The sequence below is a fragment of the Micromonospora sp. H61 genome (assembly GCF_018070325.1).
GTDB lineage: Bacteria > Actinomycetota > Actinomycetes > Mycobacteriales > Micromonosporaceae > Micromonospora > Micromonospora salmantinae.
In genome coordinates, this window is the sequence record NZ_JAGPXY010000027.1 from 1 (window position 1) to 55,594 (window position 55,594).

Annotated in this window: 51 protein-coding genes and 2 pseudogenes (1 of these 53 cut by a window edge); 25 read left to right on the forward strand and 28 right to left on the reverse strand. The window is 69.2% G+C overall.

Annotated features, from left to right (window positions below; translation table 11 throughout):
• Positions 1-506 (reverse strand): arginase family protein (locus KBX08_RS15880; RefSeq protein WP_247669485.1); only part of this gene is annotated, 506 nt, incomplete at its 3' end.
• A 201-nt stretch (positions 507-707) separates the two neighbouring features.
• Here KBX08_RS15880 and KBX08_RS15885 point away from each other — a divergent pair.
• The 4 genes from KBX08_RS15885 (at position 708) to KBX08_RS15900 (ending at position 5,822) form a co-directional block, all read left to right on the forward strand.
• Positions 708-857 carry a hypothetical protein gene (locus KBX08_RS15885; RefSeq protein ID WP_165947858.1) on the forward strand — a complete coding sequence of 50 codons (150 nt, stop codon included), beginning with the start codon at positions 708-710 and terminating at the stop codon, positions 855-857.
• A 17-nt stretch (positions 858-874) separates the two neighbouring features.
• On the forward strand, positions 875-2,305 hold the full coding sequence (locus tag KBX08_RS15890; protein ID WP_210784223.1) for a bifunctional 2-polyprenyl-6-hydroxyphenol methylase/3-demethylubiquinol 3-O-methyltransferase UbiG: 1,431 nt from the start codon (positions 875-877) through the stop codon (positions 2,303-2,305).
• A 55-nt stretch (positions 2,306-2,360) separates the two neighbouring features.
• Positions 2,361-4,352, forward strand: a complete 1,992-nt coding sequence (locus tag KBX08_RS15895; RefSeq protein ID WP_247669486.1) for a sulfatase-like hydrolase/transferase — start codon at positions 2,361-2,363, stop codon at positions 4,350-4,352.
• Positions 4,353-4,538: 186 nt separating this feature from the next.
• Positions 4,539-5,822, forward strand: a complete 1,284-nt coding sequence (locus KBX08_RS15900) for a citrate synthase (RefSeq protein WP_124854565.1) — start codon at positions 4,539-4,541, stop codon at positions 5,820-5,822.
• Positions 5,823-5,937: 115 nt separating this feature from the next.
• On the opposite strand, the gene KBX08_RS15905 is transcribed toward KBX08_RS15900, so the two are convergent.
• Complete coding sequence (locus KBX08_RS15905; RefSeq protein WP_210784227.1) at positions 5,938-6,582, reverse strand: maleylpyruvate isomerase N-terminal domain-containing protein; 645 nt, start codon at positions 6,580-6,582, stop codon at positions 5,938-5,940.
• 135 nt (positions 6,583-6,717) lie between these two features.
• Entirely contained in the window at positions 6,718-7,989 is a 1,272-nt protein-coding gene (locus KBX08_RS15910; protein ID WP_238689730.1) for a glycosyltransferase family 4 protein, read from the reverse strand.
• A gap of 480 nt (positions 7,990-8,469) precedes the next feature.
• Here KBX08_RS15910 and glgX point away from each other — a divergent pair, with 480 nt between their 5' ends.
• The 4 genes from glgX (at position 8,470) to KBX08_RS15930 (ending at position 15,985) form a co-directional block, all read left to right on the forward strand.
• Positions 8,470-10,587: a glycogen debranching protein GlgX gene (gene glgX, locus KBX08_RS15915; RefSeq protein ID WP_210784231.1), complete on the forward strand. Its 2,118-nt coding sequence runs from the start codon at positions 8,470-8,472 to the stop codon at positions 10,585-10,587.
• Position 10,588: 1 nt separating this feature from the next.
• Positions 10,589-12,895 (forward strand): malto-oligosyltrehalose synthase, encoded by a 2,307-nt coding sequence (gene treY, locus KBX08_RS15920; RefSeq protein WP_210784233.1) that lies wholly within the window; start codon positions 10,589-10,591, stop codon positions 12,893-12,895.
• Complete coding sequence (gene treZ, locus KBX08_RS15925) at positions 12,892-14,616, forward strand: malto-oligosyltrehalose trehalohydrolase (protein ID WP_210784235.1); 1,725 nt, start codon at positions 12,892-12,894, stop codon at positions 14,614-14,616. The genes treY and treZ overlap by 4 nt, the downstream gene beginning before the upstream one ends.
• A gap of 199 nt (positions 14,617-14,815) precedes the next feature.
• Complete coding sequence (locus KBX08_RS15930; protein ID WP_210784236.1) at positions 14,816-15,985, forward strand: SAVED domain-containing protein; 1,170 nt, start codon at positions 14,816-14,818, stop codon at positions 15,983-15,985.
• Here KBX08_RS15930 and KBX08_RS33840 read toward each other — a convergent pair.
• A complete protein-coding gene (locus KBX08_RS33840; protein ID WP_247669487.1) occupies positions 15,978-16,883 on the reverse strand; it encodes a ThiF family adenylyltransferase in 906 nt (301 codons plus the stop codon). The two genes, KBX08_RS15930 and KBX08_RS33840, sit on opposite strands and share 8 nt — an antisense overlap.
• Before the next feature lie 201 nt (positions 16,884-17,084).
• On the opposite strand from KBX08_RS33840, the gene KBX08_RS33845 reads away from it, so the two are divergent.
• A complete protein-coding gene (locus tag KBX08_RS33845) occupies positions 17,085-17,387 on the forward strand; it encodes a hypothetical protein (protein ID WP_247669496.1) in 303 nt (100 codons plus the stop codon).
• A 21-nt stretch (positions 17,388-17,408) separates the two neighbouring features.
• Here KBX08_RS33845 and KBX08_RS33850 read toward each other — a convergent pair.
• From KBX08_RS33850 to KBX08_RS15945, 3 genes and pseudogenes are all read right to left on the reverse strand, one after another.
• A pseudogene (locus KBX08_RS33850) lies at positions 17,409-17,687 on the reverse strand (ThiF family adenylyltransferase); the annotation flags it as partial.
• Between the two features lie 119 nt (positions 17,688-17,806).
• Positions 17,807-18,817, reverse strand: a complete 1,011-nt coding sequence (locus tag KBX08_RS15940; RefSeq protein WP_210784239.1) for a cyclic GMP-AMP synthase DncV-like nucleotidyltransferase — start codon at positions 18,815-18,817, stop codon at positions 17,807-17,809.
• Between the two features lie 43 nt (positions 18,818-18,860).
• A complete protein-coding gene (locus KBX08_RS15945) occupies positions 18,861-19,880 on the reverse strand; it encodes a CBASS cGAMP-activated phospholipase (RefSeq protein ID WP_210784240.1) in 1,020 nt (339 codons plus the stop codon).
• 622 nt (positions 19,881-20,502) lie between these two features.
• Between KBX08_RS15945 and KBX08_RS15950 the strand changes: the two genes are divergently transcribed.
• The 4 genes from KBX08_RS15950 to KBX08_RS15965 all read left to right on the forward strand — a co-directional run bounded on the left by KBX08_RS15950 (position 20,503) and on the right by KBX08_RS15965 (position 24,952).
• Positions 20,503-21,687, forward strand: coding sequence for a helix-turn-helix domain-containing protein (locus KBX08_RS15950; protein WP_210784344.1), 1,185 nt, complete (start codon positions 20,503-20,505; stop codon positions 21,685-21,687).
• A 558-nt stretch (positions 21,688-22,245) separates the two neighbouring features.
• Positions 22,246-23,430, forward strand: a complete 1,185-nt coding sequence (locus KBX08_RS15955; RefSeq protein ID WP_210784345.1) for a helix-turn-helix domain-containing protein — start codon at positions 22,246-22,248, stop codon at positions 23,428-23,430.
• A gap of 126 nt (positions 23,431-23,556) precedes the next feature.
• Positions 23,557-23,718 carry a hypothetical protein gene (locus KBX08_RS15960; RefSeq protein ID WP_210784242.1) on the forward strand — a complete coding sequence of 54 codons (162 nt, stop codon included), beginning with the start codon at positions 23,557-23,559 and terminating at the stop codon, positions 23,716-23,718.
• A complete protein-coding gene (locus KBX08_RS15965) occupies positions 23,705-24,952 on the forward strand; it encodes a helix-turn-helix domain-containing protein (RefSeq protein WP_210784244.1) in 1,248 nt (415 codons plus the stop codon). The genes KBX08_RS15960 and KBX08_RS15965 overlap by 14 nt, the downstream gene beginning before the upstream one ends.
• Positions 24,953-25,254: 302 nt before the next feature.
• Here the strand turns inward: KBX08_RS15965 and KBX08_RS15970 are convergent, their stop codons facing one another.
• Both KBX08_RS15970 and KBX08_RS15975 read right to left on the reverse strand, forming a co-directional pair.
• A complete protein-coding gene (locus KBX08_RS15970; RefSeq protein ID WP_210784246.1) occupies positions 25,255-26,046 on the reverse strand; it encodes an SDR family NAD(P)-dependent oxidoreductase in 792 nt (263 codons plus the stop codon).
• Between the two features lie 498 nt (positions 26,047-26,544).
• A complete protein-coding gene (locus KBX08_RS15975; RefSeq protein ID WP_210784248.1) occupies positions 26,545-27,174 on the reverse strand; it encodes a VOC family protein in 630 nt (209 codons plus the stop codon).
• 124 nt (positions 27,175-27,298) lie between these two features.
• Here KBX08_RS15975 and KBX08_RS15980 point away from each other — a divergent pair, with 124 nt between their 5' ends.
• A complete protein-coding gene (locus tag KBX08_RS15980; protein ID WP_210784250.1) occupies positions 27,299-27,640 on the forward strand; it encodes a GlsB/YeaQ/YmgE family stress response membrane protein in 342 nt (113 codons plus the stop codon).
• A gap of 239 nt (positions 27,641-27,879) precedes the next feature.
• Here the strand turns inward: KBX08_RS15980 and KBX08_RS15985 are convergent, their stop codons facing one another.
• The 3 genes from KBX08_RS15985 to KBX08_RS15995 are packed head-to-tail and all read right to left on the reverse strand — an operon-like array spanning position 27,880 to position 28,948.
• Positions 27,880-28,302: a hypothetical protein gene (locus KBX08_RS15985; RefSeq protein WP_210784252.1), complete on the reverse strand. Its 423-nt coding sequence runs from the start codon at positions 28,300-28,302 to the stop codon at positions 27,880-27,882.
• 11 nt (positions 28,303-28,313) lie between these two features.
• Positions 28,314-28,571: a hypothetical protein gene (locus KBX08_RS15990; RefSeq protein ID WP_210784253.1), complete on the reverse strand. Its 258-nt coding sequence runs from the start codon at positions 28,569-28,571 to the stop codon at positions 28,314-28,316.
• Positions 28,571-28,948, reverse strand: coding sequence for a DUF2089 domain-containing protein (locus tag KBX08_RS15995; RefSeq protein ID WP_210784255.1), 378 nt, complete (start codon positions 28,946-28,948; stop codon positions 28,571-28,573). The genes KBX08_RS15990 and KBX08_RS15995 overlap by 1 nt, the downstream gene beginning before the upstream one ends.
• A gap of 155 nt (positions 28,949-29,103) precedes the next feature.
• Here KBX08_RS15995 and KBX08_RS16000 point away from each other — a divergent pair, with 155 nt between their 5' ends.
• Positions 29,104-29,436, forward strand: coding sequence for a hypothetical protein (locus KBX08_RS16000; RefSeq protein ID WP_210784257.1), 333 nt, complete (start codon positions 29,104-29,106; stop codon positions 29,434-29,436).
• Between the two features lie 102 nt (positions 29,437-29,538).
• Here KBX08_RS16000 and KBX08_RS16005 read toward each other — a convergent pair whose 3' ends face one another.
• Positions 29,539-30,558 (reverse strand): glycoside hydrolase family 43 protein, encoded by a 1,020-nt coding sequence (locus KBX08_RS16005; protein WP_307850563.1) that lies wholly within the window; start codon positions 30,556-30,558, stop codon positions 29,539-29,541.
• Positions 30,559-30,789: 231 nt separating this feature from the next.
• On the opposite strand from KBX08_RS16005, the gene KBX08_RS16010 reads away from it, so the two are divergent.
• Positions 30,790-31,794 carry a hypothetical protein gene (locus KBX08_RS16010; protein ID WP_210784261.1) on the forward strand — a complete coding sequence of 335 codons (1,005 nt, stop codon included), beginning with the start codon at positions 30,790-30,792 and terminating at the stop codon, positions 31,792-31,794.
• Between the two features lie 138 nt (positions 31,795-31,932).
• Here the strand turns inward: KBX08_RS16010 and KBX08_RS16015 are convergent, their stop codons facing one another.
• Entirely contained in the window at positions 31,933-32,598 is a 666-nt protein-coding gene (locus KBX08_RS16015; protein ID WP_210784263.1) for a TetR/AcrR family transcriptional regulator, read from the reverse strand.
• 100 nt (positions 32,599-32,698) lie between these two features.
• Between KBX08_RS16015 and KBX08_RS16020 the strand changes: the two genes are divergently transcribed.
• Positions 32,699-33,613 carry an SDR family NAD(P)-dependent oxidoreductase gene (locus tag KBX08_RS16020; RefSeq protein ID WP_210784265.1) on the forward strand — a complete coding sequence of 305 codons (915 nt, stop codon included), beginning with the start codon at positions 32,699-32,701 and terminating at the stop codon, positions 33,611-33,613.
• Positions 33,614-33,718: 105 nt separating this feature from the next.
• On the opposite strand, the gene KBX08_RS16025 is transcribed toward KBX08_RS16020, so the two are convergent.
• Complete coding sequence (locus KBX08_RS16025) at positions 33,719-34,393, reverse strand: helix-turn-helix domain-containing protein (protein WP_210784267.1); 675 nt, start codon at positions 34,391-34,393, stop codon at positions 33,719-33,721.
• 141 nt (positions 34,394-34,534) lie between these two features.
• Here KBX08_RS16025 and KBX08_RS16030 point away from each other — a divergent pair, with 141 nt between their 5' ends.
• Positions 34,535-35,101 carry a dihydrofolate reductase family protein gene (locus KBX08_RS16030; RefSeq protein ID WP_210784269.1) on the forward strand — a complete coding sequence of 189 codons (567 nt, stop codon included), beginning with the start codon at positions 34,535-34,537 and terminating at the stop codon, positions 35,099-35,101.
• Between the two features lie 4 nt (positions 35,102-35,105).
• On the opposite strand, the pseudogene KBX08_RS16035 reads toward KBX08_RS16030, so the two are convergent.
• The 3 genes and pseudogenes from KBX08_RS16035 to KBX08_RS16045 all read right to left on the reverse strand — a co-directional run.
• Positions 35,106-35,324 (reverse strand): annotated as a pseudogene (locus tag KBX08_RS16035) (serine hydrolase); the annotation flags it as partial.
• Between the two features lie 52 nt (positions 35,325-35,376).
• A complete protein-coding gene (rph, locus tag KBX08_RS16040; RefSeq protein ID WP_210784271.1) occupies positions 35,377-37,992 on the reverse strand; it encodes a rifamycin-inactivating phosphotransferase in 2,616 nt (871 codons plus the stop codon).
• A 171-nt stretch (positions 37,993-38,163) separates the two neighbouring features.
• Positions 38,164-38,865 carry a DUF4396 domain-containing protein gene (locus tag KBX08_RS16045; protein WP_210784272.1) on the reverse strand — a complete coding sequence of 234 codons (702 nt, stop codon included), beginning with the start codon at positions 38,863-38,865 and terminating at the stop codon, positions 38,164-38,166.
• A 156-nt stretch (positions 38,866-39,021) separates the two neighbouring features.
• Here KBX08_RS16045 and KBX08_RS16050 point away from each other — a divergent pair, with 156 nt between their 5' ends.
• The 3 genes from KBX08_RS16050 (at position 39,022) to KBX08_RS16060 (ending at position 40,747) form a co-directional block, all read left to right on the forward strand.
• Positions 39,022-39,492, forward strand: coding sequence for a hypothetical protein (locus KBX08_RS16050; RefSeq protein ID WP_210784274.1), 471 nt, complete (start codon positions 39,022-39,024; stop codon positions 39,490-39,492).
• 194 nt (positions 39,493-39,686) lie between these two features.
• Positions 39,687-40,289, forward strand: coding sequence for a TMEM175 family protein (locus KBX08_RS16055; protein WP_238689692.1), 603 nt, complete (start codon positions 39,687-39,689; stop codon positions 40,287-40,289).
• Positions 40,290-40,303: 14 nt separating this feature from the next.
• On the forward strand, positions 40,304-40,747 hold the full coding sequence (locus tag KBX08_RS16060; RefSeq protein WP_210784277.1) for a DUF5990 family protein: 444 nt from the start codon (positions 40,304-40,306) through the stop codon (positions 40,745-40,747).
• A 13-nt stretch (positions 40,748-40,760) separates the two neighbouring features.
• Here KBX08_RS16060 and KBX08_RS16065 read toward each other — a convergent pair whose 3' ends face one another.
• Both KBX08_RS16065 and KBX08_RS16070 read right to left on the reverse strand, forming a co-directional pair.
• On the reverse strand, positions 40,761-41,852 hold the full coding sequence (locus tag KBX08_RS16065; RefSeq protein ID WP_210784279.1) for a winged helix DNA-binding domain-containing protein: 1,092 nt from the start codon (positions 41,850-41,852) through the stop codon (positions 40,761-40,763).
• A gap of 9 nt (positions 41,853-41,861) precedes the next feature.
• On the reverse strand, positions 41,862-43,040 hold the full coding sequence (locus KBX08_RS16070; protein ID WP_210784283.1) for a DUF418 domain-containing protein: 1,179 nt from the start codon (positions 43,038-43,040) through the stop codon (positions 41,862-41,864).
• A 403-nt stretch (positions 43,041-43,443) separates the two neighbouring features.
• On the opposite strand from KBX08_RS16070, the gene KBX08_RS16075 reads away from it, so the two are divergent.
• Positions 43,444-43,923: a hypothetical protein gene (locus tag KBX08_RS16075; RefSeq protein WP_238689695.1), complete on the forward strand. Its 480-nt coding sequence runs from the start codon at positions 43,444-43,446 to the stop codon at positions 43,921-43,923.
• 77 nt (positions 43,924-44,000) lie between these two features.
• Here the strand turns inward: KBX08_RS16075 and KBX08_RS16080 are convergent, their stop codons facing one another.
• Both KBX08_RS16080 and KBX08_RS16085 read right to left on the reverse strand, forming a co-directional pair.
• Positions 44,001-45,497 carry a DUF1996 domain-containing protein gene (locus KBX08_RS16080; RefSeq protein ID WP_210784287.1) on the reverse strand — a complete coding sequence of 499 codons (1,497 nt, stop codon included), beginning with the start codon at positions 45,495-45,497 and terminating at the stop codon, positions 44,001-44,003.
• Positions 45,498-45,745: 248 nt separating this feature from the next.
• Positions 45,746-46,756: a saccharopine dehydrogenase NADP-binding domain-containing protein gene (locus KBX08_RS16085; RefSeq protein WP_210784291.1), complete on the reverse strand. Its 1,011-nt coding sequence runs from the start codon at positions 46,754-46,756 to the stop codon at positions 45,746-45,748.
• Between the two features lie 93 nt (positions 46,757-46,849).
• Between KBX08_RS16085 and KBX08_RS16090 the strand changes: the two genes are divergently transcribed.
• Positions 46,850-47,788 carry a helix-turn-helix domain-containing protein gene (locus KBX08_RS16090; RefSeq protein WP_210784293.1) on the forward strand — a complete coding sequence of 313 codons (939 nt, stop codon included), beginning with the start codon at positions 46,850-46,852 and terminating at the stop codon, positions 47,786-47,788.
• A gap of 76 nt (positions 47,789-47,864) precedes the next feature.
• On the opposite strand, the gene KBX08_RS16095 is transcribed toward KBX08_RS16090, so the two are convergent.
• The 3 genes from KBX08_RS16095 to KBX08_RS16105 form a co-directional block, all read right to left on the reverse strand.
• Positions 47,865-48,611 (reverse strand): SDR family NAD(P)-dependent oxidoreductase, encoded by a 747-nt coding sequence (locus tag KBX08_RS16095; protein WP_210784295.1) that lies wholly within the window; start codon positions 48,609-48,611, stop codon positions 47,865-47,867.
• Positions 48,612-48,691: 80 nt separating this feature from the next.
• Positions 48,692-49,630: an alpha/beta hydrolase gene (locus KBX08_RS16100; RefSeq protein WP_210784297.1), complete on the reverse strand. Its 939-nt coding sequence runs from the start codon at positions 49,628-49,630 to the stop codon at positions 48,692-48,694.
• 150 nt (positions 49,631-49,780) lie between these two features.
• The gene (locus tag KBX08_RS16105) at positions 49,781-50,671 is read right to left on the reverse strand and encodes a maleylpyruvate isomerase family mycothiol-dependent enzyme (protein WP_307850564.1); all 891 of its coding nucleotides are present in this window, start codon (positions 50,669-50,671) and stop codon (positions 49,781-49,783) included.
• On the opposite strand from KBX08_RS16105, the gene KBX08_RS16110 reads away from it, so the two are divergent.
• The gene (locus KBX08_RS16110; protein ID WP_210784301.1) at positions 50,553-51,212 is read left to right on the forward strand and encodes a TetR/AcrR family transcriptional regulator; all 660 of its coding nucleotides are present in this window, start codon (positions 50,553-50,555) and stop codon (positions 51,210-51,212) included. The two genes, KBX08_RS16105 and KBX08_RS16110, sit on opposite strands and share 119 nt — an antisense overlap.
• On the opposite strand, the gene KBX08_RS16115 is transcribed toward KBX08_RS16110, so the two are convergent.
• The 3 genes from KBX08_RS16115 to KBX08_RS16125 all read right to left on the reverse strand — a co-directional run bounded on the left by KBX08_RS16115 (position 51,209) and on the right by KBX08_RS16125 (position 54,739).
• On the reverse strand, positions 51,209-53,260 hold the full coding sequence (locus KBX08_RS16115; RefSeq protein WP_247669482.1) for a glycogen debranching N-terminal domain-containing protein: 2,052 nt from the start codon (positions 53,258-53,260) through the stop codon (positions 51,209-51,211). The genes KBX08_RS16110 and KBX08_RS16115 overlap by 4 nt on opposite strands.
• A 3-nt stretch (positions 53,261-53,263) precedes the next feature.
• A complete protein-coding gene (locus KBX08_RS16120; protein WP_210784303.1) occupies positions 53,264-53,626 on the reverse strand; it encodes an SCP2 sterol-binding domain-containing protein in 363 nt (120 codons plus the stop codon).
• Between the two features lie 81 nt (positions 53,627-53,707).
• Positions 53,708-54,739, reverse strand: a complete 1,032-nt coding sequence (locus KBX08_RS16125) for a carboxypeptidase-like regulatory domain-containing protein (protein ID WP_210784305.1) — start codon at positions 54,737-54,739, stop codon at positions 53,708-53,710.
• A gap of 243 nt (positions 54,740-54,982) precedes the next feature.
• Between KBX08_RS16125 and KBX08_RS16130 the strand changes: the two genes are divergently transcribed.
• Positions 54,983-55,594, forward strand: partial view of an SRPBCC family protein gene (locus KBX08_RS16130; RefSeq protein ID WP_210784308.1) — the 5' portion only. Its footprint extends 339 nt past the window's final position; 612 of the gene's 951 nt are visible here — the first part of the coding sequence; its start codon is at positions 54,983-54,985; its stop codon lies off the right edge, out of view.

Below are 55,594 nucleotides of genomic sequence, written 5' to 3' on the forward strand. Positions count from 1 at the left end.
CGGCTGCTCTCGTCGGTGGCCGGGCGGTGCCCGAGCAGGTGGACGCGGCCGGGCTCGATCAGCGTGCCGCCGGGACCGACGGCGGCGGCGGGGCCGCACCCGGTGACAACCGAGAGGTCCATGTCGGCGGCCTCACCCGTCGGTGAGGTCGTGCCGTCGAGGAAGTCCGGGTGGGCGTCGACGAACCACAGGTCGGTCGCCGGGGGTAGGGCCCGGCAGACGCCGGGCAGGATGGCGCAGTCGCCGCCGAGCACCAGTGGTCGGTGGCCGTCCGCGATCAGTGCGCCGATGCGCGCGGCGATGGCGCCGCCGGCCCGGACCAGGCCCGCCGCGCCGATCACCCCGCTGGCCGGGTCGCGGTTCGGGTCGCGCAACCGCGCCTCGTCGATCCGCCCGTCGTCGTCGGCGGCCAGGGCCTCGCGCAGGCCGGCGCGGCGCAGCGCGGCCGGGGCCCGCTCCTCGCCGCGCCCGGCTCCGGAGGAGTCCAGCGGCGCGTCCACGATCATCCAGCGCACGTCCGCAGCGTACCGGCGCGGCCGGCCGTCCCGGCCGCATTCTGTGGTGTGGCTGGGAGTACGCCGATGTGCCCGCGACGGCGACGACGACCGGCGTACGGTGAGGGACAAGTCCGGCTTTATGGGTCAAAAGCCTCATCGGTGTACGCCCTGGGACGCCGGTATCGAGGCGGCGAGGGCAAGGAGCGATCGGTGGAACATCTGGCCTACCTGGACGCGGGGTCCGGCAGCCTGATCGTGCAGGCTGTCGTCGGTGGGGTGGCTGGCGCCGCGGTCGCCGCGAAACTCTACTGGCGACGGCTGGTCGACCGGTTCCGCCGGCAACCCACCGACCAGCGCTGAGCGGGCCAGCCCCGACGATGGCGATCTCACCCACCGAGGTACGGCCCGAGCCGGCCTCCTTCCGCGACCCCGCCAACCGGGTCTTCCACGTCGGCGACGAGGTGCTGCGCGGGCTGGACCCCCAGGCTGCCGCGCACTGGCGGGCGCTGACCGGCAGCACGTTCTTCCCGGCGCTGGTCGCCGCGCGCAAGGTCTGCGCCACCGAGGACGCTCCGCCCACCCTGGTGCCGGCCGCGACCGGGACACCGTGGGCGGCCGTGCTGCGCCACGAGCGCATCCCGTTCGTCTCCCACCCGTACGAGTGGTCGTTCAGCATGCTGCGCGACGCCGCCCTGCTGCACCTGGAGATCCTGACCGCCGCGCTCGGCGAGGGTTTCACCACGAAGGACGGCTCGGCGTACAACCTCCAGTGGCGCGGCGCCCAACCGGTCTTCATCGACATCGGCTCCTTCGAGCCGATGCGTGACGGCGAACCGTGGGCAGGCTACCGGCAGTTCTGCCAGACCGTGCTCTACCCGCTGATGCTCACCGCCCACCTGGGCGTCGACTTCCAACCGTGGCTGCGTGCCCGGGTCGACGGCATCGAGGCCGACGAGCTACGGCCACTGTTCAACGGGGCCCGCCGGCTGCGCCCCGGCGTGCTGACCCACCTGCACCTGCACGGGGCCATGCAGCACCGCAACGCCGCCGCCAGCACCACTGAGGTACGCGACCAACTGCGGGCCGCCGGCTTCTCCCGGGAGCTGCTGCTCGCCACGGTACGCGGCATCGAGAAGCTGGTCGGCAAGCTGGACCGCCGCCCGCCCGAGAGCCACTGGTCGGACTACCAACGCACCTGCGGCTACTCGGCCCGCGACCGGGTGGCGAAGGAGCAGTTCGTGGCCGTCGCTGTCGCCGCCGGCACCCGCCCCCGCCTGGTGCTCGACCTCGGCGCCAACGACGGCCGGTACTCCCGGCTGGCGGCCGGGCACGCCGACTACGTGGTCGCCGTCGAGCAGGACCCCACGGTCGTCGACGAGCTGTACCGGCAGCTGCGCTCCGAGGGGCAGCGCCGCATCCTGCCGCTGGTGCTGGACCTGGCCGACCCCTCACCGGGTGGCGGCTGGCGGGGCGTCGAGCGGGCCGGCTTCGCCGAGCGGGCGTCCGCCGACGTGGTGCTCGCCCTGGCCGTGGTGCACCACCTGGCGATCGGGCGCAACGTGCCGCTGCCGGAGGTCATCGACTGGCTGGCCGGGCTGACCGCGCCGGGCGGCGCGGTGGTGGTGGAGTTCGTGCACCCGGAGGACCCGATGGCGACCCGGCTGCTGGCCAACAAGCCCGCCGGTCTCTTCCCGGACTACCGACGCGACGCCTTCGAGACGTTGCTCGCCGCCCGCGGACGGATCACCGATCGGCTGGAACTGCCCTCGGGAACCCGCACGCTGTACCGGACGGTGATGGGTGGCTGAACCGGCTTCCGTCGACCCGCCGGCCGCGGACCACCGGCCGCCGCCGGCCCCCGCACTGTGGGACCGGGGCTGGCGAGGTGAGCTGGGCCGGCTGCTGGAGATCGTCGCGCTGGTCGGTCTGGTGGTCACCCAGCCACTGCTGGACGTGCTCGGCCGCAGCCCCGACTTCTTCCTCTTCCACCGCACCGACCCGGCCCAGATCCTGCTGCTGCTCGCCCTGGTGACGGTGCTCCCCACGGCTGCGGTGGCGGTGCTCGGCGCGCTCAGCCGAGTGGCCGGCCGGACCGCCCGCGCCCTCGCCCACACCGGGCTGGTCGGGCTGCTGGTCGCCGCCCTCGCCGTGCAGGTGGGCCGACACGTCGCGCCACTTCGGGGCGTACCGCTGCTGTTGGTGGCCGTGCTGGTCGGAGCCGCCGGCGCGGCCGCGCACCGGCGGTGGCGGGCGCCGGGCCGGGTGCTGCGAGTGGCCGCCGCCGGCCCGGTGGCCTTCGTGGCGCTCTTCCTGCTCGCCTCGCCCACCTCGGCGGTGGTCCTGCCGCGCGGCGACGGCGGCGCGGCCGGCACCGCGCAGGGCTCGGCCGTGCACCCGCCGGTGGTCATGCTGATCCTCGACGAGCTGCCACTGGTCAGCCTGCTCGGCGCGGACGGGAAGATCGACGCCGGGCGGTACCCGCACTTCGCCGAGCTGGCCGGCGCCTCCACCTGGTACCGCAACTCCACCGGGGTCAGCGGATGGACGCCCAACGCGCTGCCGGCGATGCTCACCGGCCGCTACCCGGCCAAGCCGGTCGCCCCGCACTACTCGCAGTACCCGGACAACATCTTCACCGCCTTCGGCGGCCTGTACGACATCCGCGCCGAGGAGAGCATCACCCGGCTCTGCCCGCCCAGTCGCTGCGAGCAGCCGGTCACCCCCGAGCAAGGGCTCGGCGTGCTGGTCCGGGAGACCGGCAAGCTGCTCGGCCGGGTCGCCGGGCCCACGGAGAGCGCTGTCGACCCGGAGGACTCCTACCGCGAGCAGACTCGCGCCGAAGCCGGCCTGGACGCCGCCGAACCGGTGCCGGCCGACCCGAAGTTCCGCTGGGACAGCCTGGACGACAACCAACCGGCCCGGTTCACCAGCTTCCTCGCTGGGCTGAAGCCGACGACCCGGCCCACCCTGCACTTCCTGCACCTGCTGATGCCGCACTCACCGTGGGCGTACCTGCCGTCCGGGGCGCGCTACGACGCCCCCGAGGACCTGCCCAACGACGGTGCCGGGTGGGTCGACCTGGCCCGGCAGCGGCACCTCGCCCAGCTCGGCTACACCGACCGGCTCATCGGCGAGACGCTGCGGACGCTGCGCGCCAGCGGCCTCTACGACCAGGCCCTCGTCGTGGTGACCGCCGACCACGGGGTCAGCTTCCGCCCCGGCGCGCAGGGCCGGGGCATGGACGCCATCAAGGCCGCCGCCGGCGAGGTCGCCTGGGTGCCGACGTTTGTCAAGGAACCCCGGCAGCAGGCCGGCCGGGTGGACGACCGCAACTGGGAACACGTCGACCTGCTTCCGACAGTGGCCGACGAGGCCGGCGTCCGGCTGCCCTGGCGGGTCGACGGGCGCTCCGCCCGCCAGGCCCCCCGCACCGACGGCACGAAACACTTCTACGACCGCCCCGGCGAACCGGTCACCTTCGCCGGTGGCGTGCCCGCCCCGCCACCCCTGCCGACACCCCACCCCCTGGTCGGCACCGAGGTCCGCGCCGGCCCCGCCGCCGGCAGCGCCCGGGTCGCCGACCTGGCCGCGTTCACCGCCACGGACCCGGACACCGGCACCCTCCCGGCACTGGTCTGGGGCGACGTCCCGGACCGGATCCCGGACGGCACACTCCTCGCCGTCGCCGTCAACGGCCGCATCGGGGCCGTCGTCCCGGTGGTGCCGGCCGACCTCGGCGGACGCCGGTTCGCCGCGCTGCTCGCCGACGACAAGCTGTTCCACGCCGGCACCAACCAGCTCGACGTCTTCCAGGTCGCGACGGACGGTACGCTGCGACGCCTCAACCTGTCGTGACCTGGCTTGCGGGTTCGGTCCGGTCCGGTCCCGTCTGGCGGGATGCCGGGTTTCCCGGCCGCCCGGTCGGGAATCGGGTGACGCATACCTCACCGCCGAACCACGGCGGACGTTGTCCCCCGAGCCGCAATTACGGTAGAAGCGAAGGCAATTCAACGTAGATCTGCCGGCGAAGCGAGGAACCACATGACGGAAGTCAAGCTCGATCACCCCGGTGGGCAGCTGTCGATGCCGGTGCATCCTGCGGTCGAGGGCCCCGCCGGTGTCGGGGTGAGCAAGCTGCTGAAGGAAACCGGGATGACCACGTACGACCCCGGTTTCGTCAACACCGCCGCTGCCTCATCCGCGATCACCTACATCGACGGCGACGCGGGCATCCTGCGTTACCGGGGGTACCCGATCGAGCAGCTGGCCGAGAAGTCCTCCTTCCTGGAGGTCTCCTACCTGCTCATCTACGGTGAGCTGCCGACCGAGCAGCAGCTGACCGAGTTCACCGAGTGGATTCGGCGGCACTCGCTGCTGCACGAGGAGATGCGCCGCTTCTTCGACGGCTTCCCCCGGGACGCCCACCCGATGGCGGTGCTCTCGTCCGCGGTGAGCGCCCTGTCCACCTTCTACCAGGACAGCCTGGACCCGTTCGACTCCGAGCACGTGGAGATCTCCACGGTCCGGCTGATGGCGAAGGTCCCCACCATCGCCTCGTACGCGTACAAGAAGTCCATCGGTCAGCCGCTGCTGTACCCGGACAACTCGCTGGGGTACGTGGACAACCTGCTGCGGATGACGTTCGGCGTGCCGGCTGAGCCGTACGAGGTCGACCCGGTGATGTCGAAGGTGCTGGACATGCTCTTCGTCCTGCACGCCGACCACGAGCAGAACTGCTCCACGTCGACCGTCCGCCTGGTCGGCTCCAGCAACGCCAACCTGTTCGCCTCGGTCTCGGCCGGCGTGAACGCGCTGTTCGGCCCGCTGCACGGTGGCGCCAACCAGGCGGTGCTGGAGATGCTGCAGCAGATCCACGCCGGCGACGGCGACGTGCGGTCCTTCGTCCGCAAGGTCAAGGACAAGCAGGACGGCGTCAAGCTGATGGGCTTCGGCCACCGGGTCTACAAGAACTACGACCCGCGGGCGGCGATCGTCAAGAAGGCCGCGCAGGACGTGCTGGGCCGGATGGCCAAGCCCGACCCGCTGCTGGACATCGCCATGGAGCTGGAGGAGATCGCCCTCGCCGACGACTTCTTCGTCTCCCGTCGGCTCTACCCGAACGTGGACTTCTACACCGGCCTGATCTACAAGGCCATGGGTTTCCCGACCAAGATGTTCACGGTGCTCTTCGCGCTCGGCCGGCTTCCCGGCTGGATCGCCCAGTGGCGCGAGATGATCAACGACCCGGAGACCAAGATCGGCCGTCCGCGGCAGGTCTACGTCGGCTCCGCCGAGCGGGACTACGTCCCCTTCGGCGAGCGCTGACCCGCTCCTCGCTAAACGAGCAGGCCGTCGACCCCTCCGGGTCGACGGCCTGCCGCGTTTCCGCGCCCCGAGCTGTCCCCGGCATGAGTCGATCACGAACGGGTGACGCCGGGGCTCAGAAGGCGGAGATGTCCTGGGCCCGCTCGCTGCGACTCAGCGCGCTGATCAGCGCGGACTGGCCACGGCGGCGCACGGCCAGCCGGACCAGCAGGTCGCGTACGGGGTCGAAGACGTCCGCCGGGAACTCCGGCGTGGGCAGGCCGACGCTCACCGCGAGGTCGTCGGAATGGACCACGATCTCCAACTGGCGGGTGAGCAGGAACTCTCCGCGCGGAAGGGCCCAGCCCTGCCACGGGATCGGCACGACGTCACGAGCGGCACCCCGCGAGAGCAGGTCGCCGACCTCCGTCAGCGCCTGGGCGGAACGGGCGTGCAGATCGGCCGGCCCGCGTACGGCGTCGGCCTCGTCGGGGCCGGACGCGACTGTGTTCTTGTCCGGGGACCCCTCGGAGACCCAGGCGGCCCGCTCGTAGTGGTTGTCGGCCGACTCCAGGACCGGCAGGTCCGTCGGCATTGGCAGTAGCTCCGCCGCACGGACCGCCTGACGTCCCAGGTGGCACGCCAGCCCACCCACGGACAGGTGTGGCAGGGCGCTCGGGCTCGACCACCGCTCGGTCACCTCGGGGCGTCGAATCAGGTCCAACGCGATCGAGGCGGCGACCGGAAAGCTGGCATCCAGGGCGTCGACAGGACGAGACATCCGCACATTCTGGCAGCCCCGACCGACAGCCGCCGGGCAGCGCGGAGCGCTCGCCACAACAGGATCGACCCCGCCCGAGCCCGAGCCAGGCCCGAGTCCCGGCTGAACCGGAATCGGGCCTGGCTCGGGGAGGGGTCAGCGCAGGCCGGCGGCGGCGAGCAGGTTGCCCTCGGGGAGCGCCGGGAGGGCGCTACCCTGCGACATCCGCTGCTCGGCGCGCTCGGCGGTGAACGCGGCGTCGTGGTGGATGGCTGCGGCGTAGCTGGCGGCGGTGCGCTGGGCGATCGCGGCCCAGCCGTACTGGTCGTGGACCATCCGGCGGGCGCGGCGGGCCATGACGCGGGAACGGTCGGCGTCCGACAGCAGCGCGTCCACGGCGTCGGTGAGGCTGCCCGGGTCGTGCGGACGGAAGGTCATCCCGGTGACGCCCGGCTCGACGATCTCGCCGAGGCCACCGGTGGCGGCGACGGCCAGGGGAGCGCCGGCCGCGGCGCCCTCCAGTGCCACCATGCCGAACGGCTCGTAGATGCTCGGCACGGCGAAGCAGTCGGACGCGGCCATCAGCGCCGGCAGGTCGGTGCCGCCGAGGAAGCCCGGCATGGTGACCATGCCGCCGAGGCCGCGGCGGTGCACCTCGGCCTCCAACTCGGCGCGGTACGGGCCGTCACCGGCGATCACGGCACGCAGGCCGGGGTGCCGCTCGCGCAGCCGGGGGAGCGCGGCGATCAGGTGCTGGACGCCCTTCTCGTACACCAGGCGGCCGGCGAAGGTGACCAGCGGGCCGTTGCCGGCGAAGCGGGCGCGGGCGGCGGCCACGGCACGCGCGGGCACCCGCCAGCGGTGCGGCTCCACGCCGTTGGCGACCACGTCGACCCGTCCGGCCGGTACGCCGAACAGCGCGTTCACCTCGTCGCGCATGTACCCGGAGCAGACGATCACCCGGTTGGACTCGCTGCTGAGCCACTGCTCGACACCGTGGATGGTGCGGTTCATCTCCTCCGGCAGCCAGCCCTGGTGCCGGCCGGCCTCGGTGGCGTGGATCGTGCTGACCAGCGGGATGTCCAGGTGGTCGCGCAACGTCATCGCGGTGTGCGCGACGAGCCAGTCGTGGGCGTGGATGACGTCGTAGGAGCCGGCCTGGGCGGCGCGCAGGGCGGTGCGGGTGAGGGTGTGGTTGAAGGCCATGGTCCAGGCCAGCAGGGAGCCGGTGGCGAGGGGGAAGGTGACCGGGTCCTCGGGGGCGCGCAGGATGCGCACGCCGTCGGCGTACTCCTCCAGGGGTGCGCCGTCGGAGTGGCGGGTGACGACGGTGACCTCGTGGCCGGCGGCGGCGAGGGCGACCGAGAGGGCGTGCACGTGTCGACCGAGACCGCCGACGAGCACCGGCGGGTACTCCCAGGACAGCATGAGGATGCGGCGGGTCTGCGGGGGCACCCCGGGGCCGGACTGCGCCGGCACGGGCGTGCCGGGCTGCGCGGTCGGACCGGGCTGCGCGGGGGGCCGGGAGGTCAGGGTGGGCCGGTGGGCCCGGTCCTTGGTGGCAGCGAGCTGCTCGTCGACCCGCACTGTCACATCAGTCTCCGTCCATGCATGGTGAGGCGCGCCGACGTCAGTGGCGGCGGAGCGAGAGGTGTAAGGGGTGGCGGATGGCCAGGCGGGCACGCGCGAACGCTTGTCCCCGGTCAAGGAAAGTGCATAGGACCCGAGAACGCACCTCGAAAAGGGCCATCGTGACGGAGGACACCCGATCGGTGTAGCGCGCATCAGACGGGCGGTTTTCGCCCGTCGCCTGAAAGGATGGATTGGCGCGCCCGGGCCGGGGGCACTACCTGCGTGCGCGCGGGCGATCTCGGCCGGTGCGCACATAACCATGGTCTAAGGAGCGACATGCAGGTCTGGCCGGGCGAGCGGTACCCCCTGGGCGCCACCTACGACGGAATGGGCACCAACTTCGCCATCTTCTCCGAGGTGGCCGAGCGGATCGAGCTGTGCCTCTTCGACGAGTGGGACACCGGTGCGGAGCGCCGCGTCGAGCTGCGCGAGGTGGACGCCTACGTGTGGCACGCGTACCTGCCGGGCATCGAGCCGGGCCAGCGCTACGGCTACCGGGTGCACGGCCCGTACGACCAGGCGAACGGGTTGCGCTGCAACCCGCACAAGCTGCTGATCGACCCGTACGCCAAGGCCATCGACGGTGACGTGGACTGGGACCCGGCGGTCTACGACTACGACCTCAACGAGCCGGAGCGCATGTCGGAGACCGACTCGGCGCCGTTCATGCCGAAGTCGGTGGTGGTCAACCCGTACTTCGACTGGGGCAACGACAGGCCGCCGCGCACCCCTTACCACCACTCGGTGATCTACGAGGCGCACGTGCGCGGGCTGACCATGCGCCACCCGGACATCCCGGAGGAGCTGCGCGGCACGTACGCGGGCATCGCCTCCCCGCCGATGATCGACTATCTGACCCGGCTCGGGGTGACGGCGATCGAGCTGATGCCGGTGCACCAGTTCATCCACGACAACCGCCTCTCCGACCTGGGGCTGCGCAACTACTGGGGTTACAACACCATCGGCTTCTTCGCCCCGCACCACGGCTACTCCGCGCTGGGCCGGACCGGCCAGCAGGTGCAGGAGTTCCGGGGCATGGTCAAGGCGCTGCACGCGGCCGGCATCGAGGTCATCCTCGACGTGGTCTACAACCACACCGCCGAGGGCAACCACCTCGGGCCGACGCTGAGCTTCAAGGGCGTGGACGCCCCGAGCTACTACCGGCTCAGCGAGGAGGACCCCCGCTACTTCGTCGACTACACCGGCACCGGCAACAGCCTCAACGTGCGCAGCCCGCACTCGCTGCAACTGATCATGGATTCGCTGCGGTACTGGGTGACCGAGATGCACGTCGACGGCTTCCGGTTCGACCTGGCGGCCACCCTGGCCCGCGAGTTCTACGAGGTGGACCGGCTCTCCACCTTCTTCGAGGTGGTGCAGCAGGACCCGGTGGTCAGCCAGGTCAAGCTGATCGCCGAACCGTGGGACGTCGGCCCCGGCGGCTACCAGGTCGGCAACTTCCCGCCGCTGTGGACGGAGTGGAACGGCAAGTACCGCGACACCGTGCGGGACTTCTGGCGCGGCGAGCCGGCCACCCTCGCCGAGTTCGCGTCAAGGATCTCCGGCTCCGCCGACCTCTACCAGGACGACGGCCGCCGACCGTTCCACAGCATCAACTTCGTCACCGTGCACGACGGCTTCACCCTCACCGACCTGGTGTCCTACAACGACAAACACAACGAGGCCAACGGCGAGGAAAATCGCGACGGCGAGAGCCACAACCGGTCCTGGAACTGCGGGGTCGAGGGCGACACCGACGACGAGGCGGTCCTCGCCCTGCGGGCCAAGCAGCGGCGCAACTTCCTGGCCACCCTGATGCTGTCGCAGGGCGTGCCGATGATCGGCCACGGTGACGAGTTGGGCCGCACCCAGCACGGCAACAACAACGTCTACTGCCAGGACAGCGAGCTGGCCTGGGTCGACTGGGACAACGCCGACGAGCACCTGCTGGACTTCGTCCGCACGCTCACCGCGTTCCGCAAACGACACCAGGTGTTCCGCCGTCGCCGGTTCTTCACCGGGCTGCCGGTGAACGGACGCGGCATCGACGAGCCGCTGCCCGACCTGGCCTGGTACACCCCCGACGGGCGGGAGATGACCGGCGAGGACTGGGGCAACGACTTCGGCCGCTCGGTGGCGCTCTTCGTCAACGGCGAGGGCATCCGCGAACGCGGCCAGTACGGCCAGAAGCACCACGACGCGTCGTTCCTGCTCTGCTTCAACGCCCACGACGCGCCGCTGGACTTCACCATGCCCGGCAGCGACTACGGCCAGAAGTGGGAACGGGTGATCAGCACCGCCGAACCCGAGCCCGGCGACGCCACGGTGATCAGCGCGGGCGGCACCATCCGGGTGCCGGACCGCTCCCTCGTCGTGCTGGAGAGGACGAACTGACATGCCGGCCACCCCTCCCACTGCCACCTACCGCGTCCAGGTCCGCCCCGGCTTCGACCTGGACGCCACCGCCGCGATCGTCGACTATCTGGACGACCTCGGCGTCAGCCACCTCTACAGCGCCCCGCTGCTGACCGCCACCCCCGGCTCCCAGCACGGCTACGACGTTGTCGACCACCGGGCCGTCAACCCGGAGCTGGGCGGGGAGGCCGCCCGCCAGCGGCTGCTGACCGCCCTGCGCGACAAGCACCTCGGCCTGGTCGTCGACATCGTGCCCAACCACGCCGGGGTGGCCGTCCCGGCCGCCAACCCCGCCTGGTGGGACGTGCTGCGCCGGGGGCGCGACTCGGCGTACGCCGACTGGTTCGACATCGACTGGGACCGGGGCCGCCTGATGCTGCCGGTGCTGGGCGACGATGAGGCCGCCCTCGACGACCTCAAGGTGGTCGGCGGGGAGCTGCGCTACCACGAGCACCGCTTTCCGATCGCCGACGGCACCGGCGACGGCAGCGCCCGCGAGGTGCACGACCGGCAGCACTACGAGCTGGTCTCCTGGCGGCGCGGCGACGCCGAGCTGACGTACCGCCGGTTCTTCGCCATCGCGGGCCTGGCGGGTCTGCGGGTGGAGGACCCGGCCGTCTTCGCCGCCACCCACGAGCTGATCCTGCGCTGGGCCGCCGCCGGGGAGGTCGACGGCATCCGCGTCGACCACCCGGACGGCCTGCGCGACCCGGCCGGCTACCTGGCCCGGTTGCGGGCCGCCGCGCCCGACGCCTGGCTCGTGGTGGAGAAGATCCTGGAGTACGGCGAGGAGCTGCCGGACTGGCCGGTGGACGGCACCACCGGCTACGACGCCCTGGCCGCTGTCGGTGGGCTCTTCGTCGACACCGACGCCGAGGGTGACTTCACCGCGCTGGACAACCGCCTCACCGGGCAGCACACGTCCTGGGAGGACCTGACCCACACCACCAAACTGGCCGCCGCCACCCAACTGCTCGCCGCCGAGCTGACCCGGCTGGCCGCCCTCGCCCCCGAGGTGCCCACCGAGCAGGCCCGCGCAGCGCTCGCCGAGATGGCCGCAGCGTTCGCCGTCTACCGGGGCTACCCGCCGCACGGCGCCCGGCACCTCGCCGCCGCCCGCTCCGAGGCCGGCCGCCGCCGCCCCGACCTGGCGGGGGCCCTGGACGCGATCACCCGCCGACTGCGCAACCCCGACGACGAGCTGGCCCAACGGTTTCCGCAGCTCACCGGCGCGGTGATGGCCAAGGGCGTGGAGGACACCGCGTTCTACCGCTGGACCCGGGTCGTGGCGCTCAACGAGGTCGGCGACAACCCCGCCCACTTCGGGGTGCCGCCGGCGGAGTTCCACCGCTTCGCCGCCGCCCAACAGGTCCGTTGGCCGGCCAGCATGACCACCCTCTCCACCCACGACACCAAACGCGGCGAGGACGTCCGCGCCCGCCTCGCCGTGCTCAGCGAACTGCCGGGCCGCTGGGCCGAGCAGGTCAAGACCTGGATGGAGTACGCGCCGCTGCCCGACCCGGCCTTCGCCCACCTGCTCTGGCAGACCGCCGTCGGCGCGTGGCCGATCGAGCGGGAACGGCTGCACGCGTACGTCGAGAAGGCCGCCCGGGAGGCCGGGGCCTCGACCAGTTGGGCGGACCCCGACCCGGCCTTCGAGCAGGCAGTGCACGCGGTGGTCGACCAGATGTACGACGACCCGAGCCTGCACGACGAGCTGACCGAACTCGCCGCCGCCATCGCCCCGGCCGGCTGGTGCAACTCGCTCGGGCAGAAGCTGATCCAACTCACCATGCCCGGGGTGCCGGACACCTACCAGGGCACCGAGCTGTGGGACAACTCCCTCGTCGACCCGGACAACCGCCGCCCGGTCGACTTCGACGTACGCCGAGAGCTGCTGGCACGCATCGACGGCGGCTGGCGTCCCCCGATCGACACCGACGGAGCGGCGAAGCTGCTCGTCGTCTCGCGGACCCTGCGGCTGCGGCGGGCGCACCCGGAGCTGTTCACCACCTACCGACCGGTGCCCGCGCACGGGCGGGTGGGCCGGCACGTGGTGGCCTTCGACAGGGGCGGCGCGATCGCCGTGGCGACCCGGCTGCCGCTGGGCCTGGCGCGCGCCGGCGGCTGGTGTGACACAGCACTGTCACTTCCCGTTCACGAGATGAAGGACCTGTTCACCGGCCGGGTCTACAGTGGCGGGGAGACCCCTCTGGACGGCCTTCTGGCCGACTATCCCGTGGCTCTGCTGGCTCCTCTCACCGCTGCCGAGGAGGCCGTTTCATGACCGAATTCTCCGTCTGGGCACCGGACGCCACGCGGGTGCGGCTGCGCCTGGCCGACGACACCGACCACGAGATGCGCGCCTCCACCGACGGCTGGTGGCGGGTCGAGGTGCCCGACGCCGGCCTCGACTACTCCTTTCTGCTGAACGACGACGAAACCCCACTGCCCGACCCCCGGTCACCGTGGCAGCCTGCGGGAGTGCACGGGCCGAGCCGCCGCTACGACCACGCCGACTTCGCGTGGTCCGACAGCGCGTGGACCGGCCGGCAACTGCCCGGCAGCATCCTCTACGAGCTGCACATCGGCACCTTCACCCCGGAAGGCACCTTCGACGCGGCCATCGACCGCCTCGACCACCTGGTGTCCCTGGGCGTCGACCTGATCGAGCTGCTCCCGGTCAACGCCTTCAACGGCGAACACAACTGGGGGTACGACGGCGTCTGCTGGTACGCCCCACACGAGCCCTACGGCGGCCCCGACGGCCTGAAACGGTTCGTCGACGCCGCCCACGCTCGCGGTCTGGGGGTGATCCTCGACGTTGTCTACAACCATTTCGGGCCCTCCGGGGCCTACGCGCCGCGGTTCGGGCCCTACCTCGCCGAGCAGAGCAACAGTTGGGGTCGCTCGATCAACCTGGACGGCCCGCAGTCCGACGAGGTACGCCGCTACATCATCGACAGCGTGCTCATGTGGCTGCGCGACTACCACGTCGACGGGCTGCGCCTGGACGCCGTGCACGCGCTGCACGACTCGCGGGCCGTTCCCATCCTGGAAGAGCTGGCGGTTTCCGTCGAGTCGTTGTCGACGCACCTGGGGCGGCCGTTGTCGCTGATCGCCGAATCCGACCTCAACGATCCGCGGGTCATCACCCCGCGCGAGGCGGGTGGGTTCGGGCTGCACGCCCAGTGGAACGACGACGCCCACCACGCGCTGCACACGCTGCTGACGGGGGAGCGGCAGGGGTACTACGGGGACTTCGGCTCTCTGGAGACGCTGTCTGATGTGCTGACCGGAGGGTTCTTCCACGCCGGGACCTGGTCCAGCTTCCGGAACCGGCACCACGGGCGGCCGGTTGATCCTCGGGTGCCGGGGCACCGGTTCGTGGCGTACCTGCAGAACCACGACCAGATCGGGAACCGGGCTACCGGGGATCGGATCTCGGCTTCGCTGTCGCCTTCGCTGCTTCGGGTTGGGGCCACGTTGCTGTTGACGGCGCCGTTCACTCCCATGCTGTTCATGGGGGAGGAGTGGGCTGCCTCTACGCCGTGGCAGTTCTTCACCTCGCATCCGGAGCCGGAGTTGGCCTCTGCGGTGCGGACCGGACGGCGGCGGGAGTTCGCTGCGCACGGATGGCCGGAGGGGGACGTGCCCGATCCGCAGGACCCGGAGACGTTCGTGCGGTCCCGGTTGGACTGGGCGGAGCTGGACAAGCCCGAGCATGCTTCGATGCTGGCGTTTTACCAGCGGTTGATCGGGCTGCGTCGGTCGCTTCCGGATCTCTCGGATCCTCGGTTGAACGCTGTCTCTGTGCAGCATGGGGACCAGTTCCTGGTGATGCGGCGGGGGGACACGCTTGTGGTGGCGAACCTGGCTGGGCGGGGACAGGGAGTGTCGCTGCCTGGGGTGGCTCGGCGGGTGTTGCTGGCCACGGGGGAGGGGGTTACGGTGATGCGGGACCGGATCCAGCTTCCGGCAGAGACTGCCGCGATCGTGGCGCTCTGAGGGATGCACGGATTGGTCACGCTCGCCTAGGCCTTGAGTACGTCCGACTGCCCCCGTCCGAGACACGCTGCAAAGGCCGGTGCCAATCTCGTAGGGTGTTGATCAGGTCAGCTTCATTGTCTGCGGGTGTGGCCTTAACCTCGCCGGCGTTGGCGTAGGTCAACGGCTAAACCACCAAATTCACGACGGCAAGGTTTAAATGACTACCACCGACCACCGCGACACAACCGTCAAGCGTGGTGCCATAAAGGACTCTGTCCGCAACGCCCTGTGGGCACGGGCCGCAGGTCGGTGCACGGTTTGCAACCGCCGCCTTCTCGGTGACTCCAGAACATATTTTCATTCTGTCCTTCTGGCTGAAATCGCACACAACATCGGTGCCACCGAGGGGCCAGATTCGCCTCGCCGCAAGGACAATGACGGAGTGCTCGATACCGAGGCCGAGGAGAATTTACTCCTCCTGTGCCATGATTGCCATAAGATCATTGATCATCCCGATCACATCGACTTCTTCCCACCCGAGAAGCTTCGCGAGGTCAAGGAGGCGTTCGAGCGGCGTATCGAGATGGTCACCGATAACGGCGGGTTGACTCGGACAGCGGCACTGCGTGTCGGTAGCCAAATCCGCGGCTCGCTCGCGCTCGCGTCTCAGCGCGAAGTCGCGGAGACTCTCCTAGCCGTAAACTACCTCGGGCTCGTCGAAACCCAACGCAGCGGTGACTTCACCTGCCGCATCCACGGCGCTGCGGGAGGTAAGGGATTCTGGGATGCTGCCCAGCAGTCCATCGACGACACGCTGGCTCTCGTGCGCCAAGCAATCGACAGTGGCGATGTGGAGCACATTTCTGTATTCGCCATTGCGCCGATTCCGCTGCTTGTTTACTTGGGTTGGCAATTAGATGACAAAATGCCGACTCGCATCTTCCAGAAGCATCGTGACCAATTTGTCGGTTGGTCCTGGGCGGATCAAAGTGACCCTATTGACTTCGAGGTGTTAGCCGCTGATGCGCCTGACAGCGCCGAAGATGTTGTGCTCATGTGCGCGATAAGCAGTGAGGTGAATAGCGCTTTCCTGCCCGAGGAGATCGGGGCGATGCCACGCGTTGAAATCCGGCCACTCGACGTCGCTCCAATCCCAACCCTGATGGTGCACGAGAAATCGCTTTCGAACTTCGCTGCACAGTGGCGAGAAGCGCTCGTCACCGCTGAGGCTCGCCATCCGAACGCACGGCGGTGGCATTTGATCGCGTCGGCACCGATAACGGTCGCCATTGAGGCAGGTCGTGCGTTTATGCGTGATACTCACCCGCCCGTGTCGATTTATCAGCGGGGTGCTGATTCCTATGAAGCGGTGCTGGTGCTCAAGTGACCAGTGAGCTTTCGTGCTGGCTCGGAAACTCGTTAACCGGTGTACTCCTGGACGCCGAGGCCTGGGCGGGTACGAACGCCCTCAGAGGTCCAGCTTCGCCGTGTGGAAGCGAGATTAAATGCGTTCCAGACACGGCGGTCCTTGCTGCCAGGTGAGCACCAAGAATGCTTGTCAAACTTCCGGCAACTCCGGCCAGATCGGCCGCCGAACCATGGAATGTTGGAGTCGAGCATCCCCGTGTAGGGATAATTTCGTCACCGGACGTTACGGGATCCCACAAGCAATGAAACGCCTCGTTTGTCCCGTCCTCGATAATCTGTTTGCCGGCTTCTCTATCAATAGACAAGGGGCCGAGCCGTACTGGCGGCATTGAGACAGTCATATGACCCAATGTTCCAGTTCGTGGGTCGGTAGCGACCTGGGCCAACACCGGCCGCTGCTCCAAGGCGGCAGCGAGGTCGTCGAGAACCCGGCTGATCGCTACGCTGACGGTGGCGTCGATGATGAGATCGACGTTCGAGAGATCTTCTTCACCCGGAAACATCGCAACGTTCGGGACCACTTGGACGGCATCATTGATAGCACGTAGACGATCGGCAAGCGCCGCGACCTTCTTGTTGCCGATGTCCGCCTCCACAAAGTTCTGTCGGACGAGGAGGCCCCCTGAGATGGTGGCCGGGTCGCAAAGGACGACCCTCTTCGCTCCTGCTCGGACAATATATTCAGCGATCCATGAGCCCAGACCGCCGCAGCCCCAGACATGGACCGTCTTGCCCGCGTATGCGGCGACCGGCCGCTCGGAGTCGCGGCGAGTAGTGACCTCATCGCGCTCGTCGGAAATCGGCCACCACTCCAACACGGTGTTCTGATTGATCTTCGCCGGTTCGATAGTGATCATGGCACTCTCCTTCCTGCTCGACCTAACGAGCGCCCGGATTTGGTCGGCACCGGCGGCCGGGATGCTAGCAACTAGTAGGTGGGGAGGGCCGCCGACTGGGTGTGGAACGGCGATGATAAGCCGTTGTGGCGTGCCATCGACCTTTCGGATTGCACTGGCCCCGAGCGCCGTTAACACCACGGCCGAAAGTGCGGCTCTTGCATGCCCAAGGGGGTTCGTCCCGGTGGGGGCAGGGTGGCCGTGGTACGGATCGTCAACCGTCCGGAGAAGCATCCCGAGGTTGGTCCCTGCGCCGAAAGGAAGATCGGCGTCGAGCATCACGACCGGGATGTGTTCGCGCTGCTCCGACTCAGAGGGACGCTTGAGGGTCAGGTCAAACCGATGAGGCGTCCGGGCGACGAGCCATCCATGGTGGGCGCGCTTGCCAGCCTGAACCGCGTCTCGCACGACGACTGTAGGAGCACCATCGGCGGCGTGAAGCACGCCGCCGACGGCATGGTATAGAGCGGTTCGGGCATCGAAACCCCCACGAGCAGCCTCGCCTAGCCAGTCGAAGAGCCGATCGACGAAACAGCCGAACCCGCCCATTGGATCCCACTCCCTCGATGGGTCGAGGTAGAGACACAGGCGGAATCCTTGGAGGACGTGCGGCTGATGAAGGAATCGGAGGTGATCGACCTCGACGCGCGGCGGCACCAATTCGGACTGAGCGACCGTAACGATAAAGTCCTCGTGCTCGCCAAGCGGAATCCCGTCAGGTAAGCAATGGATGTGGGCGGTTCGAAGGCGCAAACGGAGTTGCATCGATCTGGATTGATCGAATCGATGGTGCCCCACTAGTTCGACGTCTCCCGGAAATGCATCACTGATGGCGCCCAGGTCGGACAGGACCTGGCGCTGCCAATCACTGAGGCGCCGACGACTCACCCCGCTCGCCCAGACAGGTTGACGGTTGCGGCGCCGGCCGCGCCGGCACCTGTCCCTACGGTGCTGTACTTACCGCTCGACTTCGAAGATTCCGGGGCCTTGAAATCCTCACCAAACAGTTCCTGCCATTTCTTCACGCTTTTGTCGAAGTCGGTCTCGTTGTAGGCGGCCTTCATCTCGGCGGCGTGGGCGTTGATCCGGTCGCGGAAGTATGCGTAGGTCTCCTGCGTCCACCGGTGGTCGAAGGAGGTGCCCGACCCGGATGGGTCCATAATCACCGGTTTAGTAGGGTTGGCCTGGAGCCACTTATCGAGGTCGGAGACAATGTGTACGAGCGCGGTCGGGAGGTCCGCGTAGTATCCAGCATCCAGGATCTTGCGCCAGCCCTCGACCTGCTCGCCCAGCAGGGTCGTGAGCAGGATGGACTTCGTTCCTGTGAACGAATTTTTGTGGTCGCGCAAGAATTTCATGATGCGGATTACCTCACGGAGGTGCGAACCGGCGATCTTGTCCTTCGTCTTCATCCAGTCGGTGAAGCCGTCGGTATTGGTGCGCTCCCACGTGTTGTCGTCGCGATTAATGATCCATTGAAATCCATCGGCGCGGATGACGAACGGAACGATGTCAACATGCATCGCGTTGTTCGCATAGTTGACGTAGACGCACCGGCACTTTCGGCCATGTGGCATGTCTTTGTAGGGTGACTTCTTATGGAGCACATTGTAGACGGCGTCGCCGTATTTCTTCAGGTCGAGCGCCCAGTCAACCTGCTCCGCCATCTGCAACATAAAGTCACCGTCAAAAGCCTTGCCGTTCTGTGGACTGATGATTGTCTTCTGGGGCCACGAGCCTTGCGGAATCTTTTTCTTGATCAGTGGGCCGAGGTGCTCGTCCTCCTTTAATAGGCCGTAAATCGTGTCGACGCGCTGACTCAGGAGGTCTAGCCTAAATTTTGACAGGTTGACGGTGTTTTCGAGAAAGTTTTTGAAGTAGTCCACGTGCTTCACGTTTCGCCTCCGGTGAGGTAGGTGTGGCGGCCCAGTGGTTGGGCTAGGGATTAGGTGTGTAAGGGCTTGCTAGATGCTCGGCGAACTTTTCGGTGTAGACAGGCCTCAGAGCGCGGATATGACTCTCGATGAGCCGGTCTAAAGAGGCCGAGCTGCTTAGGTCCATGGCAAGCTCAGGCAGGCGGGCGTCGAAGCGGGTAAAATTCTCATTGCCCACGAGGTGGATAGCCGTTCCCTGTGCGCCTCGGCTCGAAGCGGTGATCATCAGCGTTTCCGCAGATTCTGAGCGGCTACCCGATCTACCCCTGGTAAGGCTTTCGAAATGGTTCGTTCTCTGATCGACGGTGCCAAGGCTCAAGACATGGATGGCCTCCAAGGGAACTCCAAGCATGCTGACGGCCTCGCCGATCGCAACCACTGACGGATTGTTCGCCCAAACTCCGCCGTCGATTAGCTGCAGCTCGTTTGCTGTAGCCGCTGCTAAAAATCTCGGTGCGGAAGTTGTGGCCATGGCGACATCGACCATCGAAATCTCGCCGTCGCGGCGAAGCCGCATGTGATGCGGCGTCTTGAAGATATGCACCTCGCCTCGCCGGGCATCCCAGGATGGAATGATCAGTCGCTTTGTGCTCTCACCAAATCGACGAGGTCCGAATAGCCTGATAAGTGCCCCGCGCGATCCGTCGTCGAAGCGCGCCGAGTCCCAAATGCGCGGTAAGAGGTGCCACCTCGCTCGGCGGAAGCGCGGGAATGTGCCTTTGGCCAAGTCGACGCAGTGCTCGACGAGTTGAGCCGGCCGCATCCCTGCGCCTAGTCCGAGAGCAATAATGCCGCCTGCGGAAGTCCCGGCAATCAGGTCGAATGAATCGACAACTTTTAGGTCTAGGTCGGCTTCTAGCCGGGCAAGGACATGGGCCGTGAACAGAGCCCGCCCGCCGCCGCCATCTAGAGCGAGCACCTGAAAACGTTCGTGAGCTGGCAGGCGGGCGGCTGAACCCTTGTCTATATGGCCGGAGTCGCCGGTGATGTTGTCCTCCGAGTCGTAGTAGGAGATTTCCCGCACGAGCGTCACGCTGTCACGCGTTTGTTGCCAAGCGGCCTCATGGAGCAACGTTGCCCGGCGCGTGACTGCCGTCTCTCCTCGCTTGCGGGGACCAGGTGCATCGCTCGGTCCCTTCCTTGGCAACTCATCCGGTTTCGACTCCCAGGTGGTCCGCAGTCGGGGGCAGAACTGGATACACGGCAAGGCGACTGCAAACGGGCAATGGCTAATCTACGGCGAGGAGGTAGGCCGCCACCACAGTCAATCCAACTCTTGGCGAATTTATCCGGGCGGGCGACATGCGGGCAATCGCCTTCGCCCGCGTAGCTATCTGAGACGGCCCACTGGTCTCGGTGAGTCGGCTTGACGAGTAGTAGTTTGCGGGCCGAGTAGGCGACCTCGTGGGACGAGGGATCCGGGTTTGCTTGCCTAGGAGTGTGGCGGCGGCCGTCGGACGTCAACTTCGCGAGGAGGGCCCAGGTCAGGTGTATCGGCGCGTGCCGTCGGTAGCGTCGGACACGCTCCGCGGGCAAATCAGTGTCCCGGCCAAAATGTTCTGGAGGTGTACCGTCCATCCAGGCGCGGGTAGTGGTCGCTGGGCCGCAATCCAGTCCTCCTACTTGGGAGTGGGCAAGGCATGGCGATGAAGGCTGACACCATCGGTGCCAGGATCCGGTACTGGCGGATGCGGCGTGGCGGCATGACGCAGGCCGTTCTCGCCGGGCTGGCTGGCGTCACGCAGTCCTACGTCTCGCAGGTCGAGTCGGGTCGGAAGACCATCGACCGTCGTTCCACTCTGGTTGCTCTCGCTGCCGCGCTCCAGGTCACGGTGGCCGACCTGCTCGGCCAGGGCACCGAGTCCGGCGATCCGGCCCGCGAGAGCGCCGCCGAGTGTGTCCCGGCGATCTGGTCGGCCCTGATCGAGATCGAGGACGGCGAGCGCCGCGCGTCGACCTACACAACGGAACGCCTGACGGCCGAGATCGCCCGCGCCGAGCAGCTTCGCACCTCCTGCAACTACCCGGCGATGGCTCGTATGCTGCCCAGCCTCCTGCTCGAAGCCGCCGCCGTGGGCGGCAGCGTGCTCGTCCAGGTCGCCTACCAAGCCGCCACCTGCCTGCGGAACCTCGGCTACCGCCACTTGGCCCTCAACGCCGCCCGGTTCGCCGGGTCGGTCGCCGAAGACGCCGAAGACCCAGCATGGATCGCGGCCTCCCGCTTCGCCTATGCGCAAAGCCTGCCGATCGAATCCGCACCGGTCGCGGCCCGTGCCGCCGACCGGTCACTGACCGAGCTGCAAGCTGACGCCGCCGACGAACGGGTGCGACAGATGCTCGGACAGCTCCACCTCTCGGCCGCACTGACATCGACGGTCAGCGGACGATTGGATGTGGCTCGCGATCACCTTGCCGAGGCAGCGCGCGAGGCGGCAACACTCGGGGATCCCGTCGACGGGGCCGGCTTCAACGGCTGTGGGTTCGGCCCAACCAACGTCGGGCTTTGGGAGATGTCCATTGCGGCCGAGCAGGGCGATTCCGGTCGGGTCATTGAGCTGTCCCGGACGGTCCGACCGCAGGTGCTTGCAGCGTCGATCCGCCAGCAGTCCTACTGGCTCGACCTAGGTCGAGCCCTTGCGGACGGCGGTCGCCGAGACGTTGAGGCGCTGGCCGCATTCGTCCGAGCCGAACGGGCCGCGCCGGTACCGTTCGCGATCAATCCTCTCGCCCGCGATGCCGTGGTGACCCTGGCCCAGCGCGCCCAGCGCCGAGCCATCCCCGACGAGCTGCGTCTGCTCGCCGGCCGCATCGGCATCAACCTGGCCGCATGACTGGAAGTTGTCGAGCCTTCGAGCGGTTCTGCCCTGGCATTCGGCTTCGGAGCTGAATGTCCCGTCCGGACGGACGTGGTCGCCGTCATGCTTAATTGCACCAGCGAGGCGCATGTCCAGATTGACTTGGCATCTACGCCGGGCCGTGCTTGTGCTCATGACCTCGCGGCTTCCGCACGCTGTCCACCCCCGGGGCACTCCTCAGGCGGGGCGTAGGCACGAATGGTGCCGTTGTGCCGCGCAACTCTTCCGTCAGCGGTGAGGGCTACGGTGCGTTTACAGACGGGGCACCGGCCCCGCAGGTGCTGCGAGCGCTGAGTCACCTTGCCTCCCCAGGTGGGTCGTTGCGCGTCTTCACTTTCATCCGCCCGGCGATGCCGCCCATCATTGCCGATCGAGGCTCGGAAGCGCGCTGACCACGGAAGGTGCCAGACCGGCCCGGACGACGTCGAGCTTCACTGATGTGGCGCTCTGCGGGGTGTAGCGTCCAACCATGCGGGCGCAGCACTCCGACGCCGCAATCCAGTCCTCTACCTGAGGGTGGGCGTAGGCATGGTGATGAAGCCGGACACCATTGGTGCCAGGATTCGGTACTGGCGGATGCGCCGGGGCGGGATGACGCAGGCCGTTCTCGCTGGCCTCGCGGGCGTCACCCAGTCGTACGTGTCGCAAGTCGAATCGGGTCGTAAGACAGTCGACCGCCGCTCCACACTGGTCGCTCTTGCTGCCGCGCTCCAGGTCACGGTGGCCGACCTGCTCGGCCAGGGCACCGAGTCCGGCGATCCGGCCCGCGAGAGCGCCGCCGAGTGTGTCCCGGCGATCTGGTCGGCCCTGATCGAGATCGAGGACGGCGAGCGCCGTGCGTCGACCTACACAACGGAACGCCTGGCCGCCGAGATCTCCCGCGCTGATCAGCTCCGCAATGCGTGCAACTACCCGGCGATGGCTCGCATGCTCCCGAGCCTGCTTCTCGAAGCCGCTGCCGTGGGCGGGGCCGCGCTCGCTCAGGTTGCTTACCTAGCCTCCACCTGTCTTCGGCACCTCGGCTATCGCCACCTGGCCCTCAACGCCTCCCGGATATCCGTATCGGCTGCTGAGGACGTCGAAGATCGAGCGTGGATCGGCGCATCCCGGTTCATCTACGCGCAGAGCCTGCCGATCGAGTCCGCGCGCTTGGCAGCCAGAGTCAGTGACCGCTCGCTGGTGGAGCTTCAGGGAGACGCCGCCGATGTTCGGGTGCGGCAGATGCTTGGTCAGCTCCACCTCATGGCAGCGCTCGCCTCGACCGTGGACGCTCGCCCGGACATTTCCCGCGACCACCTCGCCGAGGCGGCACGGGAGGCTGCGAGTCTGGGAGATCCGGCGGACGGTGGGGGCTTCAACGGCTGCTGCTTCGGGCCAACCAATGTGGGTCTCTGGAAGATGTCCATCGCGGCTGAGCAGGGCGAGTACGGCAAGATAATCGAGCTGTCCCAGACGATCCGCCCGCAGGTGCTCAAGGCGTCGAATCGCCAACTGTCGTACTGGCTCGACATCGGGCGAGCGCTGGCGGACGGCGGTCGTCGGGACTCCGAGGCCCTCGCCGCATTCATCCGTGCCGAGCGGGCCGCGCCGATCCCGTTTGCCATCAACCCGCTGGCCCGCGATGCCGTGGTGACCCTGGCGCAGCGCGCCCAGCGCCGAGCTATCCCCGACGACCTGCGCCTGCTCGCCAGCCGTATCGGTATCACCCTGGCCGCATAACTGCCAGTAATCGCCCCGTCACCAATCTGCCCTAGTGTCTGGTTTTGGGGCGTGAGCACGTCCTGATGGCCTGGGACGGTAGCGGTTGATAGTGAGCCTCCCGGGCCTCGACCGGAGGAGGCGGGGATGAGCGGTCAGGACGACAACGCTCCGGAGAACACGGGTGAGGCGGCCGAGCGGGAGGCCGCCAAACAGCGCCTCCTGGTCCAGGCCGAGGCGGAGCGCGTACCCGTGGAGGACACGACCCGCGCGGTCCCGGACCGGCGGTGGCGGCGTGACCAACGATGACGTCCCGATCGGCCGCCGGGTGGCCCGCTGGCGGGTGCGGCGGTCGATGACGCAGCAGATGCTTGCGGACCGGCTGCGCAGGTCGAAGAGTTGGGTGGACAAGGTGGAGCGGGGCGTGCGCGCCCTGGACCGGTACTCGGTGATCCAGGAGTTGGCCCACGTCCTGCGCGTCGACCCGGAGGTGCTGCTCGGCCAGCAGCCCAGCACCCGGGCGGGCACCCCGGACGGGGTGGACGACATCCGAGCCGCGCTCGCCCGCTACGACACCCCGCAGGCCCAAGAGCAGACGAAAGCAGAAGTAAGGAGGCAGGTCGGCTACGCCTGGTTGAGCTACCAGCACGCGCACTACGGGCAGTTGGTGCGAATCTTGCCGGGCCTACTGGACGCCGTCCAGGGTGTGCAGACACCAGAGCTGCTGATGCAGGCGTACTGGATCACTTCGTCGCTGCTGGTGAAGCTCGGCGAGGCCGACCTCGGCTGGCTGGCCGCCGACCGGGCGATGTCCGCCGCCGGCGACGACCCGATCCTGGCGGCAACGGCGGCCATCTCGGTAGGCCAAGCGCTCCGCGCACAGAACCGCAACCACCTGGCCCTGGCCGCGCTGCTCCCCGCCGCGAACCGCATTCTCCCGGCCCCTTCCCACCTGGCTGATCATGGGTTTGGCGGGGTTCGGGGAGATCAAAGCGCCCGTCAACCTCATGATCAACGAAGCGAGGGTGAGCCGGCCCGGCAGCGGTCGGCGGGGGAGTGGGCCGTGGGTGGGGCGCTGCTGCTCCAGGCTGCCCTCGCCGCCGCCGGCTGCGGCGACACCCGCCGCGCCGACGAGCTGATCGATCGGGCCGCGGGGGTCGCCGCCGGGCTGAGGGGGTACGACGATGTGCACCGGACCAGCTTCGGGCTAATCGCCGTCGAGTTGGCGCGGGTGCTGGTGGCGGCGCAACGGGCTCAAGCCGTCGAGGCACTCCAAAGGCATTCGACAGTGGTGCGGCGGGAGGCGTGGCGGCGGTTGTCGGCCGAGTGTCGGGGCGCGTACCTGGTGGACGTCGCTCGGGCGTACCTGCAGGTGGGTGACCTGCGCGGGGCCGCGCGGGCCCTGGTGGACGCGGACAGTGTCGCGCCGGCCGAGGTCCGGTGTCGGCCTCTGGCGCGTACCGTGATCGCCGATGTTGCCCGCGCGCAGCCGGCGCCGGCCGGCGTGGTGCGACTGGCGACGTTGGTCGGCCTCACCCGCTGACTGGACGGCTGCGCGACCGCACTCTCACAGGCCGTGCTTGTGATTATCCCGCCAACGGGCACCGAGGCCATCACCATGCTTGATGCGCATCCTCTTACCGCAAGGCGGATCCTGATGATGCGCTGATGCGCGGTCCTGACCCCGATGCCCGACATCGCGGTCAGGACCACAGCCCGGGTCCTGCTTGACCGGCGATGGAAGCAGCTTCGCCGCCCCGGCCACCTCGCCTACTGCGGGCCCGCCCCGGTGATCCCACGACCTGCCACCGGTACAGGCCTCGGCGGGTCAATCCCGCCGCGGACTCACAGAATCGTTGTCAGCACACCCCCATCGACGCGTACCGCCGATCCGTTGATTGCGGACGCGGCGGGACTGGCGAGGAAGGTCACGGTGTTTGCGATCTCACTCGGTTCGATGAAGCGCCCCAGCAGGGAGGTCTGGTTGGCGCCGATGATCGCCACTTTCAGGTCGTCCTCCAGCAGGGATTGGGCATCGGCCAGCGACTTGACCGTTTCGGCGACGCCGGCGGAATATGTGGGGCCGCCCAGCACCGAGTTAACGGTCACCGCAGTGCCCTTCGTAAGCTTCGCCAGGCCGTTACCCACTGCGAGCATCGCCGTCTTGGACGTGCCGTAGTGGAGCATATCGGCGGGGATGTTGACGCCCGACTCGCTGCTCACGAACACGATCCGGCCCCACCCCCGATCGAGCATTGCCGGCATGAGGTGCCGCGCAAGCCGGACCCCGCTGAGCACGTTCACCTCGAAGTAGAGCCGCCATTCCTCGTCGGAAATGAGTTCGAAAGGTTTGAGCTCAAAGAGCCCGACGTTGTTGATGAGAATGTCAACGCTGGGCAGTTCGTCGCACAGCCTGTCGACGTCATCGTCAATCGAGAAGTCGGCTTGGATACCAGTGACGGATACGCGGGGCGCCTCCTGGCGCAACACTTCGACTGCCTCGGCCAGCTTTGCCGGGTCGCGGCCGTTGAGGACCACGTCGACGCCCTCGCCGGCCAGGGCCTTCGCGGTTGCGTAACCGATGCCTTGACTGGATCCGCTGATGAATGCGGTCTTGCCGCTGAGCTGCAGGTCCACGTGCTGTTCTCCTAGTGAGTGGTCGCCGACCGGTGCACCTGCCGCAAGTCGGCAGGCGCTCCTCTCGACCTTGCCGCAGACCGATGAGCATCTGATCAGCACCGCATGAGTGGCTGACGCTGGTGTGGTCGGACCGTTGGTACCCGCGGCCACGGCCAATTGATCCACCTGCGAGGAACGTCCCGCCTCGGGGTTCCTGGGTCTTTCGTACCGGTCCGCGGTGATGACCCACCCACAACCGGGCGCTCCGCATGGCGGCCACGGATACCGCCTCCGCACTCCACATTGTGGGTCGGAGCCGTTGTGAACGACGCTGGTTTGGCCGGATCGATCATCCGCTCCTCCGCCATCGCCCAGGATCACCTCGTCGCTGCTGGTGAAGCTCGGCGAGGCCGACCTAGCCTGGCTGGCCGCCGACCGGGCGATGGCCGCCGCCGGCCGGCGTGGCGCGACTCGCCACGCTGGTCGGGCTCACGAGCTGAAAGGTCGCCGTCCCTGCTATGCGCGGCCGACCCAGGTGGCGACGCACGCCTCGTTGCCCTCGGCGTCGGCCAGGACCCACCACATGGGTGCGTGCGCGTCGGAGACCAGGTGGCCGCCGGCGGCCAGGGCGGCGGCGATGCGGGCCTCTGCCTGATCGTGCGGAACAGCTATGTCGAGGTGCATGCGGTTGCGCTGTGGGCGCGCCTCGTCCGACGGTTGCAAACCGAAGCCCGGGCCGCGGCGCGACGGGTCGAACAGGTAGTCGTCGCCGATCTGCCGATAGCCGAGCAGCGCCTGCCAGAACGGCAGCACGTCCGCGCCGGCGAGTGCGTCAAGGGTGACGTTGATGAGTTGTACGGCGGTCGGGTCGGCGGAGAGGCCCAGCTCCTTGGCGGCGGCCGAGATGCGCCGGGCCAACGCGATGTCGCGCCGAGTCAGGCTCACCGTGACGCCGGTGCCGCGCAAGTCGACGATGAGGTGTTGCTGCTGGGCCTCGTCGGCGAGCCGGCCAACCTCATCGACGAGCGCGACGGCCGTGGACAGCGAGTCGGTCGGGAAGTAGGCCGAGACCAGATGGTAGAGGCAGCGCCAGTCCTCGACACCGTCGGCCGCGTGGAACTGCGCGGCCGTGATCTGCCCAGTCATGCCAGCGAACCTAACATCGGCGGCGCGACGGCCTCCTACTCGGCGGTTACCAGCTGAGTATCGGGTTTCCGGGAACGTGAGAATCGGGCATGTACCTGGGCACTGCTGGAGGGGAGACTCGGCAATGCTGGTAACTGGTTATCTCGGCGCGGTGCTCATCGGTGCCCTCGTCGGCCTGCTCGGCCGACTCATCCTGCCGGGGAGGCAGCGGATCGGCTTCTTCGCCACTTTCGTCATCGGCGTCGGCTCGGCGGTGCTGGGCACAGTGGTTGCTCGGGCGCTTGATATCGACGACGGAGCCGGCGTGAAGGTGTGGGTGCTGCGCTGGGACTGGGTGGTGCTCTCGATTCAGGTCGGCGTCGCGATCATCGCCGTGGCGCTGGCGAACATGCTCACCTTCACCCGGCTTGCCGGCGGCGACGCCAAGCCCCGTCGGCGAGTCCGCCGCAGCCAGGCCAAGGGCTGAACGAGCGGGAGCGGGCGAGCCACCCAGGTGGGCGCAACACGCGCTGCCCTGTCGTCGGCTGTCCCAGCTGACCTGTGCCGCGCCAGCGGAGGGACCACCCGTCCGAGTGGTCCCTCCGCTGGTTCGCTGGTGAGTAGCTAAACTTCAGGCTGGCAGTTCACCTGTGCTCTGCTGCGGCGGGCGCAGCCTCGGGAGGGTGTTCCAGCACCCTCTCGAGGAGCCGTCCCATCGGACGGCGCCTACTCGCAGAAGACCCGCACTGTGGCATCGGGGGAGTCCACCTCCACTGTCACCTCGTCGAGGTGCTCCACGAGCGCCTCCAACTGCTCGGGCTTGAGCTGCGTCAGGTCGATCGGCACACCCGACTCGCTGAGTGAGGCGTTGGCCTTGACCAGGGCCTGCGGCGGGATCAGCGCCGCCAGCCGTACACCAGCGCGCAGCAGTTGCAGTGGCACCCGCACGTTGACCCGCGACGGCTCGCCGTTGTCGGTGGCGTCCACCACCACCCGCAGGTACTTCACCTTGCCCTTCGGTCGGGCGTCGTGACTCACCGTCGCCGGTGCCTGGTCCCGTTCGAGTGCGGCGATGAGCTGCTCCGCCTCCTCGGCGGTGATCTTGCCGGCGGCCAGCATGTCGAGGATGTCCTTGCGTTGTTCGGTCATTCGAACCTCTCCTATCGGATAGCCACGAACACGGCCGTGCGGCCCTGCTCGATGTCGAAGCGGGCGCCGGGCAGCGCCGAGATGACACGCCAAGCGGCGCCGAGTGCCCGCACCACACCGATGCGGAACACGACGCAGGCCACGATCGCCGCCAACACGACCAGGACCACGACCGGGAAGAGCACGAGCGCCACGGGGAGCACCGGAACCCAGACGCGGACGGGCCGGCGGTCCGGGCGGTTTACCTTGACGGTCACCAACTGCGGCATCACGTCCGGCCCTCCAGCTCGGCCAGCGCCTCCTGCGCGGTGATCTCACCGCGGCGCAACCGGTCGATGATGTCGGCTCGCGAGGGCGCAGGGTCGGTCTCGACGAAGTCGAGCATCTGGGTGATCCGGTTGAGTCGTGACTTGATCGTCGGGTAGCTCACCCCGAAGATGCGTTCCATCTCCTTGATCGAACCGTGGCAGCGCACGAACGCCGTGACGAAGACCTGATCATCGACGTTGAGCTGAGCCAGTTGCGGCGGCTCGAACTCGCCCTCGATCGCCACGCCGTTGCTCGCCAGGCGCACCCGCTCGACGACGAACGGCTGCCCCCGCGTCAGGCTGGTCAGGTCCTGCCAGTCCATCGCCTGTTCTGTCATACCTAAAGTTGTACCTTAAGAATCCTCAAGTTCCAAGAAGTTGATCTTAACTTTCTTAAGGTCGCGCTGCGGTCGAAGGGTGCTGCTCGCCGGGCGCCCAGCGGGATCGTGATCGTGACCCGGCTGCCTGCGCGGGCCGCCACTAAGATGCCGGGATGGGTAGGTTTTTGGCGCTCTTCAACGGCGCGGCTGACGAGGCCGACAAGGCCGACCTCACCGAGCAGCAGCAGACCGAGTTCATGAACGCGTGGGCGTCATGGGCGCAGGCCAACGCGAACGCCATCGTCGACCCCGGCGCTCCCTTGCACGCCAAGAAGCGGGTCACGGCGCGAGGTGTCGAGGACTTCACCGACGCCCTGATCGCCTACGCCGTCGTGGAAGCGGGCTCGCACGACGAGGCGGTCCAGATCTTCTCCGGGCACCCGCACCTGGGGCTGTTCGCGGGGAACTCGATCGCCGTCCTGGAGTGTCCGCCGCCGCCCAGCTGACACGCGCGCCGCCCACGATCCACTCGCCTTTACGGACGTCGCGGTGTCCCTGCTTTTGGACAGGCCGACGTCACTGACGTAGGGACAGGATGCACGTCCGGATCACTCGAAGAACTTGATGCTGAACCCGGTGTCGGCCGTCGGGCCGGGCACGTTGGCGCGGCGGTAGGTGGTGTTGCCCCACCAGCAGAAGGTGCCGGTGTACCAGTAGCGGTTCGCCCAGGAGTACGCGGTGCCCTTGGGCACCCCGTGGTACATCAGTGGGAACCTCGGCCCGGCGGGTGGGCTGGTGGCGATGTCGCCGTTGAGCAGCACGAAGCTGTGGTGGCCGGGCCCGTTCACGTGCAGGGTCGGATCCCAGCCGGCCATCATGGTGGCCCGGTTCGAGCCGAACAGGCAGCCGTTCGACTTGTACCAGTCCCACACGTACGTCGGGTCGCCGCCGGCGCGCAGCCGCAGGTCGGCGAGGCAGTACTGGTCGCTCCAGCTGCCGTTGGCGGAGTAGACGATGTGGAGCTGCCCGTTGGGGTCCCTGATCGCCTCGGGGGACTCGTTGATGAACGGGTTGCCGACCACGCGCTCCCAGCTCTCGCGGGGCTGGGAGATGACGTGCCGGCCACCGGTCGGGGTGAGCGGGTCGCTCATCCGGCTGAGGTAGATGTTCTGTTCGACGTTGGTGTCCCCGGCCCAACCCGACCAGACGAACCACCGCTGCCCGTTGAAGGTGAACAGGCTGCCGTCGATGGCCCACCTGCCGTCGGGCAGCGCGAGCTGCCGCTCGGCCGTGTAGCCGCTGGCCGGTGACGCCGAGTGGATCGCGTACATGCGGTGGGCGGTGCCGCGCCCGGCCGAGAAGTAGATGTAGTAGCGGCCGCCATCGGTGACGATCTCCGGGGCCCAGACCTCACCGAGGTTGCGGCTGTCCGTCCAGACCTGCCGCGCGGGTGCGGCGGCCAGCGCGTCGGGAGAGGCCGCCTGCCGAACGGCGATCCCGCCGTTGACCGACTGGACGGAGATGTAGGTGCCGCCGACGCGGATCACGCTGGGATCGGCGGCTCGCAGGCCGGTCTGCCCGGCCGCCGCCGGCCCGGCCCCGAGCGGGGACAGGCCGGTGGCGAGCACGACGGCCAGCAGGACGGAGAGGAGTCGCGGAAGGGTTCGGCTATCCCGGATCTTCGGCCGCCAACAGCCCCGTCCACGCCTGCTGGGCGTGATGCATGCCTGTGGCGAGCGGTGAAACCGCGATCCGACGGAAGTCCGACGTTGGGTGTCCGTCCGCTCACGCAGGGTCCAATCTGGAAGCCGGTTCGCCATGAGGGCGACCGGTACACAGAGGACAATGGAGGGGCGCGGATGCTGGTCATCGCCGAGGAGAAGGACGCCTACCCACCGAACGGTCAGATCCCCAACCTGGAAACCGACGAGAAGGCGTGCGGCGACATCCTGACCAGGATCGAACCCCTCCTGCCCACCGACCGTCGGGGAGAGGTGGTCGGTGCCCTGGTGAACTGGTCGGAGAGCGCGCTCAAGCCAGGCCAGAGCTTCGGTACGTGGGCCGAAGCCATCACCGCCGCGACCAGTTACGCGCAGCGCGAGGCCGCGCTCACCACCGACAACAGTCAGCGGCGTCGTGACCAGGCCGTCGACGACGACGAGTTGGTCAAGCTCAAGGCGGCGGTGGGGAGTACGGGCAAGACCGGCGACCCGCAGATCGCGTTGCGCGACGAGAGCCGCAGGTGGGCGAACTGCGGGATGGCGGCGTTCCAGATTCGCGAGAAGTTGCACGCCGCGGGCGGAAAGCTGGCCCGCGTGTCGAGCGAGACCTACGGGACTGGCGGCGGCGACGCGCTCAAGAAGGCGCTGTTCGTCAAGCCGGTCAGCACCGCTACCGTCCTGCTGCTCGACTGCCAGTTCCCGCAGGTGCACAACTTCATCATCGAGGTGCACCACGACGGGTCGCGCTACCTTGCCCAGGGCTACCAGGGCACGTACTTCGCCCACTGGTGGCTCGGAATCAACGACAGCTACTCCTCCAAGAAGCCCACGCCCCAGATTCTCGCTCTGCGTGAACGGTACGGGTTGGGTCGGGCGATCAGCCCGCAGGATTACGCGACCCTGCTGGACGGCCTGGTCGCGGCCGTCTCGTCCGACTGGCAGGTGACCGCCAACCAGTGGCCGACGTTGCCGTTCAACCCTGACCGGCAGGAGGTCGACGGGATCCGCCGCCGGTCCGGATCGCCGACGCTCCTCGTCGAGGTGTTCGAGCTGGGCAAGCCCGCAGCGGCTCGGGCGGCGCTCGGTGACAACGGCGTCGCGTCGCTCAGCGAGCTGGCCACCCGAGGAATGACAACGGCCTGACACGGTGTCGCCGTTCGGCACGCAGCCGCGTCCGGAATCGAGGCCGGGCAGGGCGTGACGGTCATGCTCGATGTGCACCACCCGAGCTGTCGGTGTGGCCGCATCCCGGCAGCCGCTGCGCCTGCCTGGCTCGAAAGGCTAGGAGCGCGGCAGGATGCCCACGAGCGATGTGACGATGGCGAGCCGCAGGGCTGTCCGTAGGTCGACGTGGTGGACCGCGAGCGCCGGCTCGGATTCGTAGACGGCGAGCAGGCTCGGCGGCGGCGAGGTGTAGGCGGACAGTGCGCCACCCATGATCAAGGTGTTCAGGCAGAACAGTTCGGCGTTGTCGCCGACCTCGGGCAGGTGCCGCCGGACGAGGTCGGCCATCACCGCGAGCTTGCCCAGTGCGGCCCGCTTGTGCCGGCGGGCCACCTCGACCGAGACGTTGTGCTCGAGCACGCCGCCCTGCGCGCCGAAGAGATCACAGAGCACCGTCTGGGCGGCGAGCGACCGGCTGAGCACGTCCGCCACCTGCTCCGCCCGTTCCATCGCCGGCCCGCTCAGGTCGACACCGTGGGCCAGCTCCTGTTCCAGCTCGGCCAGCCAGGTCGTCGTCCGGTCGTCCAGCAGGTCGAGCAGGATCGCCTCGCGGGACTCGAAATAGCGCAGCACCGCCGTCTTTGCCAGGCCGACCCGCCGGCTCAGCTCGTTCAGGGTCACCTCGGCCACCGGCATCTCGTCGAGCATCGCCGAGGTCGTCTCCAGGATGGCCCGGCGCCGGACCTCACGCTGCTCCTCGCTGCGTGCCCGCTGGAACGTCATGACGCCAACCCTAGCTTAGGTACCGGCGGTCCCTTGACAGCGTACCGGCGGTACCTTACCGTTCTGGCATAAGTTACCGGCGGTACATAAGGAGTCTGACATGAAGTGGACCGAGCAGCAGATTCCGCGCCAGGACGGCCGGGTCGCAGTGGTCACCGGTGCCAACACCGGGCTGGGCTTCGAGACGGCACGGCGACTCGCCGAGCGCGGGGCATCGGTAGTGCTGGCCGTGCGCGACACGGAGAAGGGCAGGCTGGCCGCCGCCCGGATCAACGGCGACGTCTCCGTACGGGAACTGGATCTGGCCTCGCTGGAATCGGTGCGCGCCGCCGCGGCCGGCCTGCGCGCCACCCACCCACGGATCGACCTGCTGATCAACAACGCCGGCGTGATGTACGTCCCGAGGCAGACCACCCGCGACGGCTTCGAGCTGCAGTTCGGCACCAACCACCTGGGCCACTTCGCGCTCACCGGCCTGCTGCTCGACCTGCTGCTGCCCGTGCCCGGCTCCCGGGTGGTCATTGTCAGCAGCAACGGCCACCGCATCCGCGGCGCCATCCACTTCGACGACCTGCAGTGGGACCGTTCCTACGGCCGGGTCGCCGCCTACGGCCAGTCGAAGCTCGCCAACCTGATGTTCACCTACGAGCTGCAGCGCCGGCTCGCCGCGCACGGCACCACCGTCGCGGTGGCCGCACACCCCGGCATCTCCAACACCGAACTGCCCCGCAACGTCCCGGCGGTCGTCCGCCGACCGCTCACCTGGATCGCCCCGGTGATCACCCAGCCCGCGACGGCGGGCGCGCTGCCCACCCTGCGGGCCGCCACCGACCCGTCCGTCCTCGGCGGGCAGTACTACGGCCCCGACGGCCTGGCCGAGGCGCGCGGCTACCCGAGGCTTGTCACTTCCAGCCCCGACTCGTACGACGTGAGCGTGCAGCAACGCCTCTGGGCCGTCTCGGAGGACCTCACCGGCGTGCGGTTCCCGGTGGGCCGGGTAGCCGTCACGGCGTGACCGTGCCAAGGGCGGTACCGCGGCTTTTGTGGCCCATCACAACTCCATGATCGACCCGGCCGGGGCGGTTGGGCGCCGAGGCGTGGCGGGCTGGGCGGGTGGGAGTCAGGGCGTGGCGGGCTGGGGTGCGGGGGTGAACGGGGCCAGGAGCAGGTCGGTGAGGCGCCGCCTGGCCTCCTCGTCGCCGCTGAACCGCAGGGCGCCCGACTCCGTCGCCGCCGCCATGGTGATCTCCTGGCCGCAGACGGCCCGAAGGGTGTCGATGTCGGTGGTGAGCGCCGCATCGGGGTCGGACGCCGTGCCGCGCCGGAGCTGCACCGTCCCGCCGGCGACGTCGGCGAGGTACGTGTCGGAGTCGATGTGGAACGCGTAGCTGCCGGCGAGTGCCGGCGCGCGCGCCGGGTCGAACGCGGCCTTGATGCTGAGCAGCAGGGAGTCGACGCCGAGGGGGCCGTCGGGAAGTTGGGGGGACTGGCTTCCCCAGCGTCCGAACTGAAGGAGGACCGGCTCCAGGTCGCGGCCCCATTCGGTCAGCTCGTAAAGGTGGACCCGCGTCGGCGGGCCCAGGTCCCGCCGCCGCACCACGCCGTGCTCGGTCAACTGGCGCAGTCGCTGGCTCAGCACGTTGGGGCTCACCCCGGGTAGGCCGCCGAGCAGGTCGTTGAACCGCCGGGGGCCGAGCAGAAGGTCGCGTACCACCAGCAGCGCCCATCGTTCCCCGATGATGTCCAGTCCACGCGCGACACCGCACGGATCTCCGTAACTGCGCATGCCGCTCATGGCGTCCACCCTACCTGGATCCTCATTTAGGAGTATCACTTGTTCTTTAGGAGTTGGACCCCTAGCGTGGCTCACATGAGCCTGCCGAAGTGACGTGAAGCTGGACCCCGGGGCTCACCACACCATGAGGGCGAGGACGACTTGCGCAAGATTGTCGTGTCGATGTGGATCACGGTGGACGGGTTCGTCGCCGGCCCCGACGACGAGATGGACTGGCTGCTGGTCGACGACCACCTGCAAAAATACGAGCGGGCCCTGGTGGACAACGCCGGCAGCCTGATGCTGGGCCGGATCACGCACGCCGACTTCGCCGGCCACTGGCCGTCGACCGCGCAGAACCCCGACCAGCCGGACGCCGTGCGGGGGTACGCCCAACGCCTCGACACGTTGGAGAAGATCGTCGTTTCCGCCTCGGGAAACACCGCCACCTGGGCGAACACCCGGCGACTCTCTCGCCTCGACGCCGACGGGATCACCGACCTCAAGCGTGAGCCCGGTGGCGACATCGTGGTCTACGGCAGTCTCACAGTGATCCGATCCCTCGCCGATCTCCGGCTCATCGACGAGCTGCACCTCTTGGTGCACCCCGTGTTCCTTCGTCGAGGCAGGGCGCTGTTCGACGGTGGTCAGCCGCCGGCACGACTGGAGCTGGTGTCCGCCGAACCCTTCGCCTCCGGAGTCGTCCTGGTGAAATACCACCCCGCCTAGGTGCTCACAGGTGGGCGACGACCACCCGGGTGGCCTGGGCGATGAGGGCGTCGTCGGGGGTGACGTCCTTCGTGTCGCGGCTGGACAGCACGGCGAGCACGATCGGGGCCCGGTCGGGCGGCCAGATCACCGCGATGTCGTTGCGGGTGCCGTACCCGCCGGTCCCGGTCTTGTCCCCGACCACCCAGCCGGCCGGCACCCCGGCGTGGACCAGCGCCGCGCCGGCAGCCGTCGGACCGAAACCGCCATCGTCGGCCCTCCTGCAGCGCCGTCGGTCAGGGCAGGATCTCGACGTACCCGTCGCTGCCGTGCACGCGGATCCGCTGCCCGTCGCGAATCAGCCGGGTGGCGTCGAGCACGCTGACGACAGCCGGCAGGCCATACTCCCTCGCGATCACCGCGCCGTGCGTCATCAACCCGCCGACCTCCGTCACCAGGCCGGCGATGCCGACGAACAGGGGCGTCCAGCTCGGGTCCGTGTGGGCCGTGACGAGGATGTCACCCGCTTCGAGGTCGGCCTGCGCCATGTCCAGGATGACGCGGGCGCGTCCTTCGACAGTCCCGGAGGACACCGGCACACCGGCCAGGGCACCGGCCGGCACGTCGTCGCGTCGGTACGCCCCGGTGATCGCCTCACCGTCGGAGGTGAGCACCCGGGGCGGGGTGAGCGTCTGGTACGACCGGAACGCGTCCCGGCGCTGCCGGATCAGCTCGTCGTCCACCCGGTGCGTGCGCGCGACCTCGTGGAACTCCTGGAACGTGAGGTAGAAGACGTCTTCGGCCTCGGTGAGCACCCCGGCGCGTACCAGGCGTTCGGCCTCCGCGAGCAGGGCCTGCTTGTAGGCGAAGTAGCGGCTGACGATGTCGTACTTCGGGTACTCCCGATAGCCGATGAAGGCCCGCACCTGGTCGATCATCCGCGCGGTCTCGTCGGCCTTCTGCTGCCCGTCCGGCAGCGCCCGCAGGCGCGTCAACACCTCCTGCGCCTGCCGCTGCGCCTGCTGTCGGCCCTGTTCGAAGCGCCGCCGGGCCGCGCCCGGCTCGAAGAGCTTGACGTTGTCCAGCAGCACGGGCACCAGCGTGCTGGGGCGTTCGCTCCACCGCGGCCTGGTGATGTCGATCTCGCCGACGCAGCGCATGCCGTACCTGTCGAGGTACGCCTCGATGGCGACGCGCGCCTCGGCCCCGCCCGCGACCTTCGGCAGCTCGTCGAGGAAGTCGTCGTGTGCGACGTCCTGGAGGAACGCCACCACCTCCGGATAGGGACGGATCACGTCGGCGACGTCGAGCAGCGCCAGCCCCATCTCCGACGTGATGTTGCCGGGCGCGGAGAGCGTGAGAGTGTCCGCGGCGTTCTTCTCGCCCAGCCACTCGTGCAGCCGGTCGTTGAGCCACCAGGTGGCCTCCATGCCGGCCATGATCGCCTGCATGTTCAGCGGATCACCGAGGACCCGCTTGTGCTCCTGGAAGGCATCCAGCAGGAAGTCGAACAGCGCCGTACCGGTCACCGTCGCGATGTCGCGCCGCAGGGCGGCGATGGACGCCTCGCTGCGCTCGACCAGCTCGGTGACGATGGCCGGATCGGTCTCGATCGAGGTGGACGCGCCGCCGGTCGTCGGCTTACCCGGACCGCCCTGCTCCGGAAGCGTCGGAATGAAGTCCCGGCGGTCGATCAGGGTTTCCAGCGCGTCCTTCATCAGCGGGTCGTCGCGTCCCGCCATAGTGAGGAAGCCGGCGCGGCTGGCGGGGGAGGCCAGCAGCCGGGTGGCGTCGACGAACAACCTCCCGCCGGCCGCCAGCATCGGGGCCATGGCGGTCAGCTGCCACATGGAGAGCCCCAGCGGTCGCATGGCGTCGGTCATCATCTGCTGGTGACCGACCGAGAGGTAGACGTGGTTCTCCTGGTCATCGGCCACCGGGATGGGAAACAACGTGGTGATCGGTCGGCTCTGCACGATCTGGAAGTCGTCGCCGACCAGGCACCACTCGATGTCCTGCGGACGGCCGAAGTGCGCCTCGATCCGTCGCCCGAGCCGCACGAGTCGCACCACCTGAGCCCGCGTCAGCGCCGGCTGCTCCTGCCGCTGCGTGTCGATCTCCACCTCGCGAGTGCCGCCGCCGGGCAGCGCGGCGACGGCGCGCTGCTTCGCGGCGACAGTGCCGGCGACGACCTCGCCGTCGCGCACCGTGAAGACGTCCGGGTTCACCAGGCCGGACACCAGGGCCTCACCGAGGCCGAAGCTGGCGTCCACTGTCGCGACCTTCCGGTTGCCCGTCACCGGGTCCGCGGTGAACAGGATGCCGGAGGCATCCGGAAAAACCATCTGCTGTACGACGACAGCCATCTGAACCGTGCGGTGGTCGATGCCGTTGCGCAGGCGGTAGATGACGGCCCGCTCGGTGAACAGCGACGCCCAGCACCGGCCGACGTGCCGCAGGATCGCCTCCGGCCCCACCACGTTCAGGTAGGTGTCCTGCTGCCCGGCGAAGGACGCGGTGGGCGTGTCCTCCGCCGTCGCGCTGGACCGCACGGCGTAGGCGGCCTGCTCGCCGAACCGGGCGAGCGCGCCGGTGATCGCGGCGGCCAGGTCGCCCGGGATCGCGGTCTCCTCGACGCTGCGGCGGATCTCCGCGCTGAGCGGGCCAATCGCCTCCCGGTCGTCCGGGCTCAGGCGCGACAGCTCATCGAGTCGGTCGTCGATCGACGGCGTCTGCGCCATGATCCGCCGGAAGGCGGCCGTCGTCACGCAGAACCCCGCCGGCACCCGAATGCCGTCGATCCGGGACAGCGCGCCCAGGTGCGCGGCCTTGCCACCGACAATTGACACCTGCGTCTCGTCGACCTCTCGAAGATCCAACAGCGGTGCCCGGTCGTCGCGGCCCCCGTCCATCGACAACACACCCACGTCGTGCCCCCGTTGCCTCGTTCGTGCTGGTCCGGCCGCCGATTCTGCGCCACGACCGGGGCCTTGCCGCAAGCCCCCGGGTGCGGTATACGTTAGAAGTGGCAGGGAGAGGGATCTCGTTGCCGCTTGTTGTTCTTCGAGGGCGGCCGGGCCCGTTCAGTCGTCGGGCAGTCGGCGCGGCTCGATTCTCAGCCCTCTGCCGAGCTGCCAGGAGGCGGTCGGCCAGGCCGCGATAAAGCCAGCTATCAGCCCGAGCTGACCGGCGAACCAAAACGTGGGGCTGTCGGGTCGCAGGTGTGGCTCCGTAAAGATCACCCGATGTGCGAGCGCCAGCCACACGAACAGCGCCACCTCGAACGTGGTGATCGTCCGCAGCTCGATCCTGCCGACGTTCGACAGTGCGTGCCGGATCTTTCCGAGGCTGCGACCCGGCCCGGCGAAGTACCGGAAGAGCACGGCGATCGTCACCGCCATCAGGTAGTCGCCGGCGTAGCCGACCCACAGCGGGTCCTCGGCCGGGTCGAATCTCACTGCGTACAGGGCGACCTCGGCGACGATGAACCCGAGAGTGCAGTGCGCGCCGCAGCGGGACACGTGAGTGACGACGATGCCCCGGCGGGGCCGTCGTGGTTGACCCTCGTGCCGCCGTCGAGAGAACGCCTCGGGCCTGCCCCAGTTCCAGTAGAGGCGGACGCCGGCCGGGCCGATGTAGAGGACGGTCACCAGCCAGACGATCTCCATGACCCGGACCGGCTGCCGGTGCCCGCGGAGATAGGTGTCGGCCAGCACGACCGCGATGCTGACGACGCCGAGTGCGAGCGAAGTCCACGAGAGCGCTACGAGCCAGGTTGGATGCATTCCCGCCCCTTCCGTCAGCCGGGCGAGTCTTTCACGGCGTACTCGTTCAGATCGGCAGATCGGGCGTTCCCGCGTTCCGGCACGGACGGATTCACCCTCCCCGGCCCCGCCCGGACGGTGGAGTGAGCCAGCCGGCCGCTGCACTACGGTGCGAGGGTGACGAGTGCCCCTCGCGAAGCGGAAGCGCGTGTCGGCCCGATCGGCGCGCTGCTGAGCCGATTCGTCTTCCTGGCCATCTGCCTACCCGGACCGGTCCTGCTCGTCGCCGCCGTGACGCTGAACCCACCGCGATCGTCCAGCGACTTCTGGGGTCTGCTGGTCGGTGGCGTCCTGGCGACAGCCATCGGTGTCGGGTTCGGCGTCTTCGGTTGGCGGGTGGTCGCCCGATCCCGTCGCGACACGCGTCGGTTGGCCGCGGCCGGTGTCGCCGCGACGGCAGAGGTTCTCCAGGTGGCGAACCACCTGGACGGCGAGAATCACGGGCTGGAACTCCGTCTGTGGATCAGCGGGCCGGGGTTCACGCCGTTCGAGGCGGACACGATCCGCGCGGACGATCCGGCGCTCGTGCCGGGCGCGGTGCTGGCTGCGGTCGTGGACCCCGCTGACCGTCTCTTCGCGATCATTTGACGTCTCCTGGCACCCGCCGATTCCATCCCGGCCACGGGGACAGCTTCGACCGGACGCGCCTTCGCCAGTTGGCCGAGACCTACCTGCGCAGAACGGCCCCGATCGCTGCCCAGAAATGAAAGCGGACGTATAGCATAATTCCGGATGTGCCTCCCAAAAGGGAAACTTCACGGCTTACCCGTAGCCCTGGCCGATTGCTGGCCTTCAGCGACGGTGTCTTCGCGATCGCCGTGACGCTCCTCGTGCTGGAGATCCAACCGCCCCACGACTTCGGGCGCCTCGTCCAGGGGCTCGGTGCGCTGTGGCCGTCGTACCTGGCGTACACGTTGAGCTTCCTGCTCATCGGGCAGGTGTGGGTGAATCACCACGTCATGTTCGATCGCGTCCGGCACGTCGACCGAGGGGTCCTGTTCCTCAACACGTTGCTCCTGATGGTCATCGCGTTCCTGCCGTTCTCCACGTCACTGCTTGCCGAGGCGTTGCGCGCGGAGCAGGGGCTACGCGCGTCGGTCGTCGTCTACGGCGGCACACTGTGGACGGCTGCGGCTCTCTTCAACATCGTGTGGGCGCACCTGCGGCGGGCCAACCTGCTGGACCCCGGCCTCGGTCCGTTCGGGGCGCGGGCCATCGGTCGCCGCTTCGCGCTCGCGCTGGTCTGGATCGGCTCCGGCATCCTCGTCGGCGCGTTCGTGCCGATCGCCGGCGTCGCCATCATCGCCGGGTTCCTGCCCGCCTACTACCTGCCCATCCGCGGCGAGTACGGCGAGGACGACACCGCCGGACAAACGGCCGTGTAACTAGAGTCGGTGCCATGCGGATCAGGATCGACGGCAGCGATCTCCCAGGTCAGCGTCCCGGTGCGGAGGCCGACGCGCTGCGGTTGGGCAACGTGCACGTCGGCGTTCAGCGCAAGGCCGAGGTCGTCGACCAGGTGCCGGCCGACGCGGCCAGCGCCACCTGGTCCTTCGAGGTGTCCAGCCGCGAGATCGACGGTGCGCTCGACGTCGGTGGCCCCTGGGTGCACGGCCGCCCCGGGGCTCGGTTTATCTATCTGAGCTGGGGCGCGGTGACCCAGGACGGCTTCGCGATGTTCCGACGGGCGAAGTTGATGTTCACCGACGTGCCGACCGAGCTGCTGCGCGCCGCCCACGAGGGCAACGGGACGCTGGTCGGCCGGGTCGGGTTGACCGATGCCACCGGTGGGCCGATCTGCGCTCGGGTGCGCCCGCCCGCCGTCGCCTGGGCGGTGGAGTGAGTGTCGTCGAAGACTAGCTGCCGAAGTCGACGCCGCCGAGGGAGACGGAGCGGTACGCGGCGAGGTGTTCGGCCTGCGCGGTGATGGCTTCACGGGTGGCGTCCGACAACCGGCGCCACGGCCTCACGGCGACGGTGAACGTCCTGCCGGACTTGCGGGGCCGCCAGGTGCCGACCAACTCGCCGTCGACCAGGACGGCGCCGGGGCGACCCAACACCGGCCACAGCTCCTTGGCGCGGGCGGCGTCCGGCACCAGCGTTGCCCGGTCCTTGGCCTGGAGGAACAGGTCGAACGGGCCGAGCAGTCGGGTGACGGTGCTGTCGGCCGACTCCAGCGCCGCCTCGTCGGCGGCCAGCAACGAGCGCACCTCGCGGTCGACAGTCACCTCGACCACATCGTCGGGCCAGTGCGCCTTCACGTCCTTCACCGGGGCGTCGAGGTAGTCGGCGACCTGTTTCGGGGTGGCCGGACCGAGCAGGCGAAGATAGGCGCGGATGAGGCCGAAGCGGTCACCCGCAGCGGCTGCCTTCCTGAACCCGGTGATGCGCCGCAGGACCGGGGGTGAGGTGTCGAGCTGCAACTCCAGTCCGGCCCGCAGGGCGGCGAGCCGGAACGGCATCTCGTAGAGGTGCGTGGCGTCGCACGGGCGGCAGAACCGCAGGTAGGGCTCGGGCAGCATGGTGGCCAGGCGGCCGGAGACGTCCCCCTTGACCGTCGGCGTGCTGACGATGGCCCGCATCCGCTCGGCGATCTCGTCCAGGGCCGCGAGGGTGTCGATGCCGGCGGCCTTCAACGGTTTCGCGGCGTCGTAGATGCGCTTGCCCGCGTCGGCCGAGGAGTGGGGTTCGACGGCCGCCGCCACCTTCGCAACGTCGGCCCGGCGGTAGAGGTGGGGAGCACCCCGCACCGTCCACAGCAGGACCAGATCCGCGTCGGACAACGCGGTCACGTCGACCCCGCGTATCGCCAGCGCCCACCGCCCGCCGTCCGGACCGGTGTTCTGCACCCCGAGGTCCAGGACGGCGGTGTCGGCGAGCGTGCCCTCGGCCCGGTCGAGCTGTTGGGCCCGGACCCGGAAGTTCATCACCTGGTGCCGATCGACCATGTCAGCACCCTAGTTGGGGCGGCGCGTCCAGGCGCGCAGCGCCCATTCGACGGGGCCGTACCGGAACCGTCGCAGCCACCACGAGCTGACCACCAGCTGCACCGCGAAGATCACCAGTGCGATCAGCAGTGTCTGTCCCGGCGAGGTGCGGCCGACCAGGCCCCACCCGAGGCCGGTGAAGACGAGCACGCACACGAGCGACTGGGCCAGGTAGTTGGTCAGGGCCATCCGCCCAGCGGGGGCGAACGCGTCGGCGAGGCGCGGCCGCCGCGTGAACAGGCGCAGCAGGGTCGCGGCGTAGGCGGCGGCCAGGAACGGCGCGGTGACGATGCTGACCATCAGTCCGGTCAGGTTCGCCGTGGAACCACCGACCGCGAACACGACGGCGCCGGCCAGACCGATCGGGTAGCCCACCCGTTCGCACCGGCGTAGCAGGTCCTGGTGGGCGGGCACGGTGGCGAGCAGCCGGTGCTTGCCGGCGGCGAGGCCGACGAGGAACGCCGCGAACGCCAGGGGACCCTGCACGGCGAGACCGCCGATCATCGCCGGCATCGACCGCAGGTGCTCCAGGACGACATCGCCGAGGCCGCCGCCCAGCGCCAGCGTCGAACGCGCACCGGCGCCGAGTGCGGCGGCCTCGTCCGGAACCACTGTGGCGCCGAGGACCGCGGCGATCCCGACCACCATGGCGATGCCGCCGATGATGGACGCCGCCGCGATCAGCGCGGTGCGGGGCTCGATCCGCCGGACCGCGAACAGCACGAGACCGAGCAGCGCGTACGTGGTGAGGATGTCGCCGTGGAACAGCAGCACCGCGTGCAGCACGCCGAGAACGAACAACCCGGAGAGCCGGCGCAGGAACGCCGGGCGGAATTCCACTCCGCGCCGAGCCGCGGATTCGAGTTGCAGGGTGAAGCTGTAGCCGAACAGAAAGGCGAACAGCAGGTACGCCTTCATCGCGAAGAACAGCTCCACCGCGCCGGCGATCAGCAGGTCGACGGCGCCGCGCGTCGGATCGTCGACCAGGTGGAAGTCGTAGCCGGAGCTGAAGAACGCGATGTTCACCAGCAGGATGAGCAGCAGCGCGCTTCCGCGCAGTGCGTCCACGACGGTGATGCGGGCGAGGGTGTCCCCGGGCGAGGGCTGTGGGTGGCCGTCGCCCGGTCGGTCGAGCCGGGTCACATTCATGGTGTCCAGCCTCCGGAGCGTGACCCGCTGCCGTGAAGTGTTTCCGTCACACGGACCGTCGTGACGAAAAGACACCATCCCCGCGGTGGCAGACCAGATTGCGAACCGGCTCGTCGCCTGCCTTGGGCAGAGTGGTGTCGCACCGTCCGCACGGCGACGGCTGACCGAGGCGTTGGCGGACATTCCGGGAAGCGCCGCCGTACGCGCCTTAGGGACCTGTCGCACGATCAGGACCGCGCCGTCGCACTGACGGCGACCTCCATCCTCGCGCTTCGCGACGTAGCTTCACCGTGACCGAACACTGTGGAGCCGCCGAGGGTGGGCGGGACGCCGAGCGAATTGATCATCGTTCGGACTTCGACTATCGTCCGCGTCCGTGAAATCTTCCCGTCTTGCTTCCGCCATGTTGATCCTTGCCGTTTCGACGGCCCTCGCCGCCTGTGGCGACGCCGATAAGGCGACGACCGCCGGATCCACCACGCCCCCTCCCACCTCCGCAGCCCCGTCCGCTGTTGCCACCTCCGCTGCCGCCGCTCCGGCCTCGTCACCCGCCGCGGGCGCGGCGACCGACAAGCAGCTCTGCGAGGCGGTGAAGAAGGCCAGCGACGAGATGAGGACCGAGATGGTGAAGGTCGCCACGACTGGCGACGCGTCGGCGGCGGACTTCAAGAAGATCCTGACCGGGCTGGAGCAGAAGGTGACCACTGTCGCCTCGACCGGCGACGGCAAGTTGGCCGACGCCCTGCGGACGTTCGCCGCCGAGGCGGCCAAGGCTGCGGCCGCGGCGGACCCGGCGACCGCCGCCGACAACCCGGCCTTCGAGAAGGCCGGCAAGGACGTCAGCGCCGCGTGCAAGGCCAACGGGGTCAGCATGGTTCTCTGACCGTCGCAGGTCGGATGTGATGACGGACGGCCCCCACGCTCAGGCGTGGGGGCCGTCCGTCAATACGGAGGCGGCGGTCAGCCGCCGGCGAAGGTCGTGTCGACGCCGCACTTGGCGTTCTGGTTGAGGCAGGACTTCACCAGGTCGCCGAGACGCTCCGGCTCCCAGGCGTTCATGAAGTCGCCGTGCATTGACGACGGCTTGCCGGAGGAGAGGCTGAGGCCGTCACCGCCCAGCGACTCGTAGTTGACCATGAAGGAGAGATCCGGCACGGCCACCGGGTACTTGCCGGTGCAGACGCCGTTCACCGGGTCGCCCATGTGCGACTTGTGATCGGGTGAGTCGATGTTCTTGCCGTCCCAGCAGTCCTTGAACACGAGCTGGAAGATCAGGTTGCCGCCGGGGGCGCACCTCGGCCAGTTGCCGTCGGCGCTGCGGCCGATCTCGGCGCTGCCCGCGCACCAGAACTGGTTGCTGCCGGCGTTCTTCGGAGTGTCGACCTGCCGCTTGGCGTCGCCTTCGACCACCACCAGGCCCGGCGGGAAGGGCTTGACTGTCGACGGGTCCTTGACCCGCGAGCCGTAGTAGACGCGCATGCTCTTGATTGGCACGGCCTTGCCGTCCTTGCGCAGCTCCGGGGTCCAGTAGGCGCTCTTGTCCCCGGGGGCGTTGCAGGTGTTCACCGCGGCGAACAGCTTGTCCGTCGTGGTGAAGGCGTCGATCTTCGGGCCGAAGAAGGTGTGCATGTGCGAGGCGCCCGAGAGGTTCGGCAGGACGATCGGGTCGTCCGGGGCGGAATTCGCGACGCCGCAGTCGGTGTGGAACTCCGGCACCCGGGTGGTGCCCGGCGGCACCGCCTTCGGCCTGATGGCGTTGAAGGCGGCCAGTTCCCTGCTCCACTTGGCCTGGTCGACGGGCACCCAGCCGCCGGCCGGTGCGCTCGGCGGGACGGACGTCGACGGGGACGCGGACGCGGTGGAACTCGGCGTGGCCGAGGGGGTGGCCGACGTGCTCGGCGTGGCCGACGTGCCCGTCGCGGGGCCGAACGTGAACCAGTTCAGGTTCACGAAATCCGACGTCGAGGTGCTCTTCATGACCGCGAAGACGGTCTGCGCGCCGGCCGGCACAGCGGGCGCCTTCGCGGTGACGGTCGTCCATTTCTGCCAACCGCCGGTCTGGGTGATCGGGAAGCTGGCCAGCAGTGGGCCGTTCTGCGCGCCGAGGCGCAACTCGACGGTGCCGCCGGCGGCGTTGTGCGAGGCGACCCGGGCCGTCAGGTCGACGCCCGTTACCGACACACCGTCGAAGCGCAGCCAGTCGCCGCTGGCCAGCCAGCCAACGTTACGGCCGCCGTCGGCGTCGCCGGTGCCCTCGGTCTGTGCCCCGGACTGTGCCGCGAAGCCCTCTGCCTGCACCCGGCCGGGCACGGCGACCTCTTCGGCCTGGGCGCCGGCGATGTAGATGCCGCTACCGGCCAATGCGGCGACGACCGCAGAGGCGAGCGTGATGCGAGTGAGGCGACGACGCTTTCGTGCCCGATCCGGCGGTGCGACGTGCGCGGGGGGAGTCCGCATTACCAGTGGTTTCCTTCGAGTCGACGATAAAGCTCTGTCGGAAGGAGTATGTGCACGTCAGGGGCCTGCATCAACTCGCGGGGAAAGAATTAAGGAGGCCGGTCGACAAGTGCCCTGGCAGCCAGCGCGGCGGGCCCCGATGACAATTTTTCGCTCGTACAGCCTTAAGTTTCTTTTAAGTCCCATCGCCCCGTTCTGGTTCGATGATTACGGATTTCGCGTAACGAATTGTGGCTGAATTCTCGACCTCAGTCACTGACCGGTTCGACGCGGATGGCCGGCGACAGCGCGCGCAGGAAGTCGGCCGCGTCGAACATCTCGCCGGCGGAGGCGACGCCGCTGGTCCTCGTCCGACCATCGAGGACGCGCCCGACCGCCTCCACGGCCAGGGGCGCGCTGACGGCGTAGATGTCCCGGCCACTGGCCACGACACGGCGGCGCACGTCGCCGCGACGCACTATGACGTCGACAGTGAACGTCTGCGCTGACCGGCCCAGCCCGTCGACCGCGACCGGCGCCGCCGCGGCGCCCAGGTCGGTGGCGGCGTCGACGGTCATGTAGGTGCGAACCTCGGGAATGGCCAGATGGCGGGGGATGGTGACGACGTCGGCCATGGTGAACTCCCCGAGGACGGTCCGCCGGCCCAACGGCGCGGGGAAGTCCCAGTCCACCCTCGGCAGCTCCCCGCCGGACTGGTACTCCAACCGGCCGCCGGTGTAGCGGACCCGGCGGCCGGCGCGGCGCTCGCGGGAGACGACGCCTGCGGCGACCGTCCCGGCCGTCGGGTGCCAGCTGCTCAGTCCGTACGCGACGTGCGCCTCGTCGGCCGACGTCCAGTCGCCCATCGCCGTCGTCGCGAGCAGGTCACCGAGCCCGCCGAAGAAGGCCATCGCCGGGACCACCGCGACACCGGCCGCCCGGGCGCGTTCGGCGAAGTGCGTGAACGTGTCGAGGTTGGCCTCGATCTCGGCCGCCACGTCCACGTACGGGATCCCGGCGCGCAGCGCGGCACCGATCACACCGGCGGCGGTCGACGCGAACGGGCCGGCGCAGTTGATGACCGCGTCCACGCCGGTCAGCGCCGCGTCGAGCGAGGCCGGATCGTCGACCGACGCCACCCGGTAGCCGGCCCCGAACGCCGCCAGCCGGCGCGGGTCGCGGCCCACCGGCAGAGCACCGAACCCGCGCTCGCGCAGCTCCGCCATCACGAACCGTCCGGTGTGCCCGTACGCCCCGAACACCGCCACGCTGTGGCCCATCGTTGCCCCCTCGAAGATCGACTGGGCCCAGTCTTTCGCAGCTGCCGACGACCGACCAGTGTCGGGAACGCCAATCCCCGTACAGTTTCGGACATGGCCCTTGTCGCGATCGCCGCCACCGACGGGATGCTGCACTTCGAGCTGGCTCTTGCCTGCGAGGTCTTCGCCCACGACCCCTCCGGCCTGGCCGACCCCTGGTACGACGTGGCGATCTGCGGCCCCGCCCCGGTCCGGATCGGCCGCTTCCTGCTGGCGCCCGACGACGGGTTGGACCGGCTCGCCCGCGCCGACACCGTGATCATCCCGTCGGTCGAGGACGTCGACGCTGACGTCCCCCCCGACCTGCTCGACGCGGTCCGCGCGGCCCACCGGGCGGGCGCCCGGATGGTCTCGCTGTGCACCGGCGCGTTCGTGCTGGCCGCCGCCGGGGTGCTCGACGGGCTGCGGGCCACCACGCACTGGGCGCACGCCGAGGCGCTGGCCGCCCGCTATCCGCGGGTACGGGTCGACCCGGACGTGCTCTACGTCGACAACGGCACCGTGCTCGCCTCCGCCGGGAAGGCCGCCGCGATCGACCTGTGCCTGCACCTGATCCGCCGCGACCACGGCTCGACCGTCGCGAACGCCGTCGCCCGCCGCCTGGTCGTGCCACCGCACCGCGCCGGTGGTCAGGCCCAGTACGTCACCACCCCGGTGCCCGCCCGTGACGACCACCCGCTGGTCACCCTGTTTCCCTGGGCCCTGGCCCGCCTGGACCGGCCGCTGACCGTCGAGGACCTGGCCCGGCAGGCGAACATGAGCTCACGCAACCTGGCCCGCCACTTCCGTTCGGCCACCGGCACCACACCACTGCTGTGGCTGTCGACGCAGCGGATCCGCCGCGCCCAGGAGTTGCTGGAGCAGACCGACCACAGCATCGACGCCATCGCCGAGGCGGCCGGCATGGGCACCGCCGCGACGCTGCGTCGGCACTTCCACCGCACCGTCGGCGTGCCCCCGGACGCGTACCGGCGTACCTTCCGCAGCGCCTGAGCGCACGGCCTCCCCGGCCGCCCCGAGGAATGGGCGGCCGGGGAGCCCATGGTCGGGCCGGCGCAGGCTGACTCGCTCAGACGGCGGTGCGGCCACCGTCGGCGTCCAGAATCACGCCGGTGACGAACCGTGCCTCGTCGCTGACGAGGAACGCGATGACGGCGGCGATGTCCTCCGGATCGGCGACGAAACCCAGCGGGGCCTGGGCCGCGAGCTGTTCCAGGCCCTCGCCCAGGGCCGCGGATCCGGGAGTGCGGGTCGGGCCGGGGCGCACGGAGTTCACGCGCACTCCCGCCGGGCCGAACTCGGCTGCCCAGCTCTTGGTCAGCAGGTCCAGGGCGGCTTTGCTGGCGCCGTAGACCGACAGGCCCGGGAGGGCGACTTCGGCGGCGAGGGTGGAGACGTTGACGATCGCCCCACCGCCTCGTGCCGCCATGGCGGGTGCAAGGTTCGCGACCAGATAGAACGGCGCCTTCAGGTTGGTGCCCAGTACCGCGTCGAAGGTCGACTCCTCGGTGCCCGCGGTCGGTCCACCGGCCCCGATCGCCGCGTTGTTGACCAGGATGTCGAGGCTTCCGCCCGCCGACTCGGCGGCCTGGGTGGCCTTGGCCGCGAGTGCTACAGCGGATTGCGCGTCGCGGAGATCGGCGGCGACGAAGTCGGCCTCTCCGCCCCCGGCGCGGATCTCCTCCACCACTTCCAGTCCTCGTTCGGCGTTGCGCCCGGAGACGATGACACGGACACCAGCGCGAGCGAGCTTGAGTGCGGTGGCGCGGCCGATTCCGCTCGTCGAGCCGGTGATGAGGGCAGTCTTGGTTTCCATGGAAACTCCTTGCTGGGCGGTCTCAGATGGGCTTGATGGGTGCGACGGTGCGGCGCGGTCCAGGTTTGAACGTGGACGCGTCACAGGTTCTTCAGGAAGGTGATGCGGTCGGCCATGGCGCTGCGTGCCACCCCGGACTCGGGAGCGAACTGGTCGAAGCCGTGGACTGCGCCGGGGCGTACCGAGAGATGCACGGCCACGTTGTCGTGTACGAGCCGCTCGGCGTAGGCGACCGTCTCCGCGCAGAAGAGGTCCAGTTGGCCGACCTCGAGGTAGGTCGCTGGCAGATCGTCGAGTGACTCCGCGCGGGTGACCGAAGCGGACGCGGGCACGTCGTCGGTGCCGTACCTCGCGCCGAGGTAGGCGCGCCAGCCGGTGATGTTGTCGGCGACCGACCAGCCGAGGAAGGGCTCGACGGCCGGGTCGGCAGCCGCAGTCCGGTCATCGAGCATCGGGTAGACCAGGATCTGCGCGGCCAACGGCCCGATCCCACGGTCGCGGCACAGTAGGGCTGTCGCCGCTGCGAGGCCACCGCCGGCGGAGTCACCCATGACTGCGACCCGCGCGCCGGGCACACGCTCCGCCGCATGCTCGATCGCCCAGCGGACCGCGGCGACGCAGTCTTCGACGGCGGCGGGAAACGGCGCTTCGGGTGCGAGCCGGTAGTCGACAGCGACAACCGCAACCCCGGCCTCTGACGCGTAGTGGCGGCAGATGTGGTCGTACCCGTCCAGGCTTCCGGCGATGAAACCGCCACCGTGGAGGTAGACGACAAGGGCGTGCGGTGGGTTCGTCGGCTTGTACAGGCGCAGTGCAAGGGTGTGCCCGTCCGCGGACGGCACTGTGAAGTCGACGACGTCGACACTGTTGTCGGGTGTGACGGCGGCCGCCAACCCGCCATAGACGGCATCGATGGTGGCCCGTCGAGTCCTCCAGTCACCGACGACGGGTGGTGTCGGTGGGGCGGCGGCGGCGATCGCGCCGACTGCTTCGAGAAGTTCGTTGTCGATGCTGAGCACTCGGATCCTCTACCTTCCAACGTCTGATACGTACAACGTACGTAAGCGTGACTCGCGTACGTTGTACGTGTCAAGTGATGTCGAGCACGCCGCTGTCGCGGCCTGGTCGGAGCGGCGCGGCGGGTTCGACGGTGTGGGGCCGCGTTCGCTTCAGAGTCGGTTCGCCAGGATGGCGACGCCGCTGCCCGACAGGTTCGGGATGGCGTGGTGTCGACCGGCGAGAACGGAGATGATGCTCTCGGCGGTGCCGACGACTTCGGGGGCGCCGGCAGAGGGGCGCGACCAGTTCGTGTCGGTGGTGCGGAACGCGATGCCGTTGGCCCGCGCGACCGCGGGGATGAACGGGTTGGGCACGCGTGTCTCGACGGTGAGGACCGCGTCGGCCACCGGCGGCGCCAGGACGCCGGACCGGCCGAGCGTGAATGCGATGTCGAGGTGGTGTACGACGTGGTCGCCGAGCAGTAGCGGTGCCGGCAGTAGACGTCCGATACCTCGTGGACGCGCCCGGAAGCGGTCGAACACGTCGATCAATTCCGGGGCGGTGCTTTGGCTGGCGTACTCGCGACTCAGGAGGTCGTTCGAGGCATCGAACGACCAGCGCCGCCGCCCCATTGCCAGCAGCAGCCGTGATGGCGGCAGGTGCAGACCGAGCGCGAGGTGGGCGAGCACAACCTTGTTGGTCCAGCCCGCACAGAGGCTGGGCCGCTCCCACTCTTCATCGGTCAGAGTGCGGGCGAAGGCGACGAAGGCGTCATCCTGCTGCTGAGCCAGGTCACGCCATCCCGTTCCCGTTTTCCGGCTGGCCCGGAATGGCGGGCGCTCCGAGTTTCTAGTGATCATGAATCTCCTCCGGCATGCGTACGTTGTACGTATAGTACCGTCTGATACGTACGCCGTACCCATCTCCGGGAGAGCAGCCAGCATGAGAGCCCGTTTCACCCTCACGGACATCCAGCAACACGCGCTGGTGATCGTCGACCGGGATGGCTTGGCCGGGCTCACCATGCGCTCCCTCGCGGCGTCGCTGAAAACCGGCGCCATGACTCTCTACAACTACGTCGACAGCCGCGAAGCCCTCGAGGAACTCGTGGTCGACGCCGTCGCCGCCCGAGTCCAGATACCGAAGCCGACCGACGATTGGCTGGCCGACACGCGTGCCGTGGCTACCGCCATGTGGCGGACCTTCCGCGCGCACCCGGCGGTCATCCCGCTCATACTCACCCGCCGCACGTCTTCCCGAGCCAGCCTCGCTCCAGCCGAGGCGCTCGCGGCAGCACTTGCGCGCGGAGGCTTGGACGGCGTCGACCTGTTCGTCGCGTTCCGCGCCGTCTCGGCGTTTGTCACGGGTATTGCGCAGAACGAGCTGGCCGGTGCGCTCACGCGCGAGAAGGATCCCGCCTCCGCCGCCCGTCGCGTCGAAGCGCTTGCGCACGGTGCTCTGCCGACCCTCGCCGAACTGGCCCCGGTCGGGGCCGTGTACACCGGCCAGGAATTCGAGCGCGGACTCACGCTCATCCTCAACGGCATCACGCACACTCCCCGCCCGTTCAGCCCTCACGATCAAGCAGGCCACGGTGGCTAACGCTGGTCGGGGCGTTGGCGGGCGAACGCGTCGCGCTTGCCCCAACGGCCGGGGATGTCCAGGAGCGCGATCCGCCCGAAGGTGCTGGGCAGCGCGGGGTCCACGGCCAGGTGGTCCTCGTGCGGGTTGATACCGAGCATGGTGCGGATCAGCAGCATGCAGGCTCCGCTGGACCACGCCTGCGGACTGCCGGCGGTCGGGTACCGGATCGGGAACCGGGTGGTGTCGCGGTCGAACCCGCCGAACGCCTCGGGTAGCCGGCCCTCGAAGTAGGTGGCGGCGGAGAGGATGCCCTCGGCGATGCGGGCCGCCTCGTTGCCGAAGCCGTAACGGCGCAGCCCCCAGGCGATGAACGAGTTGTCGAACGGCCAGACCGTGCCGTTGTGGTAGCCGAGCGGGTTGTAGCGGCGCTGCCCCTCGGCGAACGTCCGCACCCCCCAACCCGAGAAGAGCGCCGGCCCCATCAGGTGCTCGACCACCCGCGCAGCCCGCTCCGGTGGCACGATGCCGCTCCACAACAGGTGCCCGATGTTGGACGACAGGCTGTCCACGGGAGTGCCGTCGTGGTCGAGGGCGAGGGCGTAGAAGCCGCGGTCCTCAAGCCAGAAGTCCCGGTTGAACCGGTCGTACAGGGCCGCCGCCTCGCTCTCCAGCCGCTCGGCGTAGGCAGTGTCGCCCCAGAAGGTGCGGGCCAGTCGTGCCCCCCGGATCTTCGCGTCGTAGGCGTACCCCTGGGTTTCGCAGGTGGCCCTCGGGAAGCCCGGCAGCCGGCCGTCGGCGTAGGAGATGCTGTCCCAGGAGTCCTTCCAGCACTGGTTGTCCAGGCCGGTGGCGCGGTTGCGTCGCTGGTACCAAACGTAGCCGGTGGAGGTCAGGTCCGCGTACAGGTCGATCCAGGCCAGGGCCGCTCGGGCCTCCTGCTCCAACTCCATCACCAGCGCGGTGTCGCCGCTCCACCGCTCGTACTCGTCGAGCAGCACCACGAACAGCGGTGAGGCGTCCACAGTGCCGTAGTACGGGGAGTGTGGCTGCTCCTCGAACGCGGCCGACTCCCCGTAGCGCAGCTCGTGCAGGATCCGGCCCGGGTCCTCCTCCAACACGTCGTCGGTCCGGGTGCCCTGCAACGACCCGAGGATCCGCAGTGTCGGTGGGGTCAGCGACGGGGTGATCGGCAGGGTTTGCAGGCAGGTCAACAGGCTGTCGCGACCGAACAGGGTCATGAACCAGGGCAACCCGGCCGCGGGCACACTCGCCCCGCCGAGCGAGAGCGGGGCGAAGCGCAGCGCCGCCAGGTCCACCAGGCTGCGGCGGTAGACCTGCTGGAGGCCGACGCTCTCGGTGTCCAGGGTCGGGGCCGCCGCGACCCAGGCCTGCACGCTGGCAGGCAGGGTGGAGTCGTCCGGCCGTAGGGCCCGCAGGGCGGAGCGCAGGTCGACGCCGTCCGGACGCAGCGCCAACATGACTGCCTGCAACCGGGTGGACCACTGCTGCCCGGGGCGCAGTCGGACCGCGAACCGGAGTCCGCCCGGGTCGAACTCCGCGGGTTCGCTCGCCGACACGACGACCTCACGTCGGTAGGTGGCGCGCCGGTAACCCAGGCGCAACTCGTTCGGGCCGACGTGCGTGTAGTGCTCGCCGGACTTGTCGCCGATGTCGAACTTGATCTCGAAGATGTCGGCGAAGTCGGCGGCCACCTCCAGACGTACGTCGAGCGTCATGTCCCGCTCGCCGTAATTGAAGATCGTCAGCGACTCGGTGAGGTCCGGGCCGATGCGCCTGCGCCGAATGGCCGACACGTCGGCCTCCACGTAGTCCACCGCCGCGCCGGGCACCGCGAAGAACGTGACCTCGAAGTACTGGCTGTCGTCCACCGACAGCGCGGTCATGCACTCGCCGTTGACGGTGAGCCTCCAACGGGACAGGAAGCGCGTGTCAGCGGCGAAGAGGCCGACCGGGGTGCTCGGGGACGACTGCACGTCGCCGCTGGCGTCGGACACCATGAAGGTGTTCCCGTCGATGCACGCCACAGTGCCCGCGATGTCCCTCATCCGTCACGTCCCACTGTCGGGATCCTCGCGCTGAAGCCGCCCGGCCTCTCGCGGAAACAGCCGCCCGATACGCAACGCCAGGGCGAGATCACCGTCGACCATGATCTCGCCCCGGGTGATCGCCGCCAGCCCGTTCACCTCGCCCCGCGCCATCGCCTCCGCGACCTGCGCGGACACCTGGATCACAGTGGTGGCGGGGGCATCGCTTCGGGTAACCCGCATCCGGCCATGATCGATGTCCAGCCGCCACTGCTCCACGTTGCCGTCGTCGCGGATGTCGAATCGCACGCTGCCACAGACCTTGCTGAACCGTGGATCCTGGCCAGCGACCGTCAACCGCTCGAAGAAGGCGCTGGTCTCCGACATCCCACCTCCTCCGGGCGCTGGTAAGAGCGGATGCCGGCTACCCGCTGCCGCGCACTCCTAACGCCGGGGTGGTGCCCTTGTTCAGGGTGCGAGCGACAAGCGGGTCCCGAGGTTGAAGTCCACCACGACCGGCGCCCGGCGTACCCGCACGGCAGTCGCGGCGTCGAAGCCGGCAGCGTCCCGGTGCCAGACCGGCGGGGTGTACGCGCAGTCGCAACGTAGCTTCACCCGCTGCCCGGGGAGCAGGCGCAGGGCGTAACTGTCACCCACGTCCGCGACGCCGGCCAGGTCCCCGGTGGCCGCGTCGAACGCGATCACCTGGGCGTAGGTGAGCAGCTCGTCGACCCGTACCGCCCCGGTGAGCGGCGTCCCCGCCGGCAGCGCCTGGTTCAGCGTCGCCGTCTGTTGGGCGCGGACCCGCACCGGCCGCGCCTGCTGCCGACCGCCCACCCCACCGGACCACACCGTGGCCAGCCCGGCGGCGGCGAACTGCACGGGCCAGTGGTACGGGCCGAGGCCGGTGATCGTGTAACGGCCCTCCTCGTCCGTGGTCGGGCCGTGGTCGCCGTACTTCGGGTGCGGCACGTAGGGCACCACCATGACCAGCGCACGGGGGACCGGCGCGCCCGTCGCCGCGTCGGTCACCACTCCGACGACGGTGCCCGGCGGGTCGAGCCGGATGACCGGCGCGCTGGTCACCACGCCGGGCCGCACCTGAATCACCTGTGCCCGCTCGCGCTCACCGGTGCCGCCGCGCCGGCCGACCCATTGCAAGCCGTGCTCCGTCGTGTCGTAAGGGCTCACCAGCAGCCGGTACCTCCCCGGGGCGACGTCCCCGGTCACCAGGACGCCCTGCTCATCGGCGCAACCCCCGTAGCGTCCGAGTTGGTCCTCACCGATGCTGACCGCAGACAACGCAGCGGCGTCCACCGGGACGAGCGCCGCGCAGGCCCGGGGGACCGGTGCGCCGGTCGCCGCGTCGCGCACCACGGTGCGGACGCCGCCGGGCGCGGACGACCCGGGGGTACGCGCGGCGGCCGGGGCGGCGGCCTCCCCGACGAGCAGTGCGACGGCGATGGTGGCGGTCAGGTGGCGCAGCAGAGCACGGCTCATCGGGATGTCCTTCCGGCGGCGCGGCGGTTTGGGCAGACCGTAACGGCGTTCAGGTGATCCAAATCGGTCAATGTCGCGATGCCGACCGTCGCCGCACGGCGTTCCCACCCCACACCGACCGCAACGGACGTTCTGCCCCGAACCCGGCGCATGTGGCACTGGTAAGACATAGCGTCACGGGGGCGGGGACCACCGCCGCCCTCGCTGCGGACCGGCGGCGACGCCCACCGGAAGGGACCGGACATGAGTCGTGTCGACACTGTGCTCCTGCCGGAGCTGGACGGGCCGGTGCCGGCGACGCTGCCGAGCGCGCTCGGCCTGCTGAGCCTGGCCCTGGGAGTGGGCGCGCTGGTCGCGCCCGGTCCCCTCGCGCGACTGACCGGGGTGGACGACTCCCCGGCCGCGCGGTCCGTGCTTCCGGCCATCGGCCTACGGGAGTTGGGCAGCGGCGCCGGCCTGCTCAGTGGCCGTCGCCCGGCCGGCTGGGCCTGGAGCCGGGTGGCCGGCGACGCCATGGACCTCACACTGCTCGGGCGGGCCCTCGCCGACCGCGACGGTGAACGCCGCCGCCGGGTCGCGCTGACCACCCTCGCCATCGCCGGCATCACCGCCGTCGACGTGCTCGCCGCCGTACGCGTCGGGCGCGCTCGACGGGCCCGCGCCCGGGTGATCAGGATGCAGATCGCGGTGACGGTGAACCGGTCGCCCGCCGAGGCGTACCGGTTCTGGCGGGACATGGAGAACCTGCCCCGATTCATGGCGCACCTGGAGTCCGTCCGCGCCGACGACCTGCGCCGCTCGCACTGGATCGCCCGTGGCCCGGCCGGGCACCGCGTCGAGTGGGACGCCGAGATC

Excerpts from the sequence above, each read along its gene's own strand:
- KBX08_RS15890 (WP_210784223.1), top strand. The coding sequence starts at position 875 with ATGGCGATCTCACCCACCGAGGTACGGCCCGAGCCGGCCTCCTTCCGC.
- KBX08_RS15900 (WP_124854565.1), top strand. The coding sequence starts at position 4,539 with ATGACGGAAGTCAAGCTCGATCACCCCGGTGGGCAGCTGTCGATGCCG.
- KBX08_RS15905 (WP_210784227.1), bottom strand. The coding sequence starts at position 6,582 with ATGTCTCGTCCTGTCGACGCCCTGGATGCCAGCTTTCCGGTCGCCGCC.
- KBX08_RS15910 (WP_238689730.1), bottom strand. The coding sequence starts at position 7,989 with ATGCTGTCCTGGGAGTACCCGCCGGTGCTCGTCGGCGGTCTCGGTCGA.
- glgX (WP_210784231.1), top strand. The coding sequence starts at position 8,470 with ATGCAGGTCTGGCCGGGCGAGCGGTACCCCCTGGGCGCCACCTACGAC.
- treY (WP_210784233.1), top strand. The coding sequence starts at position 10,589 with ATGCCGGCCACCCCTCCCACTGCCACCTACCGCGTCCAGGTCCGCCCC.
- treZ (WP_210784235.1), top strand. The coding sequence starts at position 12,892 with ATGACCGAATTCTCCGTCTGGGCACCGGACGCCACGCGGGTGCGGCTG.
- KBX08_RS15930 (WP_210784236.1), top strand. The coding sequence starts at position 14,816 with ATGACTACCACCGACCACCGCGACACAACCGTCAAGCGTGGTGCCATA.
- KBX08_RS33840 (WP_247669487.1), bottom strand. The coding sequence starts at position 16,883 with ATGATCACTATCGAACCGGCGAAGATCAATCAGAACACCGTGTTGGAG.
- KBX08_RS33845 (WP_247669496.1), top strand. The coding sequence starts at position 17,085 with ATGCCCAAGGGGGTTCGTCCCGGTGGGGGCAGGGTGGCCGTGGTACGG.
- KBX08_RS15950 (WP_210784344.1), top strand. The coding sequence starts at position 20,503 with ATGAAGGCTGACACCATCGGTGCCAGGATCCGGTACTGGCGGATGCGG.
- KBX08_RS15955 (WP_210784345.1), top strand. The coding sequence starts at position 22,246 with ATGAAGCCGGACACCATTGGTGCCAGGATTCGGTACTGGCGGATGCGC.
- KBX08_RS15960 (WP_210784242.1), top strand. The coding sequence starts at position 23,557 with ATGAGCGGTCAGGACGACAACGCTCCGGAGAACACGGGTGAGGCGGCC.
- KBX08_RS15975 (WP_210784248.1), bottom strand. The coding sequence starts at position 27,174 with ATGACTGGGCAGATCACGGCCGCGCAGTTCCACGCGGCCGACGGTGTC.
- KBX08_RS15980 (WP_210784250.1), top strand. The coding sequence starts at position 27,299 with ATGCTGGTAACTGGTTATCTCGGCGCGGTGCTCATCGGTGCCCTCGTC.
- KBX08_RS15985 (WP_210784252.1), bottom strand. The coding sequence starts at position 28,302 with ATGACCGAACAACGCAAGGACATCCTCGACATGCTGGCCGCCGGCAAG.
- KBX08_RS15990 (WP_210784253.1), bottom strand. The coding sequence starts at position 28,571 with ATGCCGCAGTTGGTGACCGTCAAGGTAAACCGCCCGGACCGCCGGCCC.
- KBX08_RS15995 (WP_210784255.1), bottom strand. The coding sequence starts at position 28,948 with ATGACAGAACAGGCGATGGACTGGCAGGACCTGACCAGCCTGACGCGG.
- KBX08_RS16000 (WP_210784257.1), top strand. The coding sequence starts at position 29,104 with ATGGGTAGGTTTTTGGCGCTCTTCAACGGCGCGGCTGACGAGGCCGAC.
- KBX08_RS16010 (WP_210784261.1), top strand. The coding sequence starts at position 30,790 with ATGCTGGTCATCGCCGAGGAGAAGGACGCCTACCCACCGAACGGTCAG.
- KBX08_RS16015 (WP_210784263.1), bottom strand. The coding sequence starts at position 32,598 with ATGACGTTCCAGCGGGCACGCAGCGAGGAGCAGCGTGAGGTCCGGCGC.
- KBX08_RS16020 (WP_210784265.1), top strand. The coding sequence starts at position 32,699 with ATGAAGTGGACCGAGCAGCAGATTCCGCGCCAGGACGGCCGGGTCGCA.
- KBX08_RS16025 (WP_210784267.1), bottom strand. The coding sequence starts at position 34,393 with ATGAGCGGCATGCGCAGTTACGGAGATCCGTGCGGTGTCGCGCGTGGA.
- rph (WP_210784271.1), bottom strand. The coding sequence starts at position 37,992 with ATGGACGGGGGCCGCGACGACCGGGCACCGCTGTTGGATCTTCGAGAG.
- KBX08_RS16045 (WP_210784272.1), bottom strand. The coding sequence starts at position 38,865 with ATGCATCCAACCTGGCTCGTAGCGCTCTCGTGGACTTCGCTCGCACTC.
- KBX08_RS16060 (WP_210784277.1), top strand. The coding sequence starts at position 40,304 with ATGCGGATCAGGATCGACGGCAGCGATCTCCCAGGTCAGCGTCCCGGT.
- KBX08_RS16065 (WP_210784279.1), bottom strand. The coding sequence starts at position 41,852 with ATGGTCGATCGGCACCAGGTGATGAACTTCCGGGTCCGGGCCCAACAG.
- KBX08_RS16070 (WP_210784283.1), bottom strand. The coding sequence starts at position 43,040 with ATGAATGTGACCCGGCTCGACCGACCGGGCGACGGCCACCCACAGCCC.
- KBX08_RS16075 (WP_238689695.1), top strand. The coding sequence starts at position 43,444 with ATGTTGATCCTTGCCGTTTCGACGGCCCTCGCCGCCTGTGGCGACGCC.
- KBX08_RS16080 (WP_210784287.1), bottom strand. The coding sequence starts at position 45,497 with ATGCGGACTCCCCCCGCGCACGTCGCACCGCCGGATCGGGCACGAAAG.
- KBX08_RS16085 (WP_210784291.1), bottom strand. The coding sequence starts at position 46,756 with ATGGGCCACAGCGTGGCGGTGTTCGGGGCGTACGGGCACACCGGACGG.
- KBX08_RS16090 (WP_210784293.1), top strand. The coding sequence starts at position 46,850 with ATGGCCCTTGTCGCGATCGCCGCCACCGACGGGATGCTGCACTTCGAG.
- KBX08_RS16095 (WP_210784295.1), bottom strand. The coding sequence starts at position 48,611 with ATGGAAACCAAGACTGCCCTCATCACCGGCTCGACGAGCGGAATCGGC.
- KBX08_RS16110 (WP_210784301.1), top strand. The coding sequence starts at position 50,553 with ATGAGAGCCCGTTTCACCCTCACGGACATCCAGCAACACGCGCTGGTG.
- KBX08_RS16105 (WP_307850564.1), bottom strand. The coding sequence starts at position 50,671 with ATGGCGCCGGTTTTCAGCGACGCCGCGAGGGAGCGCATGGTGAGCCCG.
- KBX08_RS16115 (WP_247669482.1), bottom strand. The coding sequence starts at position 53,260 with ATGAGGGACATCGCGGGCACTGTGGCGTGCATCGACGGGAACACCTTC.
- KBX08_RS16120 (WP_210784303.1), bottom strand. The coding sequence starts at position 53,626 with ATGTCGGAGACCAGCGCCTTCTTCGAGCGGTTGACGGTCGCTGGCCAG.
- KBX08_RS16125 (WP_210784305.1), bottom strand. The coding sequence starts at position 54,739 with ATGAGCCGTGCTCTGCTGCGCCACCTGACCGCCACCATCGCCGTCGCA.